Annotated in this window: 59 protein-coding genes and 1 pseudogene (2 of these 60 running past the window's edge); 23 read left to right on the top strand and 37 right to left on the bottom strand. The window is 63.5% G+C overall.

Annotated features, from left to right (window positions below; translation table 11 throughout):
* The 4 genes from MB901379_RS13050 to MB901379_RS13035 form a co-directional block, all read left to right on the top strand.
* Positions 1–876, top strand: partial view of a class I SAM-dependent methyltransferase gene (locus MB901379_RS13050; RefSeq protein WP_158017083.1) — the 3' portion only. Its footprint begins 168 nt before the window's first position; the window shows 876 of its 1044 coding nt (coding positions 169–1044); the start codon falls outside the window, past its left edge; it ends in the stop codon at positions 874–876.
* Positions 877–1042: 166 nt separating this feature from the next.
* Positions 1043–2302, top strand: coding sequence for a glycosyltransferase family 4 protein (locus MB901379_RS13045; protein WP_158017082.1), 1260 nt, complete (start codon positions 1043–1045; stop codon positions 2300–2302).
* Positions 2296–3054, top strand: a complete 759-nt coding sequence (locus MB901379_RS13040) for a class I SAM-dependent methyltransferase (RefSeq protein ID WP_158017081.1) — start codon at positions 2296–2298, stop codon at positions 3052–3054. Before MB901379_RS13045 ends, MB901379_RS13040 begins: the two co-directional genes overlap by 7 nt.
* Complete coding sequence (locus MB901379_RS13035) at positions 3041–4117, top strand: prenyltransferase (protein WP_158017080.1); 1077 nt, start codon at positions 3041–3043, stop codon at positions 4115–4117. Before MB901379_RS13040 ends, MB901379_RS13035 begins: the two co-directional genes overlap by 14 nt.
* Here the strand turns inward: MB901379_RS13035 and MB901379_RS13030 are convergent.
* The 3 genes from MB901379_RS13030 to mmaA2 form a co-directional block, all read right to left on the bottom strand.
* Positions 4098–4781, bottom strand: a complete 684-nt coding sequence (locus tag MB901379_RS13030) for a class I SAM-dependent methyltransferase (protein WP_158017079.1) — start codon at positions 4779–4781, stop codon at positions 4098–4100. The two genes, MB901379_RS13035 and MB901379_RS13030, sit on opposite strands and share 20 nt — an antisense overlap.
* 113 nt (positions 4782–4894) lie before the next feature.
* The gene (locus MB901379_RS13025) at positions 4895–5173 is read right to left on the bottom strand and encodes a hypothetical protein (RefSeq protein ID WP_158017078.1); all 279 of its coding nucleotides are present in this window, start codon (positions 5171–5173) and stop codon (positions 4895–4897) included.
* Between the two features lie 463 nt (positions 5174–5636).
* Entirely contained in the window at positions 5637–6500 is an 864-nt protein-coding gene (gene mmaA2 / locus MB901379_RS13020) for a cyclopropane mycolic acid synthase MmaA2 (protein WP_158017077.1), read from the bottom strand.
* Between the two features lie 214 nt (positions 6501–6714).
* On the opposite strand from mmaA2, the gene MB901379_RS13015 reads away from it, so the two are divergent.
* Entirely contained in the window at positions 6715–7569 is an 855-nt protein-coding gene (locus MB901379_RS13015; protein WP_197717798.1) for a sulfurtransferase, read from the top strand.
* 21 nt (positions 7570–7590) lie between these two features.
* On the opposite strand, the gene MB901379_RS13010 is transcribed toward MB901379_RS13015, so the two are convergent.
* Positions 7591–8403, bottom strand: a complete 813-nt coding sequence (locus tag MB901379_RS13010; protein ID WP_158017075.1) for a DUF1906 domain-containing protein — start codon at positions 8401–8403, stop codon at positions 7591–7593.
* Between the two features lie 178 nt (positions 8404–8581).
* On the opposite strand from MB901379_RS13010, the gene MB901379_RS13005 reads away from it, so the two are divergent.
* The 3 genes from MB901379_RS13005 to MB901379_RS12995 all read left to right on the top strand — a co-directional run bounded on the left by MB901379_RS13005 (position 8582) and on the right by MB901379_RS12995 (position 12160).
* Entirely contained in the window at positions 8582–9025 is a 444-nt protein-coding gene (locus MB901379_RS13005; protein ID WP_158019138.1) for a Fur family transcriptional regulator, read from the top strand.
* A 36-nt stretch (positions 9026–9061) separates the two neighbouring features.
* Complete coding sequence (gene katG, locus MB901379_RS13000) at positions 9062–11302, top strand: catalase/peroxidase HPI (RefSeq protein WP_158017074.1); 2241 nt, start codon at positions 9062–9064, stop codon at positions 11300–11302.
* 84 nt (positions 11303–11386) lie between these two features.
* Positions 11387–12160 carry an enoyl-CoA hydratase/isomerase family protein gene (locus MB901379_RS12995; RefSeq protein WP_158017073.1) on the top strand — a complete coding sequence of 258 codons (774 nt, stop codon included), beginning with the start codon at positions 11387–11389 and terminating at the stop codon, positions 12158–12160.
* A 278-nt stretch (positions 12161–12438) separates the two neighbouring features.
* On the opposite strand, the gene MB901379_RS12990 is transcribed toward MB901379_RS12995, so the two are convergent.
* A complete protein-coding gene (locus MB901379_RS12990) occupies positions 12439–12723 on the bottom strand; it encodes a hypothetical protein (RefSeq protein WP_232021834.1) in 285 nt (94 codons plus the stop codon).
* 100 nt (positions 12724–12823) lie between these two features.
* Entirely contained in the window at positions 12824–13054 is a 231-nt protein-coding gene (locus tag MB901379_RS12985; protein WP_158017071.1) for a DUF167 domain-containing protein, read from the bottom strand.
* A gap of 245 nt (positions 13055–13299) precedes the next feature.
* On the opposite strand from MB901379_RS12985, the gene MB901379_RS12980 reads away from it, so the two are divergent.
* On the top strand, positions 13300–13932 hold the full coding sequence (locus MB901379_RS12980; RefSeq protein ID WP_158019137.1) for a cutinase family protein: 633 nt from the start codon (positions 13300–13302) through the stop codon (positions 13930–13932).
* 85 nt (positions 13933–14017) lie between these two features.
* Here MB901379_RS12980 and MB901379_RS12975 read toward each other — a convergent pair whose 3' ends face one another.
* From MB901379_RS12975 to MB901379_RS12965, 3 genes are all read right to left on the bottom strand, one after another.
* On the bottom strand, positions 14018–15073 hold the full coding sequence (locus MB901379_RS12975) for a M48 family metallopeptidase (protein ID WP_158017070.1): 1056 nt from the start codon (positions 15071–15073) through the stop codon (positions 14018–14020).
* Positions 15074–15188: 115 nt separating this feature from the next.
* Entirely contained in the window at positions 15189–15365 is a 177-nt protein-coding gene (locus MB901379_RS12970; protein WP_232021833.1) for a hypothetical protein, read from the bottom strand.
* Between the two features lie 387 nt (positions 15366–15752).
* Entirely contained in the window at positions 15753–16601 is an 849-nt protein-coding gene (locus MB901379_RS12965; RefSeq protein ID WP_174237017.1) for a class I SAM-dependent methyltransferase, read from the bottom strand.
* 116 nt (positions 16602–16717) lie between these two features.
* Here MB901379_RS12965 and MB901379_RS12960 point away from each other — a divergent pair, with 116 nt between their 5' ends.
* A complete protein-coding gene (locus MB901379_RS12960) occupies positions 16718–17731 on the top strand; it encodes an NADP-dependent oxidoreductase (RefSeq protein WP_158017067.1) in 1014 nt (337 codons plus the stop codon).
* 67 nt (positions 17732–17798) lie between these two features.
* Positions 17799–18635 carry a glycoside hydrolase family 16 protein gene (locus MB901379_RS12955; RefSeq protein ID WP_158017066.1) on the top strand — a complete coding sequence of 279 codons (837 nt, stop codon included), beginning with the start codon at positions 17799–17801 and terminating at the stop codon, positions 18633–18635.
* A gap of 31 nt (positions 18636–18666) precedes the next feature.
* Here MB901379_RS12955 and MB901379_RS12950 read toward each other — a convergent pair whose 3' ends face one another.
* Entirely contained in the window at positions 18667–19035 is a 369-nt protein-coding gene (locus MB901379_RS12950; protein WP_158017065.1) for a hypothetical protein, read from the bottom strand.
* Between the two features lie 4 nt (positions 19036–19039).
* Positions 19040–20380: an adenylate/guanylate cyclase domain-containing protein gene (locus MB901379_RS12945; protein ID WP_158017064.1), complete on the bottom strand. Its 1341-nt coding sequence runs from the start codon at positions 20378–20380 to the stop codon at positions 19040–19042.
* Between the two features lie 67 nt (positions 20381–20447).
* On the opposite strand from MB901379_RS12945, the gene MB901379_RS12940 reads away from it, so the two are divergent.
* Both MB901379_RS12940 and MB901379_RS12935 read left to right on the top strand, forming a co-directional pair.
* Positions 20448–20717: an EF-Tu/IF-2/RF-3 family GTPase gene (locus MB901379_RS12940; RefSeq protein WP_158017063.1), complete on the top strand. Its 270-nt coding sequence runs from the start codon at positions 20448–20450 to the stop codon at positions 20715–20717.
* 220 nt (positions 20718–20937) lie between these two features.
* Positions 20938–21129, top strand: coding sequence for a hypothetical protein (locus MB901379_RS12935; protein WP_232021832.1), 192 nt, complete (start codon positions 20938–20940; stop codon positions 21127–21129).
* A 24-nt stretch (positions 21130–21153) separates the two neighbouring features.
* Here the strand turns inward: MB901379_RS12935 and MB901379_RS12930 are convergent, their stop codons facing one another.
* The gene (locus tag MB901379_RS12930; RefSeq protein WP_158017062.1) at positions 21154–21903 is read right to left on the bottom strand and encodes a hypothetical protein; all 750 of its coding nucleotides are present in this window, start codon (positions 21901–21903) and stop codon (positions 21154–21156) included.
* The gene (locus MB901379_RS12925; protein WP_158017061.1) at positions 21900–22721 is read right to left on the bottom strand and encodes a hypothetical protein; all 822 of its coding nucleotides are present in this window, start codon (positions 22719–22721) and stop codon (positions 21900–21902) included. Before MB901379_RS12925 ends, MB901379_RS12930 begins: the two co-directional genes overlap by 4 nt.
* Before the next feature lie 278 nt (positions 22722–22999).
* Between MB901379_RS12925 and MB901379_RS12920 the strand changes: the two genes are divergently transcribed.
* A complete protein-coding gene (locus tag MB901379_RS12920; protein ID WP_158017060.1) occupies positions 23000–23821 on the top strand; it encodes an alpha/beta fold hydrolase in 822 nt (273 codons plus the stop codon).
* Between the two features lie 13 nt (positions 23822–23834).
* Here MB901379_RS12920 and MB901379_RS12915 read toward each other — a convergent pair whose 3' ends face one another.
* Positions 23835–24737: an NAD-dependent epimerase/dehydratase family protein gene (locus MB901379_RS12915; protein WP_158017059.1), complete on the bottom strand. Its 903-nt coding sequence runs from the start codon at positions 24735–24737 to the stop codon at positions 23835–23837.
* Positions 24738–24749: 12 nt separating this feature from the next.
* Between MB901379_RS12915 and MB901379_RS12910 the strand changes: the two genes are divergently transcribed.
* On the top strand, positions 24750–25043 hold the full coding sequence (locus MB901379_RS12910) for a hypothetical protein (RefSeq protein ID WP_158017058.1): 294 nt from the start codon (positions 24750–24752) through the stop codon (positions 25041–25043).
* Positions 25044–25207: 164 nt separating this feature from the next.
* Here MB901379_RS12910 and MB901379_RS12905 read toward each other — a convergent pair whose 3' ends face one another.
* Both MB901379_RS12905 and MB901379_RS12900 read right to left on the bottom strand, forming a co-directional pair.
* On the bottom strand, positions 25208–26632 hold the full coding sequence (locus MB901379_RS12905) for an amidase (RefSeq protein WP_158017057.1): 1425 nt from the start codon (positions 26630–26632) through the stop codon (positions 25208–25210).
* 141 nt (positions 26633–26773) lie between these two features.
* Positions 26774–27646: an enoyl-CoA hydratase/isomerase family protein gene (locus MB901379_RS12900; RefSeq protein ID WP_158017056.1), complete on the bottom strand. Its 873-nt coding sequence runs from the start codon at positions 27644–27646 to the stop codon at positions 26774–26776.
* A 644-nt stretch (positions 27647–28290) separates the two neighbouring features.
* Here MB901379_RS12900 and MB901379_RS12895 point away from each other — a divergent pair.
* From MB901379_RS12895 to MB901379_RS12880, 4 genes are all read left to right on the top strand, one after another.
* Positions 28291–28920 (top strand): PE family protein, encoded by a 630-nt coding sequence (locus tag MB901379_RS12895; protein ID WP_269462753.1) that lies wholly within the window; start codon positions 28291–28293, stop codon positions 28918–28920.
* A gap of 307 nt (positions 28921–29227) precedes the next feature.
* Positions 29228–29503 (top strand): hypothetical protein, encoded by a 276-nt coding sequence (locus MB901379_RS12890; protein ID WP_158017054.1) that lies wholly within the window; start codon positions 29228–29230, stop codon positions 29501–29503.
* Positions 29504–29652: 149 nt separating this feature from the next.
* Positions 29653–30084, top strand: coding sequence for an NYN domain-containing protein (locus tag MB901379_RS12885; RefSeq protein ID WP_158017053.1), 432 nt, complete (start codon positions 29653–29655; stop codon positions 30082–30084).
* A 108-nt stretch (positions 30085–30192) separates the two neighbouring features.
* Entirely contained in the window at positions 30193–30555 is a 363-nt protein-coding gene (locus tag MB901379_RS12880) for a DUF732 domain-containing protein (protein ID WP_158017052.1), read from the top strand.
* Between the two features lie 35 nt (positions 30556–30590).
* Here MB901379_RS12880 and MB901379_RS12875 read toward each other — a convergent pair whose 3' ends face one another.
* From MB901379_RS12875 to MB901379_RS12810, 14 genes are all read right to left on the bottom strand, one after another.
* Positions 30591–31247 carry a CAP domain-containing protein gene (locus MB901379_RS12875; RefSeq protein ID WP_158017051.1) on the bottom strand — a complete coding sequence of 219 codons (657 nt, stop codon included), beginning with the start codon at positions 31245–31247 and terminating at the stop codon, positions 30591–30593.
* A 55-nt stretch (positions 31248–31302) separates the two neighbouring features.
* Positions 31303–31899 (bottom strand): hypothetical protein, encoded by a 597-nt coding sequence (locus MB901379_RS12870; RefSeq protein WP_232021831.1) that lies wholly within the window; start codon positions 31897–31899, stop codon positions 31303–31305.
* Positions 31896–32465, bottom strand: coding sequence for a mammalian cell entry protein (locus tag MB901379_RS12865; protein ID WP_232021830.1), 570 nt, complete (start codon positions 32463–32465; stop codon positions 31896–31898). The genes MB901379_RS12870 and MB901379_RS12865 overlap by 4 nt, the downstream gene beginning before the upstream one ends.
* A gap of 32 nt (positions 32466–32497) precedes the next feature.
* Positions 32498–33952 (bottom strand): MCE family protein, encoded by a 1455-nt coding sequence (locus MB901379_RS12860; protein WP_158017050.1) that lies wholly within the window; start codon positions 33950–33952, stop codon positions 32498–32500.
* Positions 33953–35113, bottom strand: coding sequence for a virulence factor Mce family protein (locus MB901379_RS12855; protein ID WP_158017049.1), 1161 nt, complete (start codon positions 35111–35113; stop codon positions 33953–33955).
* A complete protein-coding gene (locus MB901379_RS12850) occupies positions 35110–36381 on the bottom strand; it encodes a virulence factor Mce family protein (RefSeq protein ID WP_158017048.1) in 1272 nt (423 codons plus the stop codon). The genes MB901379_RS12855 and MB901379_RS12850 overlap by 4 nt, the downstream gene beginning before the upstream one ends.
* Positions 36378–37643, bottom strand: coding sequence for a virulence factor Mce family protein (locus tag MB901379_RS12845; RefSeq protein ID WP_158017047.1), 1266 nt, complete (start codon positions 37641–37643; stop codon positions 36378–36380). The genes MB901379_RS12850 and MB901379_RS12845 overlap by 4 nt, the downstream gene beginning before the upstream one ends.
* On the bottom strand, positions 37640–38668 hold the full coding sequence (locus tag MB901379_RS12840; RefSeq protein WP_158017046.1) for a virulence factor Mce family protein: 1029 nt from the start codon (positions 38666–38668) through the stop codon (positions 37640–37642). The genes MB901379_RS12845 and MB901379_RS12840 overlap by 4 nt, the downstream gene beginning before the upstream one ends.
* Positions 38669–38699: 31 nt before the next feature.
* Positions 38700–40082 (bottom strand): MCE family protein, encoded by a 1383-nt coding sequence (locus tag MB901379_RS12835; RefSeq protein WP_158017045.1) that lies wholly within the window; start codon positions 40080–40082, stop codon positions 38700–38702.
* Positions 40083–40086: 4 nt separating this feature from the next.
* On the bottom strand, positions 40087–40941 hold the full coding sequence (locus tag MB901379_RS12830) for an ABC transporter permease (protein ID WP_158017044.1): 855 nt from the start codon (positions 40939–40941) through the stop codon (positions 40087–40089).
* 8 nt (positions 40942–40949) lie between these two features.
* Positions 40950–41747, bottom strand: coding sequence for an MlaE family ABC transporter permease (locus tag MB901379_RS12825; protein ID WP_158017043.1), 798 nt, complete (start codon positions 41745–41747; stop codon positions 40950–40952).
* A gap of 213 nt (positions 41748–41960) precedes the next feature.
* A complete protein-coding gene (locus MB901379_RS12820) occupies positions 41961–42155 on the bottom strand; it encodes a ferredoxin (protein WP_158017042.1) in 195 nt (64 codons plus the stop codon).
* Between the two features lie 7 nt (positions 42156–42162).
* A complete protein-coding gene (locus tag MB901379_RS12815) occupies positions 42163–42573 on the bottom strand; it encodes a nuclear transport factor 2 family protein (RefSeq protein ID WP_158017041.1) in 411 nt (136 codons plus the stop codon).
* 7 nt (positions 42574–42580) lie between these two features.
* Complete coding sequence (locus tag MB901379_RS12810; protein WP_158017040.1) at positions 42581–43861, bottom strand: cytochrome P450; 1281 nt, start codon at positions 43859–43861, stop codon at positions 42581–42583.
* A gap of 143 nt (positions 43862–44004) precedes the next feature.
* Here MB901379_RS12810 and MB901379_RS12805 point away from each other — a divergent pair, with 143 nt between their 5' ends.
* The 3 genes from MB901379_RS12805 to MB901379_RS12795 all read left to right on the top strand — a co-directional run bounded on the left by MB901379_RS12805 (position 44005) and on the right by MB901379_RS12795 (position 47005).
* Entirely contained in the window at positions 44005–45174 is a 1170-nt protein-coding gene (locus tag MB901379_RS12805; RefSeq protein ID WP_158017039.1) for a LuxR C-terminal-related transcriptional regulator, read from the top strand.
* Positions 45175–45363: 189 nt separating this feature from the next.
* Complete coding sequence (locus MB901379_RS12800; RefSeq protein WP_158017038.1) at positions 45364–45756, top strand: limonene-1,2-epoxide hydrolase family protein; 393 nt, start codon at positions 45364–45366, stop codon at positions 45754–45756.
* 55 nt (positions 45757–45811) lie between these two features.
* The gene (locus MB901379_RS12795) at positions 45812–47005 is read left to right on the top strand and encodes a TetR/AcrR family transcriptional regulator (protein ID WP_158017037.1); all 1194 of its coding nucleotides are present in this window, start codon (positions 45812–45814) and stop codon (positions 47003–47005) included.
* Positions 47006–47081: 76 nt separating this feature from the next.
* Here MB901379_RS12795 and MB901379_RS12790 read toward each other — a convergent pair.
* The 7 genes and pseudogenes from MB901379_RS12790 to MB901379_RS12760 all read right to left on the bottom strand — a co-directional run.
* Positions 47082–47557, bottom strand: a pseudogene (locus tag MB901379_RS12790) (DUF222 domain-containing protein); the annotation flags it as partial.
* A 116-nt stretch (positions 47558–47673) separates the two neighbouring features.
* Positions 47674–48444 carry an SDR family oxidoreductase gene (locus MB901379_RS12785; RefSeq protein ID WP_158017036.1) on the bottom strand — a complete coding sequence of 257 codons (771 nt, stop codon included), beginning with the start codon at positions 48442–48444 and terminating at the stop codon, positions 47674–47676.
* The gene (locus MB901379_RS12780; RefSeq protein ID WP_158017035.1) at positions 48441–49526 is read right to left on the bottom strand and encodes a 3,4-dihydroxy-2-butanone-4-phosphate synthase; all 1086 of its coding nucleotides are present in this window, start codon (positions 49524–49526) and stop codon (positions 48441–48443) included. Before MB901379_RS12780 ends, MB901379_RS12785 begins: the two co-directional genes overlap by 4 nt.
* Positions 49527–50051, bottom strand: a complete 525-nt coding sequence (locus MB901379_RS12775) for a flavin reductase family protein (protein ID WP_158017034.1) — start codon at positions 50049–50051, stop codon at positions 49527–49529.
* A complete protein-coding gene (locus tag MB901379_RS12770) occupies positions 50048–51130 on the bottom strand; it encodes an alpha/beta fold hydrolase (RefSeq protein WP_158017033.1) in 1083 nt (360 codons plus the stop codon). The genes MB901379_RS12775 and MB901379_RS12770 overlap by 4 nt, the downstream gene beginning before the upstream one ends.
* 13 nt (positions 51131–51143) lie before the next feature.
* Positions 51144–53651 (bottom strand): FAD-binding oxidoreductase, encoded by a 2508-nt coding sequence (locus MB901379_RS12765; RefSeq protein WP_158017032.1) that lies wholly within the window; start codon positions 53649–53651, stop codon positions 51144–51146.
* 33 nt (positions 53652–53684) lie between these two features.
* Positions 53685–54803: an LLM class flavin-dependent oxidoreductase gene (locus MB901379_RS12760; protein ID WP_158017031.1), complete on the bottom strand. Its 1119-nt coding sequence runs from the start codon at positions 54801–54803 to the stop codon at positions 53685–53687.
* A 236-nt stretch (positions 54804–55039) separates the two neighbouring features.
* Between MB901379_RS12760 and MB901379_RS12755 the strand changes: the two genes are divergently transcribed.
* Positions 55040–55762, top strand: the 5' portion of a protein-coding gene (locus tag MB901379_RS12755; protein WP_158017030.1) for an enoyl-CoA hydratase. The gene runs 240 nt beyond the window's last position; only the first 723 of its 963 coding nucleotides appear in the window; its start codon is at positions 55040–55042; its stop codon lies off the right edge, out of view.

Genomic DNA, 55762 nt, shown 5'->3' with positions numbered 1-55762 from the left:
GTCCATTACACCGCGGAACAAACGGCTCAACTCAAGACGGCTCTGCAGGGCGCGCTGGACACGGCCTACCGGTCGTCGCCTCGCTCGAACATCGTCATCTCTTTCCAGTCCCCATTCGGCACGATGGTGAATTATCGAGTCAAAGGGGAAGGGTGGACCATCGAGGCCGACTACGACCATTGGGTCGACACGCGGCAGCCGCCCCTGTTCGGTACCGAGCCCGACGCCCGCGTATGGGCGCTGGCCGGCGAAGCGGCCGATCCCGCGACCCATCGGGTGCTCGACATCGGTGCAGGAACCGGCCGCAACGCGTTAGCCTTGGCGCGACGCGGCCACCCCGTCGATGCGGTCGAGATGACTCCGAAGTTTGCCGACATCATGCGCGCTGAGGTGGTCCGGGAATCGCTCGACGTCCGTGTCATCCAAGAGGACGTCTTTGCGGCCATGGACGGTGTCGACTCGGACTATCAACTGATCGTGCTCTCGGAGGTGGTTCCCGACTTTCGCACCACCGCGCAGCTGCGCGAAATGTTCGAGCTCGCCGCCCGTCTCCTGGCGGTGGGCGGGTGCCTGGTTTTCAACACCTTTGTGGCCCGTCCGGGCTACATTCCGGACGGCTCAGCACTCCAACTCGGCCAGCAGTGCAACACCATGATCTTCACCCGCGATCAGGTGACCGATGCCGCTGCCGAGCTGCCCCTTGAGCTGGTGGGCGATGACTCGGCCTACCGGTACGAGAAGGAGCATTTGCCCGAGGGCGCCTGGCCGCCGACGGGCTGGTTCGACGGTTGGGCCAGCGGTCTCGACGTGTTCGACGTCGAGCGCGAGGAGTCCCCGATCGAGCTGCGTTGGCTGGTGTATCGAAAAGCCCGCTGAAGCGCGCACATCCCCGAACGGGCCGGTGTGACGCGTTGCGTCGATTAGCTAATCGAACTATAGTCTGGACAAATGTCCAGTTTGCTGTCACGGCGCGCGAGCCTGCGTTGACGGTGGTGGATTCCGCACCCTTCACTGGCCGTTACCCAGCGGAGAAGAGTTAAGTATGCGAATTGCCCTGCTGTCCTATCGGAGTAAGGCTCATTGCGGCGGACAGGGCGTCTACGTGCGCCAACTCAGCCGCGGTTTGGCGGACCTCGGCCATGATGTCGAAGTATTCTCCGGTCAGCCTTACCCGGAGCTGCTCGATCCGCGGGTGCGGTTGACCGAAGTGCCAAGTCTTGATCTCTATCGCGAGCCCGACCCGTTTCGGGTACCCCGTCCCACCGAGATTCGCGATTCGATTGACCTGCTGGAACTTGCCACCATGTGGACCGCGGGATTTCCTGAACCCCGGACGTTTTCACTGCGTGTCGCCCGTTTGCTGGCCGACCGTGGCGGTGACTTCGATCTGGTTCACGACAACCAGAGCCTGGGCACGGGACTGATCCGCATCGCCGACGCGGGGTTACCGGTGGTGGCTACGGTGCATCATCCGATTACTCGAGATAGGGTGCTCGACCTGGCCGCAGCGCGGTGGTGGCGAAAGCCTTTGGTGCACCGCTGGTATGGCTTTTCCAAGATGCAGAAAGAGGTTGCACGGCAGATACCCGACCTGTTGACGGTGTCATCGTCGTCGTGTGCCGACATCGTCGCGGACTTCGGCGTCTCGCCGGATCAGCTGCACGTGGTGCCCTTGGGCGTCAACACTGAGCTCTTCAAGCCGGGATCCGGAGCACGACAACCGGGCAGAATTATCGCGATCGCCAGTGCTGACACTCCGCTCAAGGGTGTCAGCACCCTGCTGCAAGCGGTTGGCCGACTTCGGACGAACCACAAACTGGACCTTCGGCTGGTAGCCAAGGTGGAACCCAATGGGCCCACCGAAAAGCTAATCGCCGAACTGGGAATCTCCGATATCGTCCACATCAGCAGCGGGCTTTCCGAAACGGAATTGGCTGCTTTGCTCGCCTCAGCCGAGGTTGCCTGCATTCCTTCGCTCTATGAAGGGTTTTCGTTGCCCGCGGTGGAAGCCATGGCAAGTGGCACCCCGATCGTCGCCAGCCGTGTGGGCGCCCTGCCGGAAGTCGTGGGCACCGACGGTACCTGCGCACAGTTGGTGCCCCCTGCCGACGTGGCTGCGCTCACCGGCGCGCTTGGCGAGCTTCTCGATTCGCCGGAGAAGCGGCGCGCCCTTGGCGACTCGGGCCGACAGCGTGCAGTGGATGTTTTCAGTTGGGAGGCTGTCGCGGCGCAGACCGTACGGGTCTACGAGCGGGCACTGGCGCGCAGCGCTGCCCCTGACGAGAGTAAAGTGCAATGCTAACAGTGGATTTCGATCGCCTCGGCGTCGGACCTTCGACCATGGTAATCGACGTCGGCTGCGGAGCGGGTAGGCATGCGTTCGAAGCGTACCGCCGCGGTGCCAATGTCGTCGCCTTCGATCACGATGCCTCCGAGCTGCGTTCGGTGGAAACCATGTTGCATGCGATGGCCGAAGCGGGTGAAGTTCCGGCTACTGCGTCGGCAAAGGCGGTGGTGGGTGACGCGCTGAGCCTGCCATATGCGGACGAGACGTTCGACTGCGTCATCGCATCGGAAATTCTGGAGCACGTACCGCAGGACGGCGCCGCGATAGCCGAGCTGATCAGGGTACTCAAAGTTGGTGGCATGCTTGCGGTCAGCGTGCCTCGTTGGCTACCGGAACGGGTGTGCTGGCTTCTTTCCGAGGAGTATCACAGCAACGAGGGCGGCCACGTGCGGATCTACCGCGCCAGCGAGCTGAGGGACAAGATCACCGGTCACGGGCTGGAATTGGTGCACGCGCATCATGCGCATGCCTTGCATTCGCCGTTCTGGTGGTTGAAATGCGCTGTTGGCGTATCGAATACGGATCATCCTGCGGTGGCGGCCTATCACAAGCTGTTGGTGTGGGATTTGATGCGGCGCCCAAAGATCACCCGGTTGGCCGAGTCGCTGCTCAATCCGATCGTGGGTAAAAGCGTTGCGATGTATTTCGGTAAGCCGGATCGGGCCACGGGCCGGGCCAATCGAGGACGTTCAGTTGCTGCGGTCTAGTCTTCCGGCGGTTCCGGGTGTCCTTACCCGTGAGCAATGCCACCAGACCGCGTTGTCCATCGCCGCCGCGCAGGAGCCCTCGGGCGCGATCCCCTGGTTCGAGGGTGGCCACACCGATCCATGGGACCATGTGGAGTGCGCAATGGCACTCACCGCAGCCGGTTTGGTGAAACCGGCGCGGGCCGCTTTCGACTGGTGCCGGCGCACGCAGCGCGCTGACGGCTCGTGGCCCATCCAAGTCCGGGCTGGCAACATCGAAGATGCCAACAGCGACAGCAATTTTTGTGCCTACATCGCCACCGGCGTTTGGCACCATGTGGTGGTCACTGGTGACACCTCCTTCGCTGCCGCGATGTGGCCGGTGGTACGCCGGGCGGTCGACTTTGTCATCGACTTGCAGGTTGGTTATGGCGAGATTGTTTGGGCCCGAAGCGAAGCCGGACCGCTGACAGAAGCGTTGATGACCGGATGCGCCAGCATCTTTCATGCCATCCGGTGCGCGCTCGCGCTCGCGGCCGTCATTGGCGATCCACGACCGGAGTGGGAATTGGCACTCGGAAGGCTGGGCCACGCGATCGTCGCGCATCCGGAGGTTTTCGCCGAAAAGGGCCGATACTCCATGGATTGGTACTACCCCATCCTCGGTGGAGCGCTGCGTGGCCCGTCGGCTGCCGCGCGAATCAACGAGCGCTGGAACGACTTTGTGGTCGACGGTCTGGGCATTCGCTGCGTCAGTGACCGGCCCTGGGTGACGGGGGCCGAAACCTGCGAATTGGTAATGGCGCTTGACGCAATCGGCCACCGCGCCGCCGCGCATCGACAGTTTGCCGCGATGCAGCACCTGCGTGACGAGGACGGCTCGTACTGGACAGGATTGGTGTTTGCCGACGGGAAGAGGTGGCCCGAGGAGCGCACCACGTGGACCGGAGCGGCGATGATTCTCGCGGCGGATGCATTGTCGGGTACTACGGCGGGCAGTGGAATCTTCCGCGGACAAGGACTGCCGATGGGACTGCAGAGCGATTTCGAATGCGAATGCGTGGTCAGCGGCCCCGGTCGGTGACATCGATGTGCTGGCCCGGCTGATCACCGGTGCGCTCGAGTACCCGCAGTGACCCGGTGATTGAAACCTGCTGGAAGTGACCCGAATCGATGGCACGGCAATAGATATGGTATGGCGCGCGGCCACCGTCGTTGGGGTCGGGGAACACGTCGTGAATGAGTAGCGCGCCGCCGGGGGTCACCCATTTGGCCCATCCCTCGAAGTCCTGTGCAGCGGCAGCTTCGGTGTGGCCGCCGTCGATGAACAACAACTGCAGCGGCGACCTCCACGCTCGAGCCACCATTGGCGACTTGCCGACGATGGTGACGACATGATCGTCCAAATGGGCGGCGTCGAGTATGCGCCGAAATGTGGGCAGGGTGTCGAAAAGTCCGGTAACCGGGTCGACCAGCGACGCGTCATGGTACTCCCACCCGGCCTGGTGTTCCTCCGAGCCGTGGTGATGATCGACCGTGTAGAGCACGCTGGCCGTTTGTTGTGCCGCCGCGCCGAGCAACAAGGTCGATTTACCACAGTAGGTACCGATCTCGACGCCGAGGCCGCCGCCAAGGTACCGCACCGCGGCGTCGTAGAGGGCACGCCCCTCGTCGTCCGGCATGAATCCTGGCACTTGCTCGGCGAGCGCGAACAGCTGCTCGGTTGTGCTGACCCCGTCGCGGCCCATCAGTTGAATCTATCGGCCACCCCGATAGTGCCGCCATGGTGGTTGATCTCGTTGCTGGCCAACCTCCAGCGCGGCATTGCCTGGACAGTCGTCCGGTGTGCCGGCGGCCTTCGTCAGCCGTGTGGCGCCTCGGATATCTTGCTGTCGGGCTTGCCCAGAGTTTGGCAGTATGTCGTCGCGGACAGACGCGTTGCCGAAATCTCCATATTGGTCGGTTCGGCACCGCTTTTGTCCTTGAGCATTTTGCTGACTTCTTCGCTCTGCTTCTTCTCGTCCTGGGTAACGAAGTCCTTGCACTTGGTATCGCCGCCGGTGTTGACGACCTCCGAGGCAGAACATCCGCTGAGCAGCAGCATGGCTAGGGCGAAGGTGACGGGTGCAACTGACCGCATCGTTGGCCTTTCTAAGTCGGGTACTGACTACTTGTAGACCAAAATGCTAAATCGCAAACGCCGAAAGGGATCCTGACCGGCAAATCACACCGCCGCGGTTCGCTGGTTGTCGGCGGCAGCTAACCGCCAGTCAGTGACCGGGTCGGCACGATTCGACTAACGCCGGCCGATACGTGGCCGCGCCACATTCGCATTGCCAACAAATATGCCGTCCACAGGAACACTGGAGGGTGGAAACAATCATGTGCCCGGGTAGCAACCAGTGCCCACGTTCGCACCGTCGGGGTGGCCCGTCCATCCAACGCGTACCCGAGCCGTGCGCCAACTGGCCGACATCTACGCTCACCGGATCACATTCGCATTCGCGAGGTCGTGAAGCCAGCGTGGTGGACGAATCGTTACGATTCGTCGTCTTTCGGTGGCCGTGTCGTTGTATCTCGCGATGGGCCAGCGGCAACCGCGGCTACTTCTGCAGGGTGAATTGGTTGACGTCGATGTAGCCGGTGCGGAAAAACGTGGCGCAGCCGGTCAGATACTTCATGTACCGCTGGTAGACCTCTTCGGACTGAATCGCGATGGCCTCGTCCTTGTGCGCCTCGAGCTCTTCGGCCCACAGGTCGAGGGTCCTGGCGTAGTGCGGCTGCAGCGATTGGCGGCGGGTCAGCGTGAAGCCGGCCTTGGCGGCGTGCTCCGCCACCATGTCGATCGACGGTAACCGGCCGCCGGGGAAGATCTCGGTGACGATGAACTTGATGAAGCGGATCACGCTGATGGAGATGGGTAGGCCATGCTCGGTGATTTGGTCTCGGGTCAACCCGGTGATCGTGTGCAGCAGCATCACCCCGTCGTCGGGCAAGATCTTGTTGGCGAGGGCAAAGAAGTCGTCGTAGCGGTCGTGGCCGAAATGCTCGAATGCGCCGATCGACACGATTCGGTCGACGGGTTCATCGAATTGCTCCCAGCCCTGCAGCAGCACGCGCCGGCTGCGCGGCGTGTCCAACTCGTCGAACGAGTTCTGCACGTGCACGGCCTGGTTTTTCGACAGGGTCAGGCCAACGACGTTGACGTCATATTTTTCGATCGCGCGCCGCATGGTGGCGCCCCAGCCGCAGCCGACGTCGAGCAACGTCATCCCGGGCTGTAGGCCCAGCTTGCCCAGCGCCAGGTCGACCTTGGCGATCTGGGCCTGCTCCAGCGTCATGTCGGCGCGCTCGAAGTAGGCGCAACTGTAGGTCTGGGTGGGGTCCAGAAACAGCCGGAAGAAGTCGTCGGATAAGTCGTAATGCGCCTGTACGTCGTCAAAATGTGGCCTAAGTTTTTGCGCCATGGTTGTGGTGTATGCCTTTCTGTGCCCCAACGGCCCTGCAGCTGGCATGCCACACATTCCCCGTGGGTGGCTAGGTCAAACACGCCCGCCGCCGCGCGTCGGCTGTGGCAGCGTCGTGCGCCGTCTGGGCGTCCGGCCGGGGTGGGCATGGTTTCGTAGGCTCGTGGGTGTCGGCTGGCGGCAGAACAGGCCGGAAACCACAGGGAGGAACAGGGTGCAAACAGGCAATCAGGTGCTCATTACCGCCGAAGAGCTGGGCAGTCTGTTCCAAAACGGCGAGACGGCGACCCTGTTGGACGTGCGGTGGCGATTTGATGAACCGGACGGCCACCCGGCCTATCTCGCGGGCCACCTACCGGGCGCGGTGTACGTATCACTCGAGGACGAACTCAGCGATCACACGATCAGTTGCCGCGGCCGTCATCCGCTGCCGTCCGGGCGTCGCATCGAGGCCGCCGCACGTCGGTGGGGCGTCTCAGCGGAGGTGTTGACCGTGGTCTACGACGACTGGAACCGGGCCGGATCTGCGCGAGCGTGGTGGGTACTCACCGCGGCGGGGCTTGCGAACGTGCGCATTCTGGACGGCGGCCTGGCAGCCTGGCGGTCGGCCGGCGGGGCCCTAGAGACTGGCCCGGTCGTCCCCGCGGCCGGGAATATCACTGTGCCGCATGATGATCTGTATGCCGGACGCCGCCCTACCTTGACCGCGGAGCAAGCCGCAGCGGGCCTGGTCACCTTGCTAGACGCCCGCGCACCCGAACGATTCCGCGGTGACGTCGAGCCCGTGGATGCCGTTGCCGGTCACATCCCTGGCGCAAAGAATCTTCCCAGCGGCTCGCTACTGACCGGCGATGGCACGTTTCTGCCCCGCAACGCGCTCGATGAGCTGTTGTTCAACCTCGGAGTCGATCTCACCGAGCCCGTCGGTGCGTACTGCGGTTCAGGTATCACCGCCGCGGTGACGGTCGCGGCGTTGGCTGCCGTGGGCTGTGATGCGGCCCTGTATCCAGGGTCGTGGTCGGAGTGGAGCTCGGATCCGAGCCGACCCGTTGCGCGCACCACCGATTGACCCACGCCGCCCGGCGCCGACTCATCGAGGAAAATCCCACTGCCCGTAGTCGACCGCGAGAACCTGGTCCACATCGACGTGTATTCCACCCAGGAGCGGACCTGGGTTTGCGGCGCTGTTGACCACTTCTTGATAAAGCACCGCCGCGGGTTCGCGCTCCCCATGCGACCACGTCTTGGTCTGCCATGCCCAGCGGTGCCCGACGGTGGTGGAACTGCCGATAACGCCGTCAGCGATCGCCCACGCGCACGCCCGAGAATGCCCGTAGATGCCGGTACGTTCGACGCCCAGTACTGAATTGATACCTCGAAACCAGTCGACGGCAACGGTGTTCCAGGTATTCAGGTCGATGTCGTCATCGATGCTGAAGAAAATGGGAGACGAGGCTGTGCCCCCGGCCGCGGTATGGAGCCGCAGGGCGGTTCGCGCGTCATCGCGGCCGCCGTCGAATCCGCGGATGAAATCCGAGGGTGCCGACCAACCGGGCTTGCCATACTGGTAGTTGCTGAGAATCTGCAGACCGGCGGCGCGCAGCGCGTCGGCGTACTCGCGGGTGATGGGTTTTGCCGCGAAGTTTGCCCCCGGCCGAGACTCGGACACGTAGTTGATCACGCCGTCATAGCCGGCCGATCTGATCTCATCAGGCAAGATCCGTTGCTCGGCAAAATCGATCAACCTGCCATCGTTGGCCGATGCCCGCGGTGGGTCGACTGTGGCGGCGATCGGTCCCAGGCTCAGCAGGGCTGGCGTGAGGGCGTATCGAAGGACTCCGCGTCGAGAAATCGGTCGTGGATCGCGGCCTTGTGCATGCCATCGCGCAGCCGAGTCGTGCACTGCGCGATGCTACCAAGAACCCTGGTGTCAGGTGTCGCACATCAACTGGCCCAACGGTTTTCATCTAATGGTGACGCGGTTGGTCAGACCCGTTGCTGGCCGGGACTTTCCTGCGCAGAGGCGCCGAGAAAGTCTTGACTGGTTCAAGAAAACGAGTCACACTTGCGAAGTGTCCTCAATGGCGGAGTACACAGAAAAGCTGCGAGTGGCCGATCTGCGGGTAACCCGGCCCCGGCTGGCTGTGCTTGAGGCCGTTGACGCCAACCCCCATGCCGACACCGAGACGATTTTCTCGGCGGTACGCACCGGCTTGCCCGACGTCTCCCGCCAAGCGGTGTACGACGTACTTAACGCTCTCACCGCGGTGGGCCTGGTCCGCCGCATCCAGCCTTCGGGCTCGGTCGCCCGCTACGAATCCCGGGTTGGCGACAATCATCATCACGTCGTGTGTCGGTCGTGCGGAGTCATCGCCGATATCGACTGCGCAGTCGGCGAAGCGCCCTGCCTGACGCCGTCGGACAACAGCAACGTTTTGGATGGCTACGTTCTCGACGAGGCCGAAGTCATCTACTGGGGCGTCTGCCCCGACTGCATGACCGCAGTGCCCGGATCACAACCGTGATCGCAGCCCGATTCACTCACACCCGGAAGGAATGCTGTGTCATCCGATACATCTGAAAGCCGCCCACCTCAACCCGACACCAAGACCGCCAGCACCAGCGAGAGCGAGAATCCCGCAATCCCCTCCCCCGAGCCAAAGGAGCATGCGCCGCTGACCAACCGGGACTGGTGGCCAGACCAGATCGACGTGTCGACGCTGCATCCAAACCCGACCAAGGCCAGCCCGCTCGGCTGGGATTTCGACTACGCCAAAGAGTTCGCCAAGCTCGACGTCGACGCCCTCAAGGCGGATGTCATTTCGGTGATGACGACCTCGCAGGACTGGTGGCCCGCCGATTACGGCCACTACGGAGGTCTGTTCATCCGGATGAGCTGGCATGCCGCGGGTACCTACCGGATCAACGACGGTCGCGGCGGTGGCGGCCAGGGCATGCAGCGGTTCGCGCCGCTCAACAGCTGGCCGGACAACGTGAGCCTGGACAAGGCCCGTCGGCTGCTGTGGCCGGTCAAGCAGAAATATGGCAACAAAATCTCGTGGGCCGACCTGATCATCTTTGCCGGCAACTGCGCCCTTGAATCCATGGGCTTCAAGACCTTTGGTTTCGCGTTCGGCCGCGAAGACGTCTGGCAGCCCGAAGAGACGCTGTGGGGAGAAGAGGACACCTGGCTGGGGACCAATAAGCGCTACTCGGGCGAACGGGATTTGGCGCAGCCCTACGGTGCCACCACCATGGGACTGATCTATGTCAATCCCGAAGGCCCGGAAGGCAAGCCGGATCCGATCGCGGCGGCGGTGGATATCCGCGAGACGTTCGGCCGGATGGCGATGAACGACGAAGAGACCGCAGCTCTTATCGTCGGTGGTCACAGCTTCGGCAAGACCCATGGCGCCGGCGATGCCGATTTGGTCGGTCCCGAGCCGGAGGCCGCTCCCATCGAACAGCAGGGCCTGGGCTGGAAGAGTTCGTATGGCACCGGCAAGGGCAAGGACACCATCACCAGTGGCCTGGAAGTGGTGTGGACCGAGACGCCCACCAAGTGGGGCAACGGATTCCTGCAGAATCTCTACGGCTACGAATGGGAACTCACCAAGAGCCCGGCCGGGGCCTGGCAGTTCACCGCCAAGGACGGCGCGGGTGCGGGAAAGATCCCCGACCCATTCGGCGGGCCCGGTCGCGCCCCGACCATGCTGGTCACCGACATATCGTTGCGGGAAGATCCGATTTACCGGCGAATCACCGAGCGCTGGCTCGAACACCCCGAGGAACTGTCCGAGGCGTTCGCCAAGGCGTGGTACAAGCTGCTGCACCGAGACATGGGACCCATCAGCCGCTACCTCGGGCCATGGATCCCAGAACCGCAGTTGTGGCAGGATCCGGTGCCGCCGGTCGACCACGAGCTGGTCGACGAGCAGGACGTGGCGGCATTGAAGAGCAAGGTGCTCGGGTCGGGGCTGTCGGTGCCGCAGTTGGTCAAGACGGCTTGGTCGGCGGCCAGCAGTTACCGCGACACCGACAAGCGTGGCGGTGCCAACGGAGGCCGGCTTCGCCTGGAACCGCAGAAGAGTTGGGAGGCCAACGAGCCCTCCGAGTTGGCCAAGGTGTTGCCCGTTCTCGAAGGAATCCAACAGGACTTCAACGCCTCGGCGGCTGGCGGCAAGAAGATCTCACTGGCCGACTTGATCGTGTTAGCCGGAACTGCGGCGGTGGAGAAGGCGGCCAAAGACGCCGGCCACGCAATCTCGGTGGCGTTTGCGCCCGGGCGTACCGACGCGTCACAGGAGAACACCGACGTTGATTCCTTCGCGGTGCTCGAACCACGCGCCGACGGCTTCCGCAACTACATCCGACCCGGTGAGAAGGCGCCGCTTGAGCACCTGCTGATCGAACGGGCGCGTCTGCTGGGTGTGACGGCGCCGGAGATGACGGTGCTGGTCGGCGGGTTGCGTGCGCTCGGCGCCAATCATGGCGGCAGCAAGCACGGCGCGTTCGGCGCCAACCCGGGCACGTTGACCAACGAATTCTTCGTCAACCTGCTCGACATGGGTACGGAGTGGAAGGCGTCGGGGTCGGCGGAGAATGTCTACGAAGGGTTTGACCGCTCGTCGGGTCAGCTCAAGTGGACGGCCACCGCGAATGACCTTGTGTTTGGCTCGAATTCGGTGCTGCGTGCACTGGCCGAGGTTTACGGACAGGACGACGCCAAGGAGAAGTTCGTACGGGACTTCGCTGCCGCCTGGGTCAAGGTCATGAACAACGACCGGTTCGACCTCAAATAGCAATCGATAGCAAACGACACCCCGCGAGCCGACGGCTCGCGGGGTGTCGTCCTTGGTGGCACCGATGCGCACTACTGTGCATCCATGAGCCTGGCCACCTATGAGCTGGAAGATCACATCGCCACCATCACGCTCAATCGCCCCGAGGCGGGTAACAGCATCAACGGCACGCTCCGGCGCGATCTGAACGCGGCCTGGGATCGGTTTCGCGACGAGGAGGACGCCTGGGTCGGGATCTTGACGGCCAACGGTGACGTCTACTGTGCCGGAATCGACTTCACCGACGGCGAGGGGGCAGCTGGCACCTTCGGCGGCACCTTCTGGGAGAAGCCGACCATCAATTCTTTCGAGTCCGGCATGGAATTGTTCAAGCCGACCATAGCCGCGGTGCAGGGGCCATGCGTCGGCTACGGGCTGACGGGGGTTTTGTTCTGTGACTTCGTGATCGCCAGCACCGAGGCCACGTTCTCCTTCCGCGAGGTGTTAATCGGTATTCCCACCATCGTTGGGGCGATCCGACTCCCCCAACGGGTGCGCTGGGCGCACGCCATGGAACTGCTGCTGACCGGAAAGCCGATTAGCGCCGAGCGCGCGCTGGAGATAGGTCTGGTGTGGAAGCTGGTCGAGCCCGAGGACCTGCAGGCGGAGGCAAAGGCGTGGGCCCGCACGCTCACCGAGGCCGCGCCGCTGGCCCAGCGGGCGACCAAGGAGGTGGCGTGGCGAACCGCCGATATGGGCTGGATGGAGTCGGTCCGCTTCGGGGAGACAATGCGCAGGGTGGCCGGCGCGACTGGGGACGTGGTCGAGGGTTTTCGGGCACGCCAGGAGAATCGCAAGCCCAACTGGCAGGGCCGTTGACGCCCAATCCACGGTCGTTCAGTTTCCGGCGAACCAGACCGGGGCAGGGGCCTCTCGATAGCCATTGATCGGTTGGCCGGTGGAACTGACGGGCACCGCGGTCATCACCTGAGTTGGTGGCGGATCGGCATGTGCGGATGGTTGCGCCGCGCAACATGCCAACGTAGCAACCGTGACCCGCACGGCGAGGGCACGCCACCTTCCACCACCTATGACGGCCAGCGCAACCTCGTTCGGCGGCGACATACTGCTTGCAGGGTAGAGCCCTGCGGAGGTAGTCACCGACCAAGTAGCCGCGCGGCGACAACTCGCTGGAACCCCAATGGGTCGAAGGCTCGGAGCACCCGGGTAGCGATGGAGTTGGCGATCACCCCTCTGGTGCGCAAGCTGCGGCGGAGACGGCGAACAAGAAGGAACACCAGCAGGCCGCCCGCCGCGCCGGCAAGCGTCGTCGTGCGCGCGCGGCTGCGTCTGGTCGAGGTGATCGACCCGGCTCGGCGACCGAAGTGGTAACCGATGCACAGTGTTGTCACCAGCGCGAAGATCGCCAGCGGCGCTGTCATGAAAAGAGCATCGTCGGTCGCTGTCGCGGCAAGATCACGTGCCAGACACGCCTTGGCCAAAACCCGCGCAGGTCTTGGGTGTTCGCGGGTGGTGGCCGATTTATGGCCTGATACGAAAGCGTTTGAGCCGTGAGCGCGCGCCGGCGACCAATTCGACTCGGCTTCTCGACAGTTTCAGATGGGCGGCCAGCAGGTGGGCGACCGCCTCGTTGGCCTTGCCCTCGGCCGCCGGCTCACGCACATAGATGATCAGCCCAGCGTCGGAGTCTGACTCGACCCGGGGCCCTTTACGGCTATTCGGCTTGACCTTGACGACGACGATGTCGGTCATGATTCCGCAAGGCTACCGTCCGCTGACCCGGCGGCCATGCGGGTGCGTTACGTGTTCCGATCGGTACGCGCGACCCCCTGACGGAATTGCGACCTTGTCGATTTCGGGTCGGAATTTCGGGCCGATTTTGGTGACTGCAGATTGGCAGCGCACCGACGGGCCTCAATGGCTACCATTTTCCTGTGCACGCTCTACTGGGCCGAAATGCGGTTGGTATTTGCCTGGCGGCGGTTGCGATTCCCGCCATGCTGACCGTCGCTGCCGCGGTGCTACCGCCCGGGACGCCGGGGGCAACACGGTCGGCCGCGGCGGCCAATTGTCCCCAAGTGGAAGTCGTCTTTGCCCGCGGCCGATTCGAATCGCCGGGACCGGGCGCGGTCGGCAACGCCTTCATCAACGCTCTTAGCGCCAGGGTCGGGGGCAAAAGCATGGGCACGTACGCGGTGAAGTACCCCGCCGATACGGAAGTAGACGTCGGCGCGAACGACATGAGCCGGCACGTTCAATACATGGCCAACTCCTGCCCCGACACCCGCCTGGTGTTGGGTGGTTACTCGCTCGGCGCCGCCGTCACCGATGTGGTGCTCGCAGTGCCCATGTCCGCATTCGGATTCGACAACCCGCTGCCAGCGGGTACCGATGAGCACATCGCCGCTGTCGCGTTGTTCGGTAACGGAAGTCAGTGGGTGGGCCCGATCACAAACTTCAGCCCGATCTACAACGACAGGACCATCGAGTTGTGCCACGGATCTGATCCGGTCTGCAATCCGACCGATCCGAATACCTGGAAGCAGAACTGGCCGCAGCATCTGGCCAGCGCGTATATCCAGGATGGGATGGCCAACCAGGCGGCCGACTTCGTCGCGGGCAAGCTCTAACCGGTGCGAAGGCCCTGGCCGGGCGACCGACCGGCCGAAGCGAGCCGCGTTCACCCCGACCGGGTCGGGCGAATCGAGCCGCTACCTAGGGATTTGCCCTGGGGGTTTGCCGCCACTCGTTGATCTTGCGACCCAACGAGCCCGCGGCACTCGTCGCGGCCCGTCCCACGCCATCGACGAGGCCGCCGAGACCGTCCCGAATGCCTTTGATCAGCGGATCATCGGACTGGTCGAACTCGTCCTTGTAGTGGCGAGCGGTCTCGCCGATGTCGTCGGACAACGAGGCGCGCTCGTCGTCGGTTCGTCGCGGATAGCGGCCCGACATCACCAACCCGTAGCCACCGCTGTCCACCCACTTGGACAACGCCGCCGCCCGCAGCACCGAAAACGGATGGGTCTGTAGCTCAAGATTGAGCAGTTTGAGGACCCCGTCACGCATGTCGCCGGACCGTTCGTAATCGGCCGCCTGGGCCAAGAACGCCTCCGAGTCCAGCTTGTCCAACCGACCGCCGCCGGCGAGCTTCATTTCCACGCGCATTGCGGTGTCCAAATCTTGACAACACAGCAGCCCGGCGCGGTCTCCGGACAGCTCCGATTTGCGCTGCCATTCCAACAGCGCGGCGACTATGGCACGCAACGCCCAGCCGCCGATCGGCAGGTAGCCGAACGACCGCGCCAACCGCATCAGATGCATCATCATGGTGCGATATACGGCGTGACCGGACAGCGCGTGGCCGAGCTCATGGCCCACCACGAAGCGCAGTTCGTCATGAGTCAGGAGGTCGTAGAGTCCGGACGTGATCACGATGAACGGGTGGTCCATGCCGATGGTGTAAGCGCTCGCTGCCGGCGATTGGGCGACAAACAGGTCGGGTTTGGTCGGTGCGTCCAGGACGTCCACGCATTCTTCGAGCAGCGCGTCGAGATCGGCGAACTGTCGTTGGCCCACGCGTGCCGCGCTGGCCAGGTAGAGCAGCCGGTGCTGGCGCTCCCGCAGCATCCCCGACAGCAGTTTCAGAATCTGGTCGAAACCTTTGAGGCGACGCAGCGCCGACAATGCGGTCCGGTCCGCAGGATGTTCCCACGCACGTGAACTAATCCCCGGAAATGTGGCGCGGGCAGTAGCGGGGTGTTGAGACATGGCGCTCTCTTACGCTCTTCTGGTAGTCCGTTTCAGAATACGGAGATTGGGCGGGAGCGCTATTTCTGCCGAACGCGGCCTAACGGAAGTGCAATAACTACAGATTGTCCAGACGTCAGGCGGGCGAGTCCGCACTTGACCAGGCACTGGTGCCCACGTCGCCACCATTTGCGGCGGCGCGCTGCCGGGCTACATATGCCAAATACGCGGGGTGGCGTTGCATCTCTTCGAAGCGTCGACGTTCGCGCTGCTGGGCGGCAACCCAGGTGGGGTGTGATTGCAGAAAAATCACCGTCGCTCCTGATGCATTCGCCACTATCGTCAACTCCTCTCATCGGCTGACTCGGGTGTCTGCGTTGTGCAACCTGCTGTCGAGCATTCCCAGCAAATCTGTGATCAAACCGTGTCTTAACATGAGAATTAGCCGTGAATTTTGGACGGTAATGCGATCTATCCCCCACAACAGGGTTGTCCCGCCGACGCACAAACGACGCACAAATCGATCACTAAAACCTCGCTGAACTGGTGTTTTGCGGATATGCCGGCGAAATGCGGGTGGTCCTAGGCCGGCGGACCCACCGCGACGATCCTGAGAGCGCGGTAACGGCACTCAGGCCGTCAACGGACCAGTTTCGGGGTGTTGTGCGGTTGGAATCGGCTCGGTGAGTTGAAATGAGCCTCAATGAGTAAGCAGGGTGACCGCGCCCCAGGGCCGGCGGCCGGGTTCCCGCGGATTCGGCTGTGGCAGCCACTGAACTAGGCGCATCGACCACGGCAACCGGTGAAAGCGGCGCGCGGCGGCAAACAGTGATTCTGCCTCGGCAACGTGCCAGCCAAGGCTCTCAAAGAAGGCCAATCCGTCGCCGGGTGCGAACTTGAAGGGCGCATTACGCAGCATGCCGGCCATCTTCTTGTTCATCATTTTCGTCAGACCGGGACTGGCGAAATCCAACATCCACCAACCGACTGCGGGTTGCCGTATTGCCTCCGAAAGCGCAACGACGTCGCTCTCTTCGAGATACATCAATAGGCCTTCGGTCAGAACCAATGCCTTGTTGGCGCCGTTGAGAGCGACGGTAAGAAATGCGTCCCGTGCGCGCGAATCGGCCAGGTCTACGGCGCTTTGGGTCAGCTGGCAGCGTGGTGTCTGGTCGCAAAGCAGCCGGGCTTTCTCCGTGAGCAACTGGGGCAGATCTGCCTCAATCCAGCTGAAATCGGGAGGCAGATCCAGGCGATATGGTCGGGTGTCCAAGCCGGCGGCCAGATTCACTACCCGGTCACAGCCGTCGGTGATCGCCTGAGAAATCGCGTCATCGATGATCTTGGTGCGCGCAACCAGCCACCAACCATTGCGGGTGGTACGTGGCACGGCCGCGACGATGGCACGGCCCCGTTCGCCGGCGAGACGTTTGGCGAGGTGGTCGTGGAACAGCGCGTCGGGGCGTTCGGTCTCGGTCGCCCGATGCAACGCCGTCCACCGAGCCGTATCGGACACATGGGTGATCACATGCGCATCACTAGAACCCATTCCCGGCCTACCTGCCATAGATGCGTTATAGCACCGAATGCCGAGATCACCGCCAGCCCGACCCAAACGAAGCGCAGGGCATATGTCGGCGGATTCGGGTGGGGTACGGTGCGGGCATGACCGACCGAAATCGCCGATTCCTGCTTCGCGCGCGGCCCACCGGACGCATCGGTCCCGAAACTTTCGAACTCAGCGAGGCGCCGATCCCCGAGATCGGCGAGGGGGAGGCGCTGGTACGCGTCGACTGGATCTCACTAGATCCAACCAACCGCGCATGGATCAACGACATGCCCTCCTATCTTCCGCCTGTCGGCATCGGCGAGGTGATGAGAGCGGCCGGGTTGGGTGAGGTCGTTGCCTCGAGAAACCCGAACTACCGGGTCGGTCAAACGGTGCAGGGCCTCGTCGGCTGGCAGGAGTATGCGGTCGCCTCGGAGACCATGCCGTTGTTGCCGGTCAACGTGGCCGAGGGCGTCTCCCCCAGCGCCTACCTCGGTGCGCTGGGGATGACCGGGCTCACGGCCTGGATCGGCATCCGTGACATCGGCAAACCGCGCCCCGGCGAGACGGTGGTCGTTTCGGCGGCAGCAGGGGCCGTCGGATCGGTGGCCGGTCAGCTTGCCAAGGCCGATGGGGCCCGCGTCATCGGGATCGCCGGCGGACCGCAAAAGTGCGCGCTGCTCACTGAACGGCTGGGCTTCGATGCTGCCGTCGACCACCGGGCGGACGATTGGGCGGCCCAACTGGCCGCGGCGACGCCCGACGGGATCGACGTCGACTTCGAAAATGTCGGCGGCGACATCATGGACGCGATCTTCGCGCGCCTCAGCATTCGAGCGCGGGTCGCGCTGTGCGGCCTCATTTCCGGCTACAACTCGGTCGATCCGCCGGCCGGCCCTCGCGCGTTCGGCAATCTGCTCGTTCAGCGCGCCACCCTGCAGGGCTTCATCATCCTCGATCACCTTGGTCGAGCACCCGAGGCAACCGCGGAGATCGCCGGCTTGATTGCTGAGGGCAGACTTACTCCGCTGGAAACCGTCGTGGCAGGTTTCGAGCAGTTGCCCACCGCCATCAACATGCTGTTCGACGGCACGAACGTCGGCAAGCTGGTGGTCAAAGTAGCCGGCTAGACGCAGCACCCATCGGACTCAAAACAACGCTTTCGGGCGGCGCGCCGGGCTGCTATCGTGCCTGGTTATGGCCGATATGGATCGTCGTCAGATGATGCTGATGGCCGGCTTTGGTGTGCTGGCCGCCGCCATGCCCGTCCCGGAAGCGAGTGCCGGCCCGTCTCAACGAGGTATGCCCGCGGCGCCGGCGCCCAATGACCAATCGGGACCGTATCTCTTCCATGACGAGTTCGACGGTCCGGCCGGATCGGCCCCCGATCCGTCGAAGTGGATCGTGGCGCGAGCGCGCGAGGAGATGAAGGACCCGACGTACTGGGAGCAACCCGAAAACGTCGGGCAGTACCGCGACGACCGGCAAAACGTATTCCTCGACGGCAACTCGAACCTGGTCATCCGCGCCGCAAAGGATGGCGATACCTACTATGCCGGCAAAATCCAGAGTCCGTGGCGAGGCGGCATCGGCCATACCTGGGAAGCCCGGATCAAGTTCGACTGCTTGACGGCAGGCTGCTGGCCCGTGTGGTGGTTGGGTAACGAGGATCGTGGCGAAATTGACATCGTCGAGTGGTATGGCAACGGGAGTTGGCCCTCGGCAACCACGGTGCACGCGGAGGCCAACGGCTCGGAGTGGAGGACCCGCAACGTTGCCTTGGATAACGGATGGCACACGTGGCGATGCCAATGGGACGAGACCGGCATCAGGTTCTGGCAGGACTACGTTGACGGAGCTCCGCCGTACTTCACGGTGGAGGCGCGCTCAATTCCTGATTGGCCGTTCAATGACCCTGACTACACGATGTTTCCAGTGTTGAACCTTGCGGTTGCTGGCTCGGGTGGCGGCGACCCGGGCCCGGGGAGCTACCCGGCCGAGATGCGTGTCGATTTTGTGCGTATCTGGGGGTAAAACACGCACGCCTGCGGGCGCTGTGTTGCCCCTATAGCCTGGCCACCACCAGGATTTGGGACCGGTCACGCGGATCCACCCGCACCGGCACCTGGGCGCCGATCGTGAGATGTGGCGCTGTCGACAGCTCGATCGCAATGCGCCGTGTCGTGCGGTAGGCGGCGCGCCGTGGTAGCTGGACATCCAATTCGAACTCGTGCCACGTTCCCAGCGTCGTCGTTGCCACATCCCGATGGATTGCGACGATCGTCGCGACCCCCGCCAACCCTTCGCGGGCGAGCCGCTCCCGCCCTGTGTCGATCGCGTTGAGTTCGGCCAGTAGGTCGCTGGTCCTACGGCGATCGGCCCGCGTGATCCGTTGGCCCGCAGTAGATTTACGCGCTCGTTGAAACCAGCCCATGTGGTCAGTTTCCAATTGTTACCCGGCAGACATCGATTTCTTCGGGCAGGCCTTTGAGCCGGTGCGGGCCAAGGTTCTCAAACACCAGGCCCGACCCGACCGATAGGTCGCGCACGGTGCGGCTGGCAAATACTTCGCCAGCGCCGGCCAATGCGCCGATGCGGGCACCGGTATGAACCGCCATGCCGCTCCATTCCGGGCCACGCCTCTCACATTCTCCGGTATGCACACCGACGCGGATCGGTATGGCCCGTGTGGCGAGGGCTGGTACCAGGTCAAGTGCACACCGCACCGCTCGAGTGGGGGCGTCGAACAGGGCAAATATGCCGTCGCCAGTGTGATTGGCCCGGATGCCACCGTATCGAGACAGTAGGTAGTCGACCACTCTGTCGTGGTTATCGAGTTGATGTCGCCAATGTGCGTCGCCACGCGCGCTGAGCTTTTCTGTCGAACCGACGATGTCGGTAAACATCACCGTCTTGAGTACTCGTTCTTGGGTCGGCGCGCTCGGAGTATCGCAAACGAAATTTAGTGTGTGCGAAACGAGTTCGTCGATAATGTCGGCGCCGTTGTGCGGGCCCGGCGGCAAGGAATGAAATTCGGCATGTGGTAGATCCGCGGCCAGCGCGGCCGCGGCTTCGGCCGGCACCAACCGATCACCCGGACGAGCCAGCACAAGGGTGGGGGTCCGCACCGAGCGAAGAACCCCGCGGACATCCACCTCCGTCAGGGCGCGCCACCAAAGCTTGGCCATCGCCGGACTCATCGTGGAGCGCTGCAGTTTTCCGAACATTTCCCGTGCACCGGCAACGTCGGATGCCTCCCCGTGGAAGAGCTCGAAAAGCGCGCCTTCTCCCCAATGGTTGTCGATGTCGTCCAACTGTGCTTGGAGCTCGGCCGGGGTGAACCCCCATGGGAAATCGGGAAGGTCCTGCGAGTACCGCGCCGCCGTACCCCACAGCACCAGTGATCGAAGTCCTTCCGGAAAGGTGGCGGCGAACAACAGGGTGATTGCACCTCCCTCCCCGGAGCCGACCAGCGTTGGCCGGTCTCCCCCGACCGCGTGCAAAACCGCGGAAAGATCGTCCATGCGTTCGTCCAGCGACAGCAGGTGCGTCGCCGGATCCGACAGGCCGGTGCCCCGCCGATCCCAGACGACGAATTGGGTTATTTGGGACATGAGTTCGATGAGACGCGCATAGGGGCTGTCGGGATGATCCATCGTGTCGACATTGCCGATCATCCACCCGGGGGCCCAGACAACCGTCGGCCCCGACTCACCGAACACTCGGTAGGCCAGGCGAACATCGCCGTTGCGGGCGTAGCCGAGCCCTCTGTCGCTCACGTGATTAGTGTGGCATTTTGGGCCAACCTCGGGGGCGACATCGGATTGGGCGAGTAGCGTGCCGCACATGTTTCGCATGACTGTGCAGGACGTTTTCTTCATCCGCGGTCGAGGCATCGTGGCCACCGGCCGGGTGGAATACGGGGAGTTGAGCGTCGGAGGCGAGGTGCGGATCAACGACGGGCCAAACGTGCGGGTGGACGCCATCGAGGCATTCCGCAAAAAGCTGCAGACGGTGCGGGCCGGGGACAACGTTGGCCTGCTCTTCTCGAGGCTCACCAAGAGCGATGTGGCCGCCGGAGACGTGATCACATCGGCCGGTGCCTTCCTGGCGTAGCGCTAGAGACGCCGCATGGCGGTTCCTTTGACGCGCGGGCCGCGTCGTGGTCCCTTTTGTGATCGGTAGCCGGCCGGCGGGTCTGTACTCGCGGCAACGACGCTGCCAGCGAGGCGGCGCTGCACGAATGGAACAGAGCAAGTGAACATCGTCCCGGCCAGTATCGAAGAAAAGCTCCGCCGCATCGATCCCCAACCCAGCCTGGCGATCGGAATCAGCTGTGGTCTGGTGGCCGGCGTGGTCGTTCTTCCGGCTGATCTGGTTGATCTATATCTCGATGACCTTCGGCTGGTACCTGGGCGCGATGGCCGTCCAATTTGTGCTGTGGGCCGTGATCGGCACCGCGGCGGCGGTCGCGGCTACCGGATGCGTGCGTCGTTACTTCCAGGGATCCGGCGCTAATCAGGATTGATAACTGCACGCTGACCGCCAGGGCTCAAGGATTGGCCAGCGCGCGGCGTGAGATCCGGCACAATGCGTTGTCGAAGAGCGTGTCGAAGGTTTCTTGGTGTCCACTGCTGGCGGTACCGGTTAGGACAAGACCCGAAGTACGTGCGTACGCGTAGTAATCGATCCGGGTCGCGTCCGCGGGTTCGCCGCTGATCGTGGTGGTGACCGAGTAGCGGAATCGTTGGGGTCCGCCGACCGGGCGAGAGTCTTCGAGAATGTTGACCGCATAGGAACCGGCGCCGGCGCTGCTGAATCGCAGGCACCGCGAGACCAGGCTGATGAAGGCGTCGAATCCGCCCGATTCGAATTCGCGGCCGATCGTCAGGCGGACGTCTCGACGGTCGGCGACTTCCGGCGGATCAGCGGGGTCGTGTCCGAACACTTCGGCGGCGTCGAAAGCGCCGGTGGACGCCACGCCCACCACCCCGAAGCATTCGACAGGACTGATGCCGAGGCCCTCGTCGGACACCTGATATCGAAAGTAGCCGAACGTTTCCGAGAGCTCTTTGATATCGCTGACCGTCCAGGTAGACGGGAACTCGCCTTGCTGGGGTAGCAGCTTCGACAATTGCCGGTCACTCAATGTGGCCAGCTTCGGGGTCGGCGGGACCGCGTGTGAGACGCCGCGATGCCAAATGCCGAGTACGGCGGGGGCGGTGATCAGGACCGCCGCGGTTGCCAGCACGCACAGCGCGGCGGCGAACATCCATGGCCAACGTGGTGAAGGATTGTTCATAGTGCCCGTAACCGATGCATCGTTTGGGTGGCCAGCGTGTGCACCAGATTGAGGTCGCTGCCCTCCAGGTAGATGGTGCATTCCAGGAGCACGCCGCGCACCGCGTAATACATGACGTGGTAGGTCAATGCAGGGTCGCGGCTGCTGGCGGTGGTGAACGTTCGGGAGACTGCCACCGCAGCGTCGGCGCCCGTGGCGAAGCGTTCTTCGACCTGAGCGGTAACGGACCGACGGTTTTTGGCCTGGCCGTCGAGAAAGTAATTAGTAACTTGGTAGGAGGAGCAATGGCTAAGCCAGTCAACGTAATTCGTGATCCGGGTTGAAGCGTCCGGGACGACCCAGATGGCGAAACGAGCATTGGGCCCGTGCTCACGACCTTCCCCGGTTGCGGCGAAATACGCCGCGGGCGCATCCTGCACAAACAGTTGGGCATATCGGTCGACTTGCACGTATGCGGCCAGCGCGTCGCCGGAATGGTCAAGAATCCTCGGGATGCTGCCGCACGCGACCGGCTCGTAGTGCGGCGCCGGGCCCGCATTGGGCGGGGCACTCAGCATTGCCGAGTCTGCGGGCGACGCGCGCTGCAACCGCCCGGTCAACGAATAGCCCCAATCGGCCGGAAAGTCGGCGCTGGCCGGCAGGGTTGTCGCCAGCGCCCAGTTGGATCGCGTCGCCAGGTTCATCGATCCGGAATTCGAAGGTGGTGCCGTTACCAGCAATACCAGACCGCAAGCGGCTAGTACCGCGAGAGCGATAGCGCCTACCAGATACGGCCAAGGCTGGCCGCGCACGCTGGGCTGCGCGGCCACCGATTCCATTAGTACTCCTCCTCGCGGGCCGGCCTGTGCGGCATCCGCATCACCACCGGGGTTGCCGGCGTAACACTATCGCGATGATGCGACGGCAAAGCCGACCGACACAGCGATCTCCTGTCACCGTGGATTAGCAATAGATTTCGTCGACATCCGCGAAGCGTCGGTAGCGTCCGGGTGGGCCGAACCCGCGGCGGTTGCCCTCCGGGCGTCTTGCGCCGGCGAGGCTTATCTGTCTATGCACAGTGGCCCCCATGGCTCCAATGGCGTAGGGTCCCCAAGCCATGGCTGGTGCGACGCAATTTGTCGACGCGAATGGACTCAAGTTCGGCTATCTGGCCGAGGGCTGCGGACCGCTGGTGCTCTTGTTGCACGGGTTCCCGGACACGGCGCACTCGTGGGATGATCTTCGTCCGCGCATCGCGGCGAAGGGCTACCGCGCGGTCAGCCCGTTCCTGCGCGGCTACCAGCCGAGCGCGGTGCCAGACCGCGACCCTGACCAAGAGACCCTGACGCGCGATGTTCTTGCGCTGATCGAGGCGCTCGATGCGCGTGATGCTGTCGTCATCGGGCACGATTGGGGTGCGTCGGCGGCCTACGGTGCGGCGACACTTCGTCCGGACCGGGTGACCAAGCTCTTCGTCATCGGAATTCCGCACCCAGCGGCGGTCAGACCTTCACTGAAGAAGCTTTGGGGCGTCCGTCATTTCGCGGCCTATAAGCTGCCCGGTGCGCCGAAGCGGTTTGCGCGTAATGACTTTGCAGCACTTCCGGCTATCTATCGACGTTGGTCGCCGACCTGGCATCCTGATCCCAGTGAGTTCGACGCCGTCCGGGCGACCTTCGCCAACCCGGCGAGTCTGAATGCCGCGTTCGGCTATTACCGCAGGCTCTCCCCCATCCCTTCGGCCTCACTCAAGGCGCGGATCACGGTGCCCACAATAGTGTTTGCCGGGCTTGACGATCCCATTGTCGCGCCGTCGGACTATCGTGGCGCCGCCCGGATGTTCGAGAACGAATACATCGTCGAGGAAGTCCAAGGTGGGCACTTCATGCATCGGGAACACCCCGAGGCCTTTGCCGAACGACTGCTGGCGCATCTGTGACCGCCGGGTTTCACTAGCCTTCCATCGACTCCGGGTGGAACGTGGCTACCATTCGCCGCAGCCCGTCCTGCCAATCCACCGTGGTGCCGCCGATGAGTTCGTGCATGCGGCTGACGTCAACGGGATTAGCGCGCAACGCTTCACCGCTCTCGGCGAACTCTGGCGCGGTGCCGATCAGCGCACCCAGGTAGGTACACCACTGTTGAATGCTGACAATCTGGTCACCGGCCCAGTTGAGCGTGATCGCCGGAACCGAGGCAATTTCAAGCAGTTTGGGGATGGTGGCAATGATGTCGTCCTGGTGGATTGGGTTATAGCGTGCCGGTCCGCCCGGCGGAACCGGGATCGGCATGCCGGCCAGCATCATCTCCATGTGGAAGTACGGCCATCCGCCGTTGTCGCCGTAGGGGACGTTGAGACGGGCGATAGTGGTCGGTACCTGCAGAACACGTGCCATTGACCGCGCAACAACCTCCCCGGCGATCTTGGCGATCGAATAGGTCGGGAACAGCAGCTTGTGGTTGTCGCCGAGTGCGGTCCGCTCGGTTCGCAGATCGTCGCCCGGCGGATCGTAGACGGCCGCTGACGAGCAATGCAGGAAAGCCCGCACCTCGCGGCAGTGCGCCATCAGCAGGCCAACAGACTCGGCGTTTGCCTCGAGATCCCGGTGCCAGTGACCGCTCTTGGCCACCGCAAAGTTGAGCACGTAGTCGAAATCGGACGGAACCCCGGTGAAGTCGGCGGCTGCCAGGTTGACCGTTTGGCAACGAACACCCATTTGCTCAAGGCCGGCGCGCGCGGCGGCGTCGGTGAAGCGAGCAATGCCCCAGACCTCATTGTTGGCCGCTAGCGCCTGGGCGACGGGCGTGGCGACCTGCCCGGTCACGCCCGCGATCAGGATCTTCGAATCGCGCATAACGGTGATGGTATGCCGGCTGCCGTACCCGGGTTGGCGGCCGGCGCGTGGTTCCGGTGCGCCGGCGCTCAAGCGAGCGAATCGCCGGAAACCGCATCCGATCCGACCGCAACGGATCCACCGCGGTGCGACGCACGCCCGGGCCGGCCCAGCCGACTGACTCAAGTTGCGGTGTGGGTGGGAATCATCGCTGGCGTCGTATTCATCGTCGCCGTAGTCATTTTCGAGGGATTTTTGGTGGCGTGGACGTCCGGCCATGGCGGAAACGATGGCTACTTTGCGTCCGGAGCAATCAAGGCGAAATGACGGGCAACTGTCCGATGATGGGTTCCGCCTGCAATCACGGGCGGACAGGGCGGCGCGGGCCCGAAAACTTCGCGCCCATCAGCGCCATGATGCGCTGCGGCGTGACCCGATGGCCGTGGGCCTTCGCGCCTCGGTGGCGGGCGGCCGGTAGATAGCTTCCTGCGCTAGCAACCCCGCAACGGTGGACGGCGGCGATGGAAGGTTGTGACTTGCTGAAATGCGTGCCCGGCTTGTACCAGGAACTGCTCGGCGAACTTCCGGCCGATGAACTGCACGCCGAGCGGGGTACCCCGCGGCGTGGCGCCGGCGGGCAGACAGATCGTGGGGTTGCCGCTTGCGTTGAAAGGCGCGGTCGGTGCCGCCAATCTGGCGATCAGCTGTGGGTCGTGTCCTAGCCCCCGCATGGTTTCCAGGGTCGGCGATGCCAGACCGGAGCTGGGCAGCACCACGATATCCACGTCGTGGAACACTCGGCGCAGCGATTCGGTGAATGCCAGCCGCTGCTTGACCAGCGCCTGGTGTTCTACCGCACCCAACTTTCGCCCGGTGTCGATGAGCTGACGCAGCGTTGGCCCGTATTGGTCGGCATACGCCGGATAGGTGTCGGCGTGTGCGATGGCCGTCTCGACCGAGCGCAACTTCCCGAACGCTTGCACGATCGGATCAAGCGCGGGCAACTCGATTTCGACGACGGGCCACCCCATGCTGTCGAGCGTCTCGATGACGTCGACCATCATCGCATTCGTGTCCTGGTCGAAGGCCGCCACTTTCGGCCAGTCCACGCCGACGCGCGGCATCTGTGTCAAAGCGAGGTTCGCGGCATAGTTCGGCACGGGCTCTACCGACGACGTCGGATCGTTGACGTCCGATCCCGCCATGACCGTGAGCAACGCCGCCGCATCCCTGGCGCTTCGAGCAATGGGTCCGACGTGGTCGAAACTGGCTGCAAGCTCGATGATGCCGTGTCGGCTAACCCGCCCCCATGTCGGCTTGATCCCGGTGAGGCCGCACACGCTGGTCGGAAATCGGATCGATCCCCCGGTGTCCGACGCGATCGAGCCAAAACATAGTCCCGCCGCCGTGGCCACCCCGCAGCCACTCGAGGACACTCCCGCCCACGTTGCCGCATCCCAGGGATTGACCGGCACCGGAAGGCTCGGGTGGTAGCCGAGATAGGCACCCTCCGTCATGGCTAACTTGCCGGTGATCACCGCGCCGGCAGCGCGCAGTCTGGCCACGACGGTGGCATCGTATTGCGGTCGAAATTCATGAAGAATCGTGGTGCCAGCCGCGGTCGGAGCGTCCATCGTGTAGCAGAGATCTTTCACACCGATCGGCACACCGTGCAGGACACCCCGGTAGTGCTCTCGGGCTATCTCGGCGTCGGCGGTCCGCGCCGCCGCTAGCGCTGAGTCCGACATCACCCAGGCGTAGCTTTTCAGTTGACTGTCGAACTTCTCAATTCGGCGAAGCGTGGATTCGGTCACTTGTTCTGATGTGAGTTGCCGCGTGCGAATCAGTTCGGCGACTTCGGTCAGTTCGAGTTTCCAGAGTTCGTCTTTCCAGAGCTCATCACGGTGTTGCGCCATATCGCTTAGCGCACCGTAACCCATTGCACCGCTTGTCTGCCCGCCGGCGGTGCGGTACCGGACCGCCCGCGACGTTTCAACGTGCGCGGAGCGGGCAACCGGGCCGACTCCAGGACACGCGTGCCGTCCAGTACGGACATCTCAGCCCACGTCACCGTCATCGAATACGGGTACGCGTCCCTCGGCGAAGGCCTTTACTCCTTCCCGCAGGTCCGCCCCTTCGTAGGCTTCGACACTGAAGCGGATCAGCGCATCGGTATCAGAGCCGGTTAGCGCTCGACCGCACATGTTGGCGACCACTTTCGATGTGCGCATTGTTACCGCCGATTGCCGGCAGATCTGTCCGACAAGTATGGCGGTGGCGTCCGCCAACTGCTCTACGGTGACAACCTTTTGCACCAAGCCCCAACGTAGAGCGTCGTTTGCGTCGATCAGATCTCCACTGAACAACAGATACTTTAAAGCGGCGGGACCGATCCGGCGCGCGACCGCCTCGGCTTCGGGGAAGCCAAGGATGACACCAAGCTTGCCCAGCGGGATACCGAAACGTGCATCATCGGCCGCGATGGCGACATCGCAGGCGGTGACCAGTTCACAACCACCACCGACGGCAAGTCCACGGACCGCCGCGACGACCGGTACCGGTATCGCGGCCAGGGCGCGCAGGCATGCCGCGAGGGACTCGTTGTAGTTGGTGGCGTCTTCGGCGGTCATCCGCGTATCAGGGAACTCTTTGATGTCCGCGCCCGCGGCGAACGCCTTGTCGCCGGCGCCGCGCAATATGATCGCCCTCAGGCTTGACTCGCCCGCAAGCTCGTCCAGCAGCTGTCTTAGCCGTCGCCAGCTTGCCGAATGCAGGGCATTCTGCGCCTGCGGATGACTTAGCGTAACGATCGCGATTTTTCGATGGCGTTGCAGCGCAACGCGGTCAACGATCTCCCGGGCGGGCGGTTGGCTGAGCATCAAGCGGCTAATCTCACCTTCTAGATCTTCGCCGCAAGTGGCTTCCTCCATGCTGCTGTACATCCTCTCAGTTGCCCTCCGACGCCGCGTTTCCACGCTCGTCTGAAAGTCAAGCTACTCGAACGCCCGCTGGCGCTTCGCCGACCGCGATTCGCGATTTGGGCACCCGGTCGCGGGGAAGCCGGGGCAATCCAGGATCGGCCGTTGTGCCGACGGGCCTATTTCTTGCCTCCAAATTCGCCGAATATGTGCGCTGCAGCAAATGGCAGAAATGGGCGAATGTATTCGGCTCCGACGCCGCCGAATTTACCTCGCGGTATTTCTGTCGGGCGTTTAGGCAAACGGTCGGGGAAACGACGACGTCGTGGTTTCCGCATTGTGCTCACCCCCCCGAGTGCAGCCGAGGCAAACCGATGTGGCGTGCGTCACAAACGCCGTTGCCGGCGGGCATCCTCACAACGGCCGGTGCGATGTGGTGAGGTTTGCCTGGTCAGGCCCCTAGTTACTACCCGTTCGAGAAAAGCTGCTGGCTGGGCGCCGGTAGGCCGGTAGAATTGAGCAATCGTCCAGCCCAGCTGGACCGAGTTTGCGGCGGCAGACGCGCCACGGGCCCGCTGGTCGTTGGATCGCTAGGCGTTATCACCGAGGGTTGTGCCCGCGGACAAACACACAGGAGCAGCAGGCAAATGGACACCATGTCACACGACCCGGCGGCAGGCGACATTGGTTCTCAGTTGGTCGACATCGGTACCCAGGGTATGAGCGCGGGCACCACCGCGGCGATGTCGGTGTTGACCGGGCTGATCCCCGCTGGGGGCGAAGAGGTCTCCGCGCAGGCCGTCATGGCATTCGCGCAGGAGGCCGCCTCCGTTTTGGCTTCCAACGCGGCGGCTCAAGAAGAGTTGATGCGGACCGGCAGCGCGCTGACCGACATCGCCCGTATGTACGGAGACGCGGACGATAACGCTGCGGAGGCATTGACTTTCCGAGGCGCCGCGATGTCCAATCCGGCCGCGGCCGGTGGCTCCGGGGCGACCGTCGGTGCAGGCATGATGCGGGCGGTAGCTCCGGCAGAAACTTTGGCGCCGCGCGCCACGCCGCTGGCGTCGCAGTTCGTTGAAGCGTCGTCGTCTCCGATGGCCTCGGCCGCGGCCAACGCCGGATCGTCGGCGATGAGTGGTGCCGCCCCGGCGGGTACCGGCATGGGCGCGGGCGCACCGGCAGGTGGTGCCTCCAAGCCGGGTTTGGTGTCGGCCACCGAACCCGCCGACGAGGACGAGCGCGAGGAGCGTGGCGAGCAACAGCCCGTTGAGCGCTTGATCTGACGTGCCCTGACCGTTTGCTCTGGTAGTCGCCGCAAGGGTCGGTGCTCAGTTCGCAGGTTTCGCTTTGCGGCACGAGTGCCCTCAGTTCGGTCTTGGGTGCCGGCGCACACGTTCAGCTCGGTCACATCGATGCAGCAGTCGCTGACCGTCATCCGACCTCCGTGATCGGCCGGGTTGCCCTCCGTCCGGTGGACGCCGCAAGCCACCCGACCTGAGGATGGTGGCAGGTAGATCGTCGACATGGTCGACCGCGGGTCTCCTACGCTTGCGCTGTCAGTCCACAGCGAAGGCGACAGAAGGAGACGATGTGACCGACCCCGACATGGCCGCGATGTTGCGGCAGCTCAAGGTGCCCGAGCGGATGACCAGCAGCCAGGCGCTTCGCGACTTCTTGCTCGCCAACACCGAGGATGACGAGCCGAGCAGCCCGGAGAAATTGCGGCAGTTGAACGGACTGCTCCTCCTTTCACATCTCGAGGTCGTCAACGCGTTGGGGGCGATGGAGCAACAATCGGCCGAGCAGCATTACGAAAAATTCCGCAGAGAAATCGAAAAGAAAACACGCAAACGCAGGTGGTTCTAGGCGATGCCGAGAAGATAGATATGCAGCGTTCAACTTCGGCATTTCGTGCCGATCCTTCGCAAGCAGCTCGGCGGGGGTGTTGTGGCGGCGGTATCGGTAAGCCGGGCCCTGCGCGCAACAGCCGCGGCGTCGTTGTCGTAGCGTGAGGTGTGCGATGGATTGTCGACGGCATGAACGTGATCGGGAGTCGCCCGGACGGCTGGTGGCGAGACCGGCACGGCGCAATGGTTGCCTTGGTAGAGATGCTCGAGCGGTGGGCTACCGAAGACGATGGCGATGAACGGTCCGGCGCTGAGCACAAAGACGTCACGGTAGTGTTCGAGCGGCCACCGTCCACCCCCATCCCCGCATCGCTTGTTGAGGTGGCACATGCGCCCAAGGCGGCTGCCAACTCGGCCGACGACGAGATCGTTCGGCTCGTGCAAGCGGCCGCCGAACCGGGAGAGATACGAGTCGTCACGTCGGATAAGGCGTTGACCGAGCGAGTGCGCGAGATCGGCGCGTCGGTCTATCGGGCCGAAGGGTTCCGAGAACTCATCGACCCGCGCGGCCCTAAAGCCGGGCGCCACCATGGAGATTAATCGGGACTAATCGGAACGACGAGCCCGCCCGGCACCGCAACCGCGGAACCGGTGCGCAACTGGATAATTCGCTGCCGCCGTTGGCCGCCAACTGAGTAAGATCCCAGCATGAAACGTCGCCGGTGGACGGCCGTGTTGATCGTTGCGGCCGCCGCTAACGGAATGCAACTGGCGTCCGTAGCGCGCGCCGCACCAGCTCCCGAGGTGGAGTACCTGTATGACGTGACGGTTCGGCGGCACTACGACTTTCCGAACAATGACGCGCTGGGCTACGGCCATGGGATCTGCGACAAGCTCACGGCGGGCGGCGGCTACGGCCAAGTCATGGGCGATGTCAAAAGTGAGGTGACCCCCAACGACGAGTTCGCGGCGAACTATGTGGTCTGGTATGCGGTGAATCTCCTTTGTCCTGACCAGATCTGGCAGCTGCGGAATTCGGCGGCGAACTACCAGCCGCCACCGGCGGAATAGTTGCGCCAGATCTGCTGGCGCCGCGGGGTGTTCGCCTATTGCGGCGGCATGCCAGGCGGCGGGTACACTCCGCGCAGAATCCAGGGTAGCCAGCCGATGCCGTATTCGATTTCATCGCTTGCGTCGTAGTCTGGGCTGGGGTCGAGGGGAACGTTGTCCGGTAGCGCTACCGCGGGCACGGGTTCCGGCGGCGGAGTCGTCGGACTTGGTCGTGCGGGTTGTCCGTAAACGGCTACCACGACCGTGCGAGTCGGGCTGTTTTCCGACCACACCCCGATTTGGCTGTTGGCGCAATTGGCCATGATCGCGAAATCCGCTGGATTGTAGTACCACTGGTTGAGCAACTCGATACCGCTGATCGCCAGGGCCGGGTTGATCGCCACGGTTTCAGCAACGTGGCCTTGGAAACCCGCCCGGTTCGCGCGATCCTGTGGCGTCGATCCGTCAGAACCGATGCTACCGTCGAGGTTTGGGTTGGCGAGCACGTCGTTGGTGTGCCATTGGGCCGCCAGTTGCAGTTGCGGGTTGATCTTGACGTCGTTGGTGCATCCGGCCTGGTGCTGAATCGTGTAGACGTTGGCCACCACACCGTCATTGAGCCGCTTGTTATCGGCCTGTGTACGGGGTGCGTTCAGGACGGTGCCGGCGGCCGCTACCAACAATGCGAACCCGATCAGGTGTCGATATCCCATGTCGGATCTCCTTTCGGCCTGGGGTCAGACGATTCACCGGACGCACGCAGCGCGCTCAGACCGGGTCGAAGTGCGAGATAAGCCAACGGCCGTCGATCTTTTCCAGGGTGACTCGAACGCTGGATGCAGTGCTGGTCGGCGCGTCCTGACCGACGATGATGGTCTGGTTCACAAACAACAGCACCACAGCGTGGTCGGTGGCTGCCGATGTGGACGCGGCGGCGGGAACGGTAGCCACCGCCGAGATCTGCTTCTGCTGCGCTCCTGGGATCACCACCTCGCGGGTCAACCTTGTGTAGGCGTCCAGGAATGCGCCGGTCAATCTGGTGCGCGCGGCCTCGAGTTCCACCTGGACCGTGTCGGGGCCGTAGGACAGCAACGCAACGGTGCCCTCGGCGGCGGCCTGCACGGATTCCGTCCGGGCGGCCGCGGCGGCCCGAGCAGAGCCGTCCTGCCATCTCAAAAGGCCCGCTGCACAAGCCAACAACAACGCCAACCCGGGCAGCAGCAGGTACGCGGCCGCCGACGGCCAGCGAACACCACGCCACCAGGTGACGGACTCGCCATGGTCCGACCCTGGCTGGTCGTCACGTATGCCGGCGTTGGTTTGCTCGGTATCGGTTGCATTGGGAGGCGCATCGACCGAGCTCATGGCACGAATCCAACGTTTGCGGCTTTGACCTGATCCCCGACCTTTTGCACGGTGATACGCATTCGCCATGCCCGCGGGGTCGGATCGGGTTCGCCGGCGGTTGATGTCTGAACCGACACCGCCACCAGAGCTTGGGCGTTCTCTGCTGTCTGTGACTCCAGCCCCGCCTCGATGATGGTGCCGACCGAGGTTGCCTTCGCCTGTCGAAGTACGTCGGCGAATGGCTGTGCGCGCTTGGCGAAGTCGTTGTAGAACTCCCCCGTCGCCCCGTCCAAAATGCGGCGCACATCAGCATCGGCATGCTGCCAGTCGATCGTGGTCAAGTTCAGCGCAACCTGCCTGGCCACCTGGAGAAATTGACTTTGCTGCGCCTGTAGCTGACGGTCCTGATGAACCCGAAGTCCTAGCCAGCCCACCGGCACCGCGAGTGCAACAAGCACGGCCAGTCCGAACAGCGTCGCCTGTCGCACCGCCGACGTGTGCCGTTTAGTCCTGGCGGCCGGCGCGCTATCTGCGTCGTCGACCGGGCAGTGCGTCGGTTTCTCCGCCTCAGTGGCTACTGACATAGCGTGCTACCTCCGATCGCGATTGGTGTCGGTCAGCTGCCTGGCGGCAGCAACATCGATTGCCATGTCTTGTCCTTGGGGGCGGTTTGGGCCAAATCGGATCTGGTGTACACCCGGCCGTCGGGTCCGGTGAACGTGCCAGTGGCCGGGTCGTACTCCGCGGCGGCGATCGGCGGAGGTGCAGCAGGGGGAGGTGCCGGCGGTGGTGGTGAGCCCGGCGGCAGCTGCGGGATCTGCTGGCCGGACAAAGTGGCGTTGGGGTCGCCCTTCCAGTTGTTGCCGTCGTTGAGTGGCACGTACCGTTCGTCGCTCTCGCACAGCTTCACCGTCGGCGCGCGTTTACCGGGCACGGTCTCACAAGGGATGTTGCGGGCGCCGCGCACGTTAAGTGGCGAATCTTGGGGCACCCGGCAATACAGGTCGCCGGCCGCGCGGTTCGGGTAGTCCTCGAATGCGGGGACGCGCTGCTGCTGGGCCGGCAGGAATCCGGTAGTGCACGGCGGCGGCAGGTTTAGGTTGAGGTTGAAGCTGAGGTACTGGCCCCGGTAGGCCTGCTTGGTGTTCAGGTTGGCGACGATGCCGGCCTGATCTGCTGCGACGGCCATGGGAAACACCACCAGTAGCTGTTCGATGTCGTTCTGGTAAGTGAGTGCGACCTGGCCGACGCTGAGCAGGTTGGCCAGCAAGATCGGCAAGGTGGGTTGTAGTCGGTCAATGAGAGTGCTGACCTCGCCAAGCGCCGGGCCACCCTGGTCGAGAGTCCCGGCGACCGCCTGGTCGTGAGTCTGCAATTCGCTGGTCACGGTGGCCAGATGTGCTGCCCACTGCGCGATTGCATCGGAGGTGTTAGCCTGCGAATCCAGTACTGGCTGGGCTTGATCGATCAGGGCCACCAAGGGGTCGAGGTTCTTGCGTGCATCGATGGCCAGCGTGGAGGTGCCCATGATCAGGCGGGATAGTTCCGGCCCGAGCCCGTTCACCGCGATATATGACTCGTCGATCACCGTTTGAAGGTTGTCGCGAGGGATTGCCGTCAAAGCGGTGTTGGCCGCGCTGAGCAGGTCATTGATGTCGGGCGGCACCGAGGTGTCCGCAAGCCGAATCAGATCCCCGTCTTTGAGTGGGGGCGAGGTGGCGTTGCGGGGCAACAACTCGACGTATGTTTCACCGATCGCGGTTTGGCTGTGTACCTCGGCTCTGAGGTCTGAGGGGATCTGTACGCCCGATTTGAGCGATAGCACCGCCGCGACTCCGGTATCGGTCAGGTGGACGGATTCCACCCGGCCGACTTCCGAGCCGCGGTAGGTGACGTTGGCGCTGCTATACAGTCCGGCAGCTTGCGGCAGCTGCATTGTCACCGTGTAGCGGCCGACGCCAAACAACATGGCGGGTAGCTTGGCGAAGTGCAGAAATGTCAGTGCCAGCGCGGTGAGCGCGACGGTGCTGAAGACGATCAGCTGAATGATGACTCGCCGGGGTAGACGCATCTAGGGGCCCTGCTCCCATTGATACGGGATCGTCAACGGATTACCGGGGGTGCCATGCGGGCCCCGCGCAGTGCACGGGCTGGGATATTGGCCGATAGTGCGGCCCCACTGCAGCTCGATCTCGGTCAGATGGCACTCCCACCGGGTCCCGGTAAACAATCCCTGGTCGATGCGGCTGAGTGTGAGGTCGACGATCGCCGTCAGGTTCGCGTAGTCGCCGCGCTGAAAGTTCTCGAACGTTTCGTTCGGGAAGGGAAAGGTGCCCAGCAGGCTCAGCGACCGCGTCAGGGCGGGACCGGCGTTGGCCAATGATTCCAATACCGGTCCGACTTGCCTTAGTTCGTTGACCAGATTCGCTTTGGTCTTGTTCACTGAGTCCGCGGTCAGGGCGCTGAATTTGGTCAGCTGATTGGCCGCCTCCACCAGCTGGTCCCGTTGGTCGCTGAGCACCGCAAGCGCATCGGGGATGGTGGCGAGGGCTCGATCCAGGACAGGTTGTTGTTCGGCGAACGTCCCGACCACGCGGTCGAAACTCTCGGTGGCGGCGATGATGTCGTCCTTCTGGTCATTGAGGGACGTGGTGAACACATCCAGCTGCCCGATGAGGCTGCGCAGGTCTTGCTCGCGTCCCCGGAACGCGGTGCTGAAAGCCTGGGTGATGTCCTGGATTTGGCCCAGTCCACCGCCGTTGAGCACCAGAGACACCGCCGCCAACGTTTGTTCGGCGCTCGGGTAGGCGCCCGCATGCGACATCGGGATCAGCGAGCCGTCGCGTAGCGTGCCCTGTGGTGCTTCGCTTTTCGGAGGAGCCAGCTCGATGTGGTAGGAACCCAGCAGGCTGGTGGTACCGATCTTTGCTGTTGCGTTGCCGGGTAGATCGACGTTGCCGTTGACCCGCATGGTCACCAACGCGTGCCAGCCTTGACGTTCGATCTTCGTGACGTGGCCAATCGTCACATCGGCCACGCGTACCCGAGAGTTCTGTTGGATGTTGTTGACGTCGGGTAGCTGCGCCTGGATCACGAAGGATCCCGGCCCGTTGCCCACGGTGCCAGGAAGCGGCAGCGAATTCAGTCCACGCCACCCACACCCGGATATCCCGGCGACGACCAGGGTCAAGACCAATCCCGCTGTGGCGCGGTTCCATTGGGAAATGGTCATGAGTCACCCGCTGGAGGCAGCATCATGCCGGGCAGGCCGGCCCCGGGATCAGTAGCCACCGTCACCGGTGGCGGGGTCATCGGCTCTGGTGGCACGTAGTCGGGTCGCATCCAATTCTCGCTGTAGGTAATCTCGTTGGGGCGGGCCTGGGCGCCGACGAAGAGGTTCTCCCCCAGCGGCGGGTAGTTGTACTGGCGGTTCTTGAAGATGGGCGCCAGGTACTGGACACAGAGCTTCGCGGCTTGTTCACCGCCCAACCGGGATGCCGATTGCACCGCCCCACATAGAAATGCGATGGGGTTGGCGAAGTTATTGGCCGCCAGCGCCCCGGTCAGGGCGCCGTTGGCCGGCTCGTAGATATTGTTGAAGTTCTGCAACACCGTCGGGCTGATGTGCAACGTCTGCTTGATGTCGTCGAGGCTGTGGACCAGCGCCTGGGTGATGGCAGTGAGCCTGTCCGACGCGGTGCCCACCGCCTCGCGGTTCTCGGCGGCGAAGCTGCCCACGTCGCCCACGACCGCGTTGAGATCCTCGGCGGCCTGTCCGATCTTGGTGGGGTTGTCGGCCAGTAGTGACGACACCGCGGCGAGGTTCTGGTTGAGCTGCTCGAGCAGGTCTGCGCTGTCGTGTAGCGCCGTCACCAGCGTCGACAGATTTTTCAACGTGGAGAAGATGTCGGTGCTGTGGTCCCCCAAGGCCGAGACCGCTTGCGAGAGTTTGATAATGGTGTCGCGGATGGTGCTGCCTTGGCCGCGCAAGTTGTCGGCGGCGGTATTGATCAGGGCACCCAGCGTGCTGACTCCACCCGGCTGGGTGGGCTTGAGCAACTCGGTGAGTCGCTGCAGCTGCACCCGCAAGTCGTCCCACTCGACGGGCACTGCGGTGCGGTCTTGCGGGATGACCGCACCGTCGGCCATGACGGGGCCGCCGACATACGGCGGAGTGAGCTGGATTGCCCTTCCGGTCACCAGCTGCGGTGACAGGATCGCGGCCTTGGCGTCGGCCGGGACCTGGTACTTGCGGTCGAACCACAACGAAATCTTGGATCGCAGTGGCTGTGGCTCAACGGCGAGGATCTTGCCCACCGGTACGCCCCGGATACGCACGTCGTCCCCGGCAAATACGCCGTTGCTGTTGTCGAAGTAGGCCACCACAATCGTTCGGGCGGATCCATCCGCGGCACGCATGGCCACGATCACCCCGGCAACGAAAACCAACACCAACGCGGTCGCCAACACCGAGCGGGCACGTCGCAGCTTGGTTGTCACGACGGACCCCCGGGCTGCTGGACGTCACCCGGTGGCGTCTCGGCTGGGGCAGGAGCGGGCGGCCCGGGCGGTGGACCGCCGGGCGGTGGGGCCGGCGGCTCCGGGCGATACGGATAGCGCGAATCACCTGGGTTGCCGGTAATCGCATCTGGCAGCGTCAACCGTGGCGCACCGCCCTGCCCTGTCCGGGGGTAGGGCATCGGCAATGGTGGGGTCGCTGGCTGACCGGTTGGCGGGTCCGTCAGCTGCGACGGCAGCAAGGTGGCGGGGTCCAGCCCTAGGTCGGAGAACGCGGCACCGATGAACGGTTGCACGAACTGGCCCGGCAGCAGATTCGCCACGTAGGCCTTGAAGAACGGGCCCGACGACAGCGATTCACCCAGTGACATGACATACGTATTGATCAGCGGGATAGCCTGCTGCAGGCGTTCTTTGCGGTTTTCGACAATGGCCAGCACCCCGTTGAGCTTGTCGAGCGCTGGCCGCAGCTGTTGGCGATTCTCGGCGATGAAGCCCTGCAATTGTCGCGACGTCGCAGAGACGTTGGCCCAGATCTGTTCCAGGGCCGCGCTTTGGGTCCGCAGCTGTGCCAAGAGCGCATTCGTATCACGCACCAGGCCGACGATTTGGTCGGTGCGTTGAGCCAGGACCCCCGTCGCCTTGGCGGCGTTGTCGAGCAGGCCACGCAATTGGGCGTCGCGTTCATCGAGGGTTTGAGCCAGCCGTGCCACCCCTTGTAACGCGTCATGGAAATCCGCGGGTGTGTCGGCAAAGGTCTGTGCCAGGGTGGCCAGTGAATCGGACAGTTGGTTGGTATTCAGTCCGCTGATCGTGGTGGCCAGATCGCCCAGGGCGTCGGGCAATTGGTAGGGCGAGATGGTCCGCTCGATCGGGATGGGACCGATGAGTTGCGCCTCCCCGCGCGGTGTGACGTCGACGAACTTGCTGCCCAACAGACCTTTGGTCTTGATCGCCGCTTCGGTGCGGCTTCCGAGGCGAATGTCGTTGGAAATTCTGAACGTAACCCGTACGCCAGGCCCCTCCAGCTCGATGCTCGATACCTTCCCAACCGGATATCCGGAGACTTCGACGGTATTCCCGGTTCGCAGTCCGCCCGCATCGGCGAAATAGGCCGAGACATCTTGGCCCCGGTTGAAAAACGGTAGTCGTTGATACTGCAGGGCGCCCACTACGATCGCGACGACCGCCCCGATGCCGATGGCGCCGACGATGACGGGGTTGCGTTCGGAGAAGGATTTCATTTCGGAGCACACCGTCCGGTGGCTTGGCCGGCCACCTTGATATACACCGGCTGACCGCCTTTGCCGTTCACCTTGAACACCACATCGCACAAGTAGAAGGCAAAGAAGTCGCCGTATATCCCCTGGCGGACCAGCGCCTGGTACTTGTCGGGCAGGGTATTGAGCAGATTGTCGAGATAGTCATGGTCGGCCAACGCGATGTCGGCTATCCGGTCGGTCTCGTGCACCACCTTGGAAAACGGGGCCCGAGACTGCGACAGCAGATCAGCCACTGAGCCGGCAGCGGCGTTGGTATAGGCCAGTGCGTTGGAGATGTCGGTCTTACGTTGCGCCAGCACGTGAATCAGCTGTGAAAGGGATATCACGGCCTTGTCGAGCCGGTCGCTTTGGCTGCCCAGCGAACCGAGTACCACGTTGAGGTTGTTGACTACCTGTCCGATGAGCTGATCTCGGTCGGCCAGGGTGTTGGTCATCGCCGCAGCCTGCTCCAGAAACGACCCAATCGTGGGGCCCTGTCCTTGTAGCGCGTGGAGCAACTGTTCGCTCAGCGCGTTGACCTGGTCTGGATTCAGCGCGCGAAACAGTGGCTTGAACCCGCCGATCAGGGCGTCGAGATCCAGCGCCGGTTTGGTATGCGCAAGCGGGATTGTCTGACCGGGACGAAGAATCGTCGGCCCACCGGCCCCTTCTTCGAGCGCCAGGTAGCGATCACCAAAGAGGTTGTCGTATCGGATCACCGCATCGGTTCCCGTTGTCAGCACCACGGAATCGTCGGCGGTGAACTCGACCCGAACCGTTGCGTCGGGATTGATGGAGATCTTATTGACCTTGCCGACCTCCACCCCGGCGATGCGAACGAGCTTGCCTTCCCGCAAATTAGAGACGTTGGTGAACTCGGCGTAGTAGGTGTTTCCGGCGCCGAAGCGTAGTTGCCCGAACACGGCGAACAACAACAGCGCGGTCAACACGCACACCGTGAGAAAGACGCCGAGGCGTACGACGAGGCCCCTCAAGCTCTCCCGCATGGCTGCCTTCCCGGCTGCTGCACGTTGGCGATCACGGCGGAGTATCCGTTTCCGCCGGCGCTGGGGCGGGCTCGTCACCGGCAGGTGCCTGCGGTACTCCGGGCCACAGCGGCACCCCACCGGGTCCGTTCAGCGCGGCTCCATACGGCGGACCCCCGGGGTTGGGCCCGATCGCTGGCCCGGGTAGGCATTGGCGGATCGAGGGCGGTTGCGGCACGGCACGCGTCACCGGCAGGTAGTTGGCCCAGCACGGGTGACCGAGGCCGGGGTTGGGCCGAATATCTAGCCCGGTGCCCCATCCGGTGTTGGTGACCAGCTCGCGTACCGGGAAGTTCTGGCTGGCATCCGGCAGCGACCCACAACCCGGCTTTCCCCCCGGGCCACCCTTGGCCGCGACAATGGGCAGGTTATCGGGAAAGGCATAGGGATCGTTGCCCAGCAGCAGTGCGACGTCGAGTTGTAGTGTCCGACCGTCGGCGCCGCCCCACGCCGAGTAGCCGCCGTTATCCAGATACCATTTGGCGCCCTGCAAAAAGCAGGTGTACTCGGGGTTGTACTTGAACAGCAGACTGGTCGTGGGTTCCAGGACGTTGACCGCTCCGACGAGATCGTCTCTGCTGGTGCCCAGCAGATTGGTTCCGGCCTTTGACAGCCCAATCGCATTGAGCAGCAACGCATCCAGAGCAGAAGAGTGATACACTACGGTACTGCTCGTGGTGCTGGCCGCGTTCAGGATCTGCACAATGTCTCGAGCCGCCGCGTCATAGGTGTTGCCGAAGTTCTTGAGCGAACGCCAGTCCCGGCGGAACGTGTCGGTACGGGCGTTGAGGGCCAGCAACACCTGGTTTAGATCGGTGGTGGCCTCGCCGATTCGTTCCCCTTGCCCGCGTACCCCATCGGCCACCGCGGTCAACACCGCGTTCAGCTTCAGCGGATCGATCATGTTGAGCAGGTCGACGACGTTTTCGAAGACTGTGTTGATCTCGGTGCTGACATTCTTCGAAGCCAACACCGCGCCAGCGGTCAGTCGCTTCGGGGTGGGCTGCTGCGGGATCTGCAGCTCGACGAACTTGGCGCCGAAGGCGGTCGTGGCGCTGATTCGGGCTTCCACATTGGCTGGGATGTGGCGGATCTGATCCGGGTCGATCTCCAGCCGTAGGCTGGCCCCGTCCTTGTCCCGACCGCCTTGGCCGATCTGGCTGACCCGGCCGACCTGGACGCCACGTAGCATGACCTTGGCGCCGGTGTCCATCACCAGCCCGGAGCGATCCGAGGTCAGCGTCACCGGTACATAGGACCGGAAGGTGCCGGTGAAGGCGGTCGCCGTCGCGAAGATGAACACACCGATCGTCGCGAACAGAATCAGCGTCCACCACGCGTCGTGTAGTCGGTGTGCGCCGGGTCCGCGATTCATGTCATTAGCTCGCCAGGTGGAAGTTGGGCGACTGGCCGTAGATGGCCAGCGTCATGATGACGATTGCGATCGAGGCCAGGACCATCGAGGCGCGCACCGCCCGGCCCACGGCCTCGCCAACCCCGGCCGGCCCGCCGTGTGCGGTGTACCCGTAGTAGGTGCACACCAACATGATCGTGAGTGCGACCACTACGACTTCGAAGGACGACCAGAGCACGTCGGTCGGGCGTAGAAAGGTGTTGAAGTAGTGGTCATAGACGCCGGAACCTTGGCCGTAGATGGCGGTGGTGCCAAGCCGAGCGGCCAGGTACGCCGTGATGAGCCCGACGCAGAACAGCGGTATGGCCACCACGACCCCGGCCAGTACCCGGGTGCTGGCCAGGTAGCTGACGCTGTGGATCCCGATCACCTCGAGCGCGTCGATCTCCTCGTTGATTCGCATCGCACCCAGCTGAGCGGTGGCGCCCGCGCCGATGGTGGCTGCCAGCGCGACCATTACCGTTCCCGGCTGAATCTCTCGGGTATTGAAAAAGGCTGACGCGAAACCCGTTAAGGCTTCCACCCCCACCGAAGCGAACTGGTTGTAACCCTGTACCGCGACTATCGCGCCAGTGGTCATCGCCAGGAACCCGACGATCACGACCGTCCCGCCGATCACCGCGAGAGTCCCGGCTCCCAAACCCATTTGCGCGATCACCCGCAGTAGCTCGCTGCGGTAGCTCATCACGGCATCGGGTATCCCGGCCAACGTGGTGACATAGAACCTCATCTGCGATCCCAGCCGACTCCATTCGGCCGCAATCGCTTTCGCTGCGCGCTGCAGTCTGGGCTGGCGCTTGCTTGGAACACTAACTGTCATGGGTCACCTCACGACACCATGAACGGGACACCAACGGCGGTGACCACTATGTTGATCACGAACAAGACGATGAAGGCGAACACCACGGTTTCATTCACCGCCCTGCCGACACCAGCCGGGCCGCCACCCACCGACATGCCCTTGTAGCAGGCGATCAGTCCCGCCATCAGCCCGAACAGTGTTGCCTTGATCATCGAGATGATGACGTCGACGGTGTGGGTGAGTGTGGTCAGTCCCGTCACCCAGGCCCCGGCCGAGACGTGCATGAGAAACACCGAGCACAGGAACGCGCCGACCAGACCTGTCGCGATGACCACCGAACTCAGCGCCAGCGAGACTGTGGTGGCAGCTAGCACGCGAGGAACCGCGAGTGCCTGGATCGGGTTGATGCCCATTACCCGTAGCGCGTCGAGTTCCTCACGGATGGTGCGCGCGCCCAGATCGGCGCACATCGCTGTGGCTCCCGCGCCCGCGACCACCAATACCGTGACTATCGGGGCGCTTTGATCCACGGTGAAGATCGCGCAGCCGGTGCCAGAGAAATCGGCGGCGCCGATATCGGTCAGCAAGACATTGAACAGGAATCCCGAAATCACCGCCCACGGGATCGTCATCAGTACCCCGGGCAGTGTCGATACCCGTGCCACGAACCAGCACTGACTCAGGTATTCGCGCCACGCAAAAGGTGATTTGAACATGCACACGAAAGTGTCCAGAGTCATCGCAAAGAAGTTGCCCATCGCGCGGACCGGCCGGGTGGCCGGACCGATGACCGGACCGGGCGCGTGGTCGACCACGGTCACCATGGCGACGCGCACCGCCCGGAATCGATGCTGTGTCGTCGGGCGGAGTTGCTCACGCTGGCCCCCCGGACAGATCGAAGTGGACAGTGACACCCGAGAGCGTACGCGGCTCGCAAGCCGGATGTCCATAGACGATACGCATGATGTTCCATAGATGATCGGTAAATAGCGAAGCAAATCACTACTTATGGGTAATGATGTATCTTGGTAGTACTGTCAATCTGACACCAACTGAAGGGCGCCCGAGGGGCATAGTCGGACCGCGTTGCGCACGCTGTGCTCCTCGTCGGCCGGCACGTCGTCGGAGGCCAACCGCACGACGCCGTCGGCGTCCTGGTCGAAGAACGCATCGGCGGTCATCACGCAGACCCCGGAGGCCATACAGATCTCGCGGTCGGCGCTGACTTTCATGGCAGTCTCATTCGGTGAAGGCATGCACGGCGAGCGCGGTATTCGCGAAGTCGCGAAAGTGCAACCATCGACCGTCACGCAGCGTAATGATGTGGGCGAATTCCGATTCCCACTCCTGCCCGGTGACCAGCCGCCGGAACCGCTGCCGGCCCCAGGTTGCGAGGTCGTCGCCCTGCGCGATGAACTTCCAGGGCTCCATCTCGACGATCTTGATGCTCTGGCCGACTTTGGTGAAGAAGCTGATCGCTTTCTCGATACCGCGGTAATCGCCTGCGTAGGGAATCTCTTCGGTTCCGTAGTAGGTGATGCGTATGTCCGGATCCAAGTGTTGCAGTGCGGCCTGAAGGTCGCCCGCCGGCACCGCGGCGTAGATGGCCTTGGTCGTCTCGATATTGCGCGACTCGAACGTGGTGGTCATGACTCGCTCATGAGAGGTGAAGGGGCAGACGGACATACGCGTGGGTCAGCAGGCTGGCGGTCTGCTTGGTGCCGGGGTCTTCGGCCAGCGCGATCGTCTGATACCGATCGAGCACGGCGTTGAGCACGGCGATGACCTCCAAGCGGGCCAGCGAGGAGCCGAGGCAGAAATGTAGGCCGTGTCCCATGGAGAGTTGCTGGCGAATGTTGGGCCGGTCGATGTCGAGTTGCCCGGGGTATTCGAACACGTCGGGGTCGCGATTGGCCGAACCGAAGAACAGCGCGACCCACTCCCCCTTGCGGATCAGCTTGCCGCCGATCTCGACGTCGCGGGTGGCGATGCGAAACAGCCGCTGCGGCGGCCCGTCTACCCGCATCGCCTCCTCGACGAAGATGTTGAGCAGACTTCGGTCGGCCCGAATGCGTGCCTGTATTTCGGGTTCGCGGGCCAGGGCGTGCAGCAGATTGCCGATCAGAAATGTGGTGGTCTCGCTGCCGGCGACCACCAACGTGACGCAGAACCGCACAATTTCTTCGGGGGTGAGCCGTTGTCCGTCCACCTCGGCGCGCAACAACGCAGAGATGAGGTCTTCGGCGTCTTCGACGTCTGGATCAATTGGGGCGCCCGCGCCCTGTTCGGCCAGCCTGGCGGTGTGCTCGGCGAGCCGGGTAGCGAACGTCGCCACCATCTCCTGGTTACTGGCGATGCGCTCCTCCGGGGTGAGCGACGACGACAACATGAACGCGTTGGCCCACCGTCTGAAGCGGACGTGGTCACCGTCGGGCAAGCCCAGCATTCGCACCATGGCCCGGGTGGGAATCTCGGCCGCGAAGCCCATGACCTCCACCCCTTTGTTTCCGTCACCGGTCCCGAGGTCCTCGAGCAGCCGTGGCACCAGCTCGTTCAACCAGGCTTCCAGCCGCTTGACGCGACGTGGCGAGAAGGCCTGGCTGACCAGTTTTCGTTCGACCTCATGCTTGGGGGGATCGGTGTTGACCAGCATCAGGCTCGGCGCCGAGGACGCCTCTTGCAGCGGGTCGCGTGACGAGAATGTCGTCGCGTCGCGGACCGCCTCAAAGACCTGGTCGTAGCGAAATAGCGCCCACGCCGTCACCGGCTCGTCAGCGCCGGGAACCGTTCCGGGCGGCCAATCCCGATATCCCGCAACAGGTGAGAGCTCTCGCAATTGGTCATACAGTGGATACGGATTGGCGACGCCAAGTGGTGTGGTCAAAAGTTCGACGGCGGGCACAGTGCCTGCCACTGTGCCTATTGAGTCAGTTGACATGTCAATCAGCCTCTGCCTATCGCGGTAGCAAATCGATCCCCCGTTGGAGGGGACTCTTCCCCCCTTAGGAGGGGAGTTTGCGCTTTTGGCCGCGACGTCCCACTCATTAGGGGACAGTGGGAAGGGTGATCGATGCCGTTGCGATGCCCGATCCCGCCGAGTTCGACACGCTCGCCGACGGTGATCACCCGGGCTGGGCGTCGCGTCGGGTCAGAGAAACAGACGCCACCCGCCACTTCCGGGACGTATTCGGCGATTGCGACATCGATCCCACGGACGATCCGATGGCGGTGGTGTCTGAGGCGGTCGATGTCAAGGCGGCCGCCGTGCGCTGCGGCCTGGAGGCACTCGGCGACGCTCATGCACTCAATGCGCTCGACGCGCTTATGGATTTGTCCTCGCTCGAACGAGAACTGATCGAAGACGGCGCGGCAAGGCGGACCCTGGCGCTGTTGGCGGTGCAGGAGGGCTTGAGCAAGCTGCGCGCCGTGGACGACGTCGCGATGATCGTTGACCGGGCGCCGCGAGAGCTGGTCGAGTCGTGCGGATTCGATCGCGCCGTGCTGTTTCGCGTGCACGAGGGCCGGATGGTCATGGAATCGGCGTATTTCGGCGATGACCAAGAAGGCGCGGAGAAGATGGTCGCCTTCGCCCAGTCGGTCGCGCCGTTGCTGGATCACATGTTGATCGAAACGCAGATGATCCGCCGCCACGCGCCCGCGATCGTGCGCGACGCCCGCAACGATCCGCGGGTTAACCGGCCGATCGTCGACTTCTCGTTGACGCATTCCTACGTGGCGGCCCCGGTGATGCCAACGGGCAAGGTAATCGGATTCCTCCATGCCGACCGGCTCTACTCCGGCCGTACGGTCGACGAGATTGATCGCGACACGGTCTGGGCGTTCGCCGAGGGGTTCGGATATGCCTTCGAGCGCACCGTTCTCCTGGAGCGAATGCGGCGGCTGAACGCGGAGGTTCGCCACGCCCTGGCGTCCGCGGACGAAGCCGCCCGTGGGCTGCAGGACGCCGATCTGGATCTGCGCAAGATCGAGCCGGTCGAGCGCAGCCCGGCGGCACGGTCTTTGGCCGAGGTGCAGACCCGGGTGATGGCCATGCTGACCCGCCGCGAGGTCGAGGTGCTGCGCTTGATGGCCGCCGGTCGCACCAACCAACAGATCGCCGACGAGCTGGTGATCTCGGCGGGCACGGTGAAATCACATGTGAAGCGGGTGCTGCGGAAGCTGCACGCGACCAATCGGGCGGAGGCGGCGTCGGCGTACGTTCGTTTGGCTAGCGTTCCTGAAACCGGCTAGGGGTCGGCGAGTGCCGCGATATGTCTATGACCGATACGCATTTGACCTCGGATCGCCATCGGTAATAGCCATGTAATGGCTCATTTATTGTGATTGATGTATCTTGTTAATCCGTCGGTGTGGTTGGCGACGAGGATCTGCGTCGGCCCGCCGCCGGATCGGCGCAGTGATACCTCAGGAGCCATTTGCATGACCGATACCAAGGAAGCCAGCGAGAAGCTTGTCCGGGACTTTCTCGGGTCCTGGCAGGGGCGCAGCCTAGAAACGATTTGCAGCGGCTTTGCCGACAATGCGGTTTACCGCAACGTGCCGGTAAAGCCGATCGAGGGCATCGCCGCCATCCGCGCGATTTTCCAAGCGTTCTTGGACGCCTTCTCCGATGCCAAGCTCGATATCCTCGCCTTGGCCGCCGAGCCTGGCCTGGTGCTTGTCGAGCGCATCGACTACTTCACCATGACCGACGGCCGCAAAGTCGTGCTGCCGGTGACCGGTGTGTTTGAGGTCAATAATGGCAAGATCACCCGGTTCAGCGACTACTTCGACCTTGCGGATTTTGAGCGCCAGAGCGGGATAAAGCTATAAGCGATGCCGTCAACAGGATTGGTGACTCCGTTGCGCCAGAGGGGAGTTCGAGCCGATGCCGCCCGTCGTGACGCCCGTTAAGCGCCGGCCCAAGGATCGAAAGCAGCAGATTCTCGAGCAGGCTGTCGGGCTGTTCATCGACCGTGGCTTCCATTCGGTCAAGCTGGAGGACATCGCCGAGGCAGCCGGAGTTACCGCGCGCGCGTTGTATCGCCACTATGACAACAAACAGGCGTTGCTCGCCGAAGCGATTCGAACCGGCCAGGATCAGTATCAGAGCGCACGTCGTCTGACCGCCGGTGAGGCGGAGCCGACGCCGCGGCCGCTCAGTGTCGATCTGCCAGACCTGATCGCCGCGGCCGTCGCGTCGCGGGCATTGACGGTGTTGTGGCAGCGCGAGGCCCGCTACCTCAACGATGGTGACCGTGCGGAGGTGCGGCGCCGCATCAACGCGATTGTCGCCGGCATGCGCGAGAGTGTCCTGCTGGAAGTGCCGGGGTTGAGCCCACAACACTCGGAGTTGCGGGCATGGGCGGTGTCCAGCACGTTGACCAGCCTGGGCAGGCACAACCTGACGCTTCCGGCCGACGACCTCAAAGAGCTTCTGTACCAGGCTTGTATGGCCGCGGCCCGCACTGCTTCCGTCTGTGCGTTGGCGGCGCTGCCTGACGCGCGCGACGACGCCGATGTACTGTTCTCTCGTTATGAAACCCTGCTGGCCGCGGGTGCGCGACTGTTCCGTGCGCAGGGGTACCCGGCCGTTAGCACCAGCGAGATCGGCAAGGGAGCGGGTATTGCCGGCCCAGGCTTGTATCGCTCGTTTTCGTCCAAGCAAGCCATTCTCGATGCACTCGTCCGCCGTCTGGATGAGTGGCGCAGCCTGGAGTGCATTCGCTCCTTGCGCGCGAATCAACAAGCGGCACAGCGTCTGCGCGGACTTGTCGAGGGCCATGTTCGGATCAGCCTGGATGCTCCGGACCTGGTCGCCGTATGCGTCACCGAACTCAACCACGCGTCCGCCGAAGTGCGCGACAGCTATGTACGAAATCAAACCGACCGTGAAAGTCTGTGGATCGAACTCCTTGGCAAAGTGGTCCCGCAGACCACCGCGGCCGAGGCGCGAATACTGGTCGCGGCGGCGATCAGCTTCATCGAAGATGTCGCTCGCACATGGCATCTCACGCGCTATTCCGAAGTGGCGGACGAAATTGCCGCTGTCGCGCTATCCATCGTGACCAGCAGGCCCTGACTGGTTGACAGGGTCACGGGGTGAACGTCAAGCCGGTTCATCGTCATCCCCCGTCGATAGGAGCCTTTCCGCCCCATGAGCCGCTACCAGTCAGACCCTTGCCCGTGGCGGCTTCCAGATCCTTCAGAGTTGTCGTCACGACGATCGGCACTGGGAGTCCGTTGTGCTGGCCCAACTCCCCCGACCCCAACAGGTCAGCGCGGCGAGCCAAACCGTCATGATCGCGTTGGGCTTGGCCGCGAGTGTCGCGTTTGATCGCGTTCTCATCGGGTGTCCGGTCGATGACCGGCATTTCATCGCCGGGGTTGCACGCACCGGGCGCGGCCAGCTTGGCCAGTACCGGTTCAAAGGTGGCATGCGCTTCGGCGGGCAGGTAGCCGCTGATGTGTGACATTCCGTCGTATTCCTGCTTGCCGGGGGTGATGCCGCGTCGCGTGCTCGTTCCTCATCGCTGAATGCCCCGTCGGGGTTGAGCCAGTCCATGATTGGTTGGTCGTACTTGACCAACTCATCGGGACGATGCGCACTGGACTTGTGGGCCAGATCTTCTTCGCCGTCTTGCTCGCCGAGCTGATTGATCAACGTGTGTTGGGGTGCAGGGCCATCGACGCAAACCGACGTGCTCTGACAGCTTAAACCACAGTGGCACAAGGGATTACAGGGATCGATCACCACAGCGCGGCGATGGTTCCGCCGTCGGCGATCTGCGTGGTCCCGGTGATCATGGCCGCATCATCGGACAACAGGAACGCCACGATGTTGGCCATCTCCTCCGGCGCGGCCATGCGCCCCTGCAGTCGAGCGATCAATGCGCGCGCACCCCCCTCGCCGAGTGCTTCATCGAACATGGTCATCGCGGTCTGTTGCATCGGAGTGTCGACGAATGCGGGCAACAAGGCGTTGGAGCGAATGTTGGACGCGCGCAGCTCCGCCGCCGTGGCGCGGCTGAGGTGGCTGATTCCAGCCTTGGACATGCCGTACGCCGCCGTGGCGCCCACACCGATGTGACCCGCCAACGACGACATGTTGACGATGGCTCCCCCGCCGCGCTCGATCATCTTCGGGGCCGCATGTTTGGTGCACAGCCATGCACCACGCAGGTTGATGCCGATGACACGATCGAAGTCTGCAACGCTGGTGTCGACGAGCGACGCGAAATGAACGACACCGGCATTGGCGACCAGCTTGTCCACTCCACCGAACGCGCCGACACAGGCGTTAACCATGCCAATGACCTGTTGCTCGTCGCTGACATCGACGCGATAGCCAATTGCGTTGGCGCCGATCCGACTGGCGGCGGCGTCGGCGGCATCGCCATCGATATCCGCACACAACACCTGGCAACCCCCGGTGGCGAGCCGTTGCGCCACGGCCAAACCGATTCCGGCGCCCGCCCCGGTAACGATCGCCGCCTTACCGGCCAAATCTGGATGGCTCAACCCGCAGCCGCCAGCGTGTCGGATTGCGGGGGGTGCATGCCGTATTCGCGGATGGCTCCGAACATCACAAGGCCAAATCCTGGCATATCGTCGGAGAGTTTGAGGGCGTACACCCCGAGATCACGCAGGATCCATGCCACCGTCTCCGTGACCAGTCCCCCCGGCGTGGCGTTGTCCCCGGAGAGTAGACCGCATGCGCGCTGCGCACCGGGCGGGCGCAAGTAGAGCACCATGCCGCCGCCCTGGGCCGACATTCGAGTCAGAGCACCGTTGAGTTCGCGCCCGCATGCGCAGGCTGTGGAACCGAACACGACTCCAGCCAGGCACTCGACGTGCACGTGGAGCGCAACGGGTACGCCGGCATCAGCCGAGCCGACAATCACCGCCAAATGTTCGCCGCCGGAATGGACGTCACGAAAACCGATGACGCGGCAGGCACCGGCCCAGGTCGGCAGGATTGTCTCCGCCAGCCGCACCACTTGCGGTTCGGTGCGCCGCCGGTACGCCGCCAGTTCGGCGATCGAAACCACGGCCAAGCCGTGTTCGACGGCGAACTCGACCAACTCTGCGCCGCGGGCCATTGCGACCGGATTTCGGCGGGAGACGATTTCGCACAGCGCCGCGGCTGGCCCGCGCCCGGCAAGGCGGGCAAGATCGACGGCCGCCTCGGCGGGTCGCGGCCGTCCCAATACGCCGGTCGCCTCGGCCCGCAGCGGGACCACATGACCCGGGCGAGAAAAATCCGCGGCGCTGGATTCAGCCGACGCCAGAGCCGAGATGGTCCGGGCGCGGTCGCGCGCAGAAATGCCGGTGCCCGTCCCGCGAAAATCGACCGATACGCAATGTTCGCTGTCCTTGGGGCACATTGGCGGAAGGTCCAACCGGGCACACTCTGAGCCCGGCAGCGCAACGCGAACATAACCGGAGGTGTGGCGGACGGTGAACGTCAGCAGCCGCGGGCTGGCGACGTCTGCGGCGAAGACAAGGTAGCCGTCGCTCTCGGTGTCGCCGGTGATCACGACCGGGCGACCCGCTGCCACCGCGGCGATTGCGCGGCACACCCGCACATCGGTCGTTTTCATCTACCGCACCTCCGTGCTTGCCAGCCGGCGAAATCGGCTGCCATGGAAGACCAGCGGTGGGGTGTCCGGACTGGCTCCGAGCGCACAGATTTCCAGCAGGGCAATGGTGTGATCCCCCGCCGCGACCTCAGCGTGCGGGCGGCAGTCCAACCAGGCGCTGGCTCCCAGAACGACGACGCCCCCACTTGCCAGTTCACTCCAGAAGACCCCGGCAAAGCGGTCACCTGCCTTGCGTGACAGGCTGATGCAGGCTTCGTCATGATCCTCGGCAAGCACGCTGATTCCGAGGTGCGGACGGTCGCGTAACTTGGGCCACGTCGTTGAGGTGTTCTGCACGCAGATCGACACCAGCGGCGGGTCAACCGAAACGGACGTGAACGAGCTCGCCGCCATCCCCACCGGCACGCCGTCGACCACTGCGCAGACCGCGATCACACCGGAGGGAAAGCAGCCGAAAGCCCGCCGCAACGCCGCTCCGTCGAAATGATCGACGGTCTGGGGAACCATGTCGAAAGCACAACTCACGGCCGCAGCCCACCAAGAAATTCGAGCAACAATCGATTGGTTTCCTCGGGCGCCTCCTGCTGTATCCAGTGTCCCACGTCGGCCACCATGTGGGTGCCGCGGTAATCGGACATGACCTCGTGCGCGCGGGCGACGGCCTCGGCTCCCCACGTGGTGCCGACGTCGTACTGGCCACCGATGAACAGGGCGGGCGGGGTTAGCGGTTTGCCTTCCTGATCGGCCAGGTCGTGCCAATCGTTGTCGATGTTGTGGTAGAAGCTGAGCGGTCCGCCAAACCCGGAGCGTTCGAATTCACTGGTGTAGAAGTCAAGGTCGGCGTCGGTGAACCAGCCCGGCATGGCCTCGGGATAGATGAACGCGTCCTTGAGTCGTGCCCCTTCGGCCATACACAGCGGACCGGCACGGATCACGTCGATCGGAGACATCGACGCGAGGTCGACACCGGCATCGACAGCCGCCTTGGTGGCCAAGATCATGCCGTCACCGGAGACCGTGTAGGTCAATCCCAGCAGCCAGCCGCGCAGGTCCTCCTCGATCTCGGTGATGATGCCATCCTGGGCGGAGAAGTAGTCCTGATACCAGACCCGGCCTTCGCCGGCGAGCTCTAGGTGGTAGTCCTTGGGGCTGTGCTCGCCAAAGGGGCTACCCGGCAAGCCGATCACTCCGCGCCCCGCGAACGGAACGCTGATTCCGACCACCCCGGAGCAACGGTCCGGGTGCAGCCAGGCGAACGTCCACGCAACCGGCGCACCCCAGTCGTGACCGACGATGAATGCCTTCTGCTCGGCCCTGCCCGCGGAACAGGCATCGATGACGCCAACCACGTCACCGACCAATTCCTTGATGCGATAGGCCTTTTGCACCCGAAACTTAGACGAGCGTCCATACCCGCGCTGGTCGATGGCTACCACGTGGTAGCCGGCGGCGGCCAGCGCGGGAATCTGATGGCGCCACGAGTACCAGGACTCCGGAAACCCGTGCAACAGCACCACCAGCGGGCGGTCGGGTCCGGTTGGGCCTGCCTCGACGGCATGGATCCGGGTGCCCCGGCAGTTCAGCAACCGATGAACCTGTGACATCTTCGCCCCTTTTCTAGGCGCCTACGAGCTGATCGGTGGGCGCGGCTGGTGCCGAACGATTTTCGTAGTTGCGTTCGATCAACGTCTTCTGCCCTGACAACCTGGTCCGTGCCCACTTGCCGATCACGCGGCTGGCTATCCGGGGCTTCATTAGCGCCGATGGCGGCTTTACCAGGTGGACAACCGCCAGAAACTCGCGATAGGCGTCGAGATCGTCGTGGACCAACTCCAGCAGCCGGTCCATGTACCAGGTGAGCACCCCGAAATAGCAGGGACGCTTTTTGTCCACGTCTTTCATCCAGTCAAAGCGCAGGTTCTGCTCACGGATCACAAACCAGGCGGTGTCGGCCATCTTGGTGATGGCGCGGTAGTACCGGCGAGGCAAATCGCGGTGGCTCGGACCGTACTTGCCCAGGAGCAGCTGCATTTCCCGAACTTCCTTGAGTGCCAAGCTCATACCCAGGCCGGACACTGGATCCGCGCTGGTGTACGCGTCGCCTACGGCCAGCAGTGCGCGCGGCAGATTTCGCTTCTTCTCATAGTGCAGCCGCAGCATGTTCGGATAGCGGAAGTTGTAGATCGGCGACGCGGGTTCCAGCCCGTCGATGTTCTCCCCAATGACCGGCGAAGGCATGAGATTGGCGAACTCGCGAAATTCCCGTGCGGTACGCGGCGGCGAGTAACAGTTGTAGGCGACCAGCGACGTGGACAGGATGCTGCGCGAGCTGTCGGTGTAGTACTGCGCGGCGTAGGTGTCCTCGAATGGTCGGTACGCATAGCAGATCACCATCACCTTGTCCTGCCACTGTCGCTCCGGCGGGACTTTGTGCTGCATTGTGGAGTAGAAGCAGTTGATAATGTCCTGTTCGACCTCGGGGGCGCCAATGCCAATGCGCTCCAAGAACTCTGGTACCCGGGTGTTCTTGCCGGAGGCATCCACGACGAATTCGGCCGGTATCACCTCGAGTTCGCCGCCATCGCGCTGAACACCGACTCCGATGACCGTGTTGGTGTCACGGTCGAACAGCAGGTCGTTGACCTCCGACTCGTAGCGGAAGTCGATCCGAGGTTCGCTGTCGAGTCTGCGGCGCACACACCATTCCAATAGCGGCCGACCGGCGCACACGATCTCGATATCGCTAGTGCCGGGCTTCTTCCAGGTGCCGCCCAGGCGAATTCGGTATTGGGCTGCCATGTCGACTTTGAACGCGCCCTCACGGACCATGTCGTCGACGATGCCGGGGAAGAAGCGCTCCAACTCGATCTGCCCGGCAGTGAGTAGATGATGAAGGTGCCAGCCCTGCGCGGCGCCCGGCCTGCCCTCACGGCGAGGGTGCGGGTCGTCCTTCTCGAGAACAATGACCCGCTGGAAGGTCTCACTACATGCCTTGGCCGCGGCGATGCCGGCGATACTTCCGCCGATCACCACCGCGGTGCCGCGTCCGCGGCGGCGCACGTCGGCAATGTTCAGAGCCGAATAGTCGATCCGCGCCGGGTTGAGGCGGCGTGCCGCCCCACTGGCCACGAACTTCTCGAAGTACAGACCGACACTATGGAAGCCCTTGTCCGTCAGCCATCTTCGGGTCGCTTCAACCATCGCGTCTGGACCGCACAGGTAGACGTCGGCATCGCCACCGGCCAGCATCCGCTCCGTTAGCAAGTCGGTGACCACCCCTGTCGGTCCATCCCATTCGGCGTCCGGACGAGCGACGATGGTGTGCACTTCCAGGCCGGGGACCCGGCGTCGCAGCGCCGTGAGCTCATCGAGCTTGCACAGGTCCGCGGCGGAAGTCACCCCGTAGAGCAGGCATACCGGTTGTGCAACAGCAGGGTCCAGACTCTGGGCGATGGCCAGGATCGCCGAGAGACCGGTGCCGCCCGCGACCAGGATCATCGGCCGCGCACCGGGGCGCAGATAGAAGTTTCCTTTGCTGCCGCGCACCGCAATGTGGTCGCCCGGCTTGGCGCGGTCACGCAGATAGTCCGACATTGCGCCCTGCGGTAGCAGCCGGACAATGAACTCCAACTCACCACTACCGTCGCATGGATGCGCATAAGAGTAATTGCGCCACGCGTTGGTCCCGGGCACCTGCAATTGGGCGAACTGGCCCGCCTTGTATCGGATCTTGCCCGCCATGGCCGAAACATCCACCCGCAGGATGGCGGTGCTGGGCGATACCAGGTCGACCCCGGTCACCACACCGTCGCCGGTGACCAGTAGTGCCGCGTTGTCGTCGATCGGATACTGCAGCTCGATCCGACAGTCAGCGGTGGCGAATGTCTGGCAGGTGAGGATCTTTCGAGCCGCGCGCTCGACGTCGGACAGACCCTCGGTGCGGCCCATCTCGTATTGTCCCGAGGTGCACGTGGCCACACAGGTGCCGCATATCCCGCTTTGGCATTCGTTGACAATGGCAACGCCGTGTTCCTCGGCGGCCTCCAGCATCGACTGGTCCGGACGCACCGGCATGGTCTTGTGCGTGCCGTCCGCGTAACCGACGGTGACCTGTCGAACCGTCATTGCGGTATCCCTTCTCGCCCTTTTCGAGGACCGCTAGACGATCGCGGCCGCGGGCTTCTGGGGTTTGTTGGCGAGGCGCGCATTGAGTCTGGGCATGACTTCGTCGGCCAGTAGCCGCATTGACTCCTTCCAGGGACCGGGGTTCTCCCGATAGTCGAATCCCAGAATGAGCAGATGGCCAAAACCACCAACCTGGTCGTAGGTGGCCTCCAGCTTGTCGACCACCGTCTCGACCGAGCCCACCACGAAGGTGTTTTCGGCGAGATATTCCGGTGTTACATCGTCGTCGGGCACCGTGGGGTTGTGCTTGTAGAACTTCGTCATGCCGAACATGCGGAACGTTGGCAACACATACTCACGCATGGCTCGCCCCATGGTGCCGTCGACGGCATACCGGAAAGCCTGCTCATCGGTCTCAGCCACCAACACCTCACGTACCAGTCGCCAATCACGACGATCCGGCGTCCGGCCACTGCGTTCCGCGCCTTCCAGCACGGCATCCCAGTGGGTGGCGACATATTCGGTGTTGAGATCCAAACTCATCGGAAGGTAGCCTCGCTCGCCGGCCAGCTTAAGCGTCTCCGACCCGGCGCTGAAGCCGGTCACGCCGATGGGTGGGTGAGGTTGTTGATAGGGCTTGATGTGGCGCCGCATCAGACCCTCGAACATTGGTGCGATTCCGTTGGCGTTCCAGTACTTCCCGCGATGCTCCCACGGCTCGTCCTCGGTCCAGATGCGCAACATGATTTCCAGCGCTTCCCGGGTCATCTCGCGATGTTCGCCGTTCTTGCCGTCCACGTCGTAGAGCGCCCAGTCGCCCGGAATACCGCTGGCACCCACGCCCAACATGAAGCGGCCCTGGGCGAGGTGATCGAAGTACGCCACCCGGTGGGCAAGTTCGACCGGGTGGTGGTACGGCAGGAGATGAGCGCCCGGCGCGAGCTTGATCCGCTTCGTGCGTAGCAACGCCTGCGCCAACAGCAGATCGGGTGCGCAGATCGGCTCCCACGGCACGGTGAAGTGCTCGCCGACCCAGGCTTCCACGTAGCCCAGCTGATCTGCCAGCTCAATGATGTCGAGATCCCATTGGGTCGCGTCGTAGAGGCTGCGCTCCGGCGGATGGGCCGGCATGAGGAATATTCCGATCTCCATCGTGAACCCTTCTCGGTTGTGCCCGGCTTAGATGTCCGGCGCGCTGCGACCGCGCCTTCTGTAGGTATATCACAGTACTAGCAAGATACTTTAGTACTTACAAGACCCACTTTGCTTGGGAATTTATGACTCAGATAGAGAGTTAGATGCGTATTGGCTATGGACATTTCGCTCGGTCGCCGCGTAACCTCGCACACGTCACCCGTTCCGCGCGCAGTGAGCAGTGAGGAGCCGCCATGAGCGTCACCGGGGTCAGTCCGGTCGATCGCCGATCCGACGGCGGGCGGTCGGCGCCGGATTCCCTCGCCGATTTTCGGTACATCCGGTACGAAACTCTTGACGACGGCCGCATCGCGGCGATCACGCTCGACCGCCCAAAACAGCGCAACGCCCAGACACGCGGAATGTTGGTCGAGTTGGGTGCCGCCTTTGACCGCGCCGAAGGTGACGACGCGGTGCGTGTGGTCATCCTGCGTGCCGCGGGCCCCGCCTTTTCCGCCGGACACGACCTGGGCTCGGCTGACGATGTGCGCGAGCGGTCACCGGGGCCGGATCAGCACTCCACCTACCGGTGCAACGGCGGTACCTTCGGCGGGGTGGAATCGCGGAACCGCCAGGAATGGCACTACTACTTCGAGAACACCAAAAGGTGGCGCAATCTACGCAAGATCACCGTTGCCCAGGTGCACGGGACGGTGCTGTCGGCGGGCTTGATGCTGGCGTGGTGTTGCGACCTGATCGTCGCCAGCCAGGACACGATCTTCGCCGACGTCGTCGGTACCCGGCTGGGCATGTGTGGGGTGGAGTACTTCGGTCATCCCTGGGAGTTCGGGCCGCGCAAGGCCAAGGAACTGCTACTGACCGGTGACTCGATCGACGCTGACGAAGCCCACGCCCTCGGGATGGTCAGCAAGGTTTTTGCTGACAGTGAATTGACAAACAGCACAATAGAATTCGCT

The organism is Mycobacterium basiliense, from assembly GCF_900292015.1.
Classification (GTDB): Bacteria; Actinomycetota; Actinomycetes; order Mycobacteriales; family Mycobacteriaceae; genus Mycobacterium; species Mycobacterium basiliense.
This window is presented reverse-complemented; position numbering and strand designations above follow the sequence as displayed.

Coding starts and splice junctions, on each gene's coding strand:
- MB901379_RS12770 (WP_158017033.1), bottom strand. CDS start 51,130: ATGTCACAGGTTCATCGGTTGCTGAACTGCCGGGGCACCCGGATCCAT.
- MB901379_RS12795 (WP_158017037.1), top strand. CDS start 45,812: ATGCCGCCCGTCGTGACGCCCGTTAAGCGCCGGCCCAAGGATCGAAAG.
- MB901379_RS12800 (WP_158017038.1), top strand. CDS start 45,364: ATGACCGATACCAAGGAAGCCAGCGAGAAGCTTGTCCGGGACTTTCTC.
- MB901379_RS12950 (WP_158017065.1), bottom strand. CDS start 19,035: ATGGGCTGGTTTCAACGAGCGCGTAAATCTACTGCGGGCCAACGGATC.
- MB901379_RS13045 (WP_158017082.1), top strand. CDS start 1,043: ATGCGAATTGCCCTGCTGTCCTATCGGAGTAAGGCTCATTGCGGCGGA.
- MB901379_RS12940 (WP_158017063.1), top strand. CDS start 20,448: ATGTTTCGCATGACTGTGCAGGACGTTTTCTTCATCCGCGGTCGAGGC.
- MB901379_RS12865 (WP_232021830.1), bottom strand. CDS start 32,465: ATGTCAGTAGCCACTGAGGCGGAGAAACCGACGCACTGCCCGGTCGAC.
- MB901379_RS12805 (WP_158017039.1), top strand. CDS start 44,005: ATGCCCGATCCCGCCGAGTTCGACACGCTCGCCGACGGTGATCACCCG.
- MB901379_RS12835 (WP_158017045.1), bottom strand. CDS start 40,082: ATGAATCGCGGACCCGGCGCACACCGACTACACGACGCGTGGTGGACG.
- MB901379_RS12960 (WP_158017067.1), top strand. CDS start 16,718: ATGACCGACCGAAATCGCCGATTCCTGCTTCGCGCGCGGCCCACCGGA.
- MB901379_RS12895 (WP_269462753.1), top strand. CDS start 28,291: ATGTCACACGACCCGGCGGCAGGCGACATTGGTTCTCAGTTGGTCGAC.
- MB901379_RS12975 (WP_158017070.1), bottom strand. CDS start 15,073: ATGTCTCAACACCCCGCTACTGCCCGCGCCACATTTCCGGGGATTAGT.
- MB901379_RS13005 (WP_158019138.1), top strand. CDS start 8,582: ATGGCGGAGTACACAGAAAAGCTGCGAGTGGCCGATCTGCGGGTAACC.
- MB901379_RS13025 (WP_158017078.1), bottom strand. CDS start 5,173: ATGCGGTCAGTTGCACCCGTCACCTTCGCCCTAGCCATGCTGCTGCTC.
- MB901379_RS12820 (WP_158017042.1), bottom strand. CDS start 42,155: ATGAAAGTCAGCGCCGACCGCGAGATCTGTATGGCCTCCGGGGTCTGC.
- MB901379_RS13030 (WP_158017079.1), bottom strand. CDS start 4,781: ATGGGCCGCGACGGGGTCAGCACAACCGAGCAGCTGTTCGCGCTCGCC.
- MB901379_RS12965 (WP_174237017.1), bottom strand. CDS start 16,601: ATGGGTTCTAGTGATGCGCATGTGATCACCCATGTGTCCGATACGGCT.
- MB901379_RS12840 (WP_158017046.1), bottom strand. CDS start 38,668: ATGCGGGAGAGCTTGAGGGGCCTCGTCGTACGCCTCGGCGTCTTTCTC.
- MB901379_RS12845 (WP_158017047.1), bottom strand. CDS start 37,643: ATGAAATCCTTCTCCGAACGCAACCCCGTCATCGTCGGCGCCATCGGC.
- MB901379_RS12920 (WP_158017060.1), top strand. CDS start 23,000: ATGGCTGGTGCGACGCAATTTGTCGACGCGAATGGACTCAAGTTCGGC.
- MB901379_RS12985 (WP_158017071.1), bottom strand. CDS start 13,054: ATGACCGACATCGTCGTCGTCAAGGTCAAGCCGAATAGCCGTAAAGGG.
- MB901379_RS13040 (WP_158017081.1), top strand. CDS start 2,296: ATGCTAACAGTGGATTTCGATCGCCTCGGCGTCGGACCTTCGACCATG.
- MB901379_RS12995 (WP_158017073.1), top strand. CDS start 11,387: ATGAGCCTGGCCACCTATGAGCTGGAAGATCACATCGCCACCATCACG.
- MB901379_RS12765 (WP_158017032.1), bottom strand. CDS start 53,651: ATGACGGTTCGACAGGTCACCGTCGGTTACGCGGACGGCACGCACAAG.
- MB901379_RS12830 (WP_158017044.1), bottom strand. CDS start 40,941: ATGACAGTTAGTGTTCCAAGCAAGCGCCAGCCCAGACTGCAGCGCGCA.
- MB901379_RS12990 (WP_232021834.1), bottom strand. CDS start 12,723: ATGACAGCGCCGCTGGCGATCTTCGCGCTGGTGACAACACTGTGCATC.
- MB901379_RS12900 (WP_158017056.1), bottom strand. CDS start 27,646: ATGGAGGAAGCCACTTGCGGCGAAGATCTAGAAGGTGAGATTAGCCGC.
- MB901379_RS12855 (WP_158017049.1), bottom strand. CDS start 35,113: ATGACCATTTCCCAATGGAACCGCGCCACAGCGGGATTGGTCTTGACC.
- MB901379_RS12930 (WP_158017062.1), bottom strand. CDS start 21,903: ATGAACAATCCTTCACCACGTTGGCCATGGATGTTCGCCGCCGCGCTG.
- MB901379_RS12810 (WP_158017040.1), bottom strand. CDS start 43,861: ATGTCAACTGACTCAATAGGCACAGTGGCAGGCACTGTGCCCGCCGTC.
- MB901379_RS12860 (WP_158017050.1), bottom strand. CDS start 33,952: ATGCGTCTACCCCGGCGAGTCATCATTCAGCTGATCGTCTTCAGCACC.
- MB901379_RS12880 (WP_158017052.1), top strand. CDS start 30,193: ATGAAACGTCGCCGGTGGACGGCCGTGTTGATCGTTGCGGCCGCCGCT.
- MB901379_RS12910 (WP_158017058.1), top strand. CDS start 24,750: ATGCCGGCTGCCGTACCCGGGTTGGCGGCCGGCGCGTGGTTCCGGTGC.
- MB901379_RS12905 (WP_158017057.1), bottom strand. CDS start 26,632: ATGGCGCAACACCGTGATGAGCTCTGGAAAGACGAACTCTGGAAACTC.
- MB901379_RS12870 (WP_232021831.1), bottom strand. CDS start 31,899: ATGAGCTCGGTCGATGCGCCTCCCAATGCAACCGATACCGAGCAAACC.
- MB901379_RS12875 (WP_158017051.1), bottom strand. CDS start 31,247: ATGGGATATCGACACCTGATCGGGTTCGCATTGTTGGTAGCGGCCGCC.
- MB901379_RS12780 (WP_158017035.1), bottom strand. CDS start 49,526: ATGAAAACGACCGATGTGCGGGTGTGCCGCGCAATCGCCGCGGTGGCA.
- MB901379_RS12980 (WP_158019137.1), top strand. CDS start 13,300: ATGCTGACCGTCGCTGCCGCGGTGCTACCGCCCGGGACGCCGGGGGCA.
- mmaA2 (WP_158017077.1), bottom strand. CDS start 6,500: ATGGCGCAAAAACTTAGGCCACATTTTGACGACGTACAGGCGCATTAC.
- MB901379_RS12815 (WP_158017041.1), bottom strand. CDS start 42,573: ATGACCACCACGTTCGAGTCGCGCAATATCGAGACGACCAAGGCCATC.
- MB901379_RS12955 (WP_158017066.1), top strand. CDS start 17,799: ATGGCCGATATGGATCGTCGTCAGATGATGCTGATGGCCGGCTTTGGT.
- MB901379_RS12915 (WP_158017059.1), bottom strand. CDS start 24,737: ATGCGCGATTCGAAGATCCTGATCGCGGGCGTGACCGGGCAGGTCGCC.
- MB901379_RS12825 (WP_158017043.1), bottom strand. CDS start 41,747: ATGGTGACCGTGGTCGACCACGCGCCCGGTCCGGTCATCGGTCCGGCC.
- MB901379_RS12760 (WP_158017031.1), bottom strand. CDS start 54,803: ATGGAGATCGGAATATTCCTCATGCCGGCCCATCCGCCGGAGCGCAGC.
- MB901379_RS12925 (WP_158017061.1), bottom strand. CDS start 22,721: ATGGAATCGGTGGCCGCGCAGCCCAGCGTGCGCGGCCAGCCTTGGCCG.